The organism is Chromobacterium subtsugae (genome assembly GCF_001676875.1).
GTDB classification, from domain to species: Bacteria; Pseudomonadota; Gammaproteobacteria; order Burkholderiales; family Chromobacteriaceae; genus Chromobacterium; species Chromobacterium subtsugae.
This window is the reverse complement of record NZ_JYKA01000002.1, coordinates 336178-390210: the sequence shown is the minus strand read 5'-3', so window position 1 is coordinate 390210 and position 54033 is coordinate 336178. Positions and strand designations below refer to the sequence as shown.

General features: G+C 67.8%; 57 protein-coding genes (2 of these 57 cut by a window edge). 28 read left to right on the top strand and 29 right to left on the bottom strand.

Annotated elements, in window-relative coordinates:
- Nucleotides 1–822 carry the 5' portion of an MBL fold metallo-hydrolase gene (locus MY55_RS04050; RefSeq protein WP_047237066.1) on the bottom strand. 39 nt of this gene lie to the left of the window's left edge, so the window shows 822 of its 861 coding nt (coding positions 1–822); the start codon lies at nucleotides 820–822; the stop codon falls past the left edge of the window.
- A 128-nt stretch (nucleotides 823–950) separates the two neighbouring features.
- On the opposite strand from MY55_RS04050, the gene MY55_RS04045 reads away from it, so the two are divergent.
- The gene (locus MY55_RS04045) at nucleotides 951–1745 is read left to right on the top strand and encodes a sulfite exporter TauE/SafE family protein (RefSeq protein WP_047237065.1); all 795 of its coding nucleotides are present in this window, start codon (nucleotides 951–953) and stop codon (nucleotides 1743–1745) included.
- 6 nt (nucleotides 1746–1751) lie between these two features.
- On the opposite strand, the gene MY55_RS04040 is transcribed toward MY55_RS04045, so the two are convergent.
- Nucleotides 1752–2987, bottom strand: a complete 1236-nt coding sequence (locus MY55_RS04040) for an ammonium transporter (RefSeq protein WP_047237064.1) — start codon at nucleotides 2985–2987, stop codon at nucleotides 1752–1754.
- 196 nt (nucleotides 2988–3183) lie between these two features.
- Complete coding sequence (gene cyaY / locus MY55_RS04035; protein WP_043572882.1) at nucleotides 3184–3501, bottom strand: iron donor protein CyaY; 318 nt, start codon at nucleotides 3499–3501, stop codon at nucleotides 3184–3186.
- A gap of 89 nt (nucleotides 3502–3590) precedes the next feature.
- Here cyaY and lptM point away from each other — a divergent pair, with 89 nt between their 5' ends.
- The 16 genes from lptM to MY55_RS03960 all read left to right on the top strand — a co-directional run bounded on the left by lptM (nucleotide 3591) and on the right by MY55_RS03960 (nucleotide 15865).
- Nucleotides 3591–3743 carry an LPS translocon maturation chaperone LptM gene (gene lptM / locus MY55_RS23025; protein ID WP_099049598.1) on the top strand — a complete coding sequence of 51 codons (153 nt, stop codon included), beginning with the start codon at nucleotides 3591–3593 and terminating at the stop codon, nucleotides 3741–3743.
- A 102-nt stretch (nucleotides 3744–3845) separates the two neighbouring features.
- Entirely contained in the window at nucleotides 3846–4940 is a 1095-nt protein-coding gene (locus MY55_RS04030; RefSeq protein ID WP_043573120.1) for a pyridoxal phosphate-dependent aminotransferase, read from the top strand.
- Nucleotides 4941–5029: 89 nt separating this feature from the next.
- Nucleotides 5030–5839, top strand: coding sequence for a hypothetical protein (locus tag MY55_RS04025; RefSeq protein ID WP_043572880.1), 810 nt, complete (start codon nucleotides 5030–5032; stop codon nucleotides 5837–5839).
- A gap of 72 nt (nucleotides 5840–5911) precedes the next feature.
- Nucleotides 5912–6286 (top strand): hypothetical protein, encoded by a 375-nt coding sequence (locus tag MY55_RS04020; RefSeq protein ID WP_043572878.1) that lies wholly within the window; start codon nucleotides 5912–5914, stop codon nucleotides 6284–6286.
- 86 nt (nucleotides 6287–6372) lie between these two features.
- A complete protein-coding gene (locus tag MY55_RS04015; protein WP_052941202.1) occupies nucleotides 6373–6663 on the top strand; it encodes a hypothetical protein in 291 nt (96 codons plus the stop codon).
- A 146-nt stretch (nucleotides 6664–6809) separates the two neighbouring features.
- A complete protein-coding gene (locus MY55_RS04010; RefSeq protein ID WP_065202002.1) occupies nucleotides 6810–8036 on the top strand; it encodes a molybdopterin-dependent oxidoreductase in 1227 nt (408 codons plus the stop codon).
- Nucleotides 8036–8365: a hypothetical protein gene (locus MY55_RS04005; protein WP_065201995.1), complete on the top strand. Its 330-nt coding sequence runs from the start codon at nucleotides 8036–8038 to the stop codon at nucleotides 8363–8365. The genes MY55_RS04010 and MY55_RS04005 overlap by 1 nt, the downstream gene beginning before the upstream one ends.
- Nucleotides 8366–8441: 76 nt before the next feature.
- Nucleotides 8442–9263, top strand: a complete 822-nt coding sequence (locus MY55_RS04000) for a CPBP family intramembrane glutamic endopeptidase (RefSeq protein WP_043572874.1) — start codon at nucleotides 8442–8444, stop codon at nucleotides 9261–9263.
- A gap of 126 nt (nucleotides 9264–9389) precedes the next feature.
- Nucleotides 9390–9878: a 5-(carboxyamino)imidazole ribonucleotide mutase gene (purE, locus tag MY55_RS03995; RefSeq protein WP_043572872.1), complete on the top strand. Its 489-nt coding sequence runs from the start codon at nucleotides 9390–9392 to the stop codon at nucleotides 9876–9878.
- Complete coding sequence (locus MY55_RS03990; protein WP_047237062.1) at nucleotides 9878–11008, top strand: 5-(carboxyamino)imidazole ribonucleotide synthase; 1131 nt, start codon at nucleotides 9878–9880, stop codon at nucleotides 11006–11008. The genes purE and MY55_RS03990 overlap by 1 nt, the downstream gene beginning before the upstream one ends.
- A 182-nt stretch (nucleotides 11009–11190) precedes the next feature.
- Complete coding sequence (locus MY55_RS03985) at nucleotides 11191–11934, top strand: tetratricopeptide repeat protein (protein WP_065201994.1); 744 nt, start codon at nucleotides 11191–11193, stop codon at nucleotides 11932–11934.
- A 23-nt stretch (nucleotides 11935–11957) separates the two neighbouring features.
- A complete protein-coding gene (locus tag MY55_RS03980; protein ID WP_065201993.1) occupies nucleotides 11958–12653 on the top strand; it encodes a DNA alkylation repair protein in 696 nt (231 codons plus the stop codon).
- On the top strand, nucleotides 12653–13531 hold the full coding sequence (locus MY55_RS03975) for a phosphoribosylaminoimidazolesuccinocarboxamide synthase (protein ID WP_043572862.1): 879 nt from the start codon (nucleotides 12653–12655) through the stop codon (nucleotides 13529–13531). The genes MY55_RS03980 and MY55_RS03975 overlap by 1 nt, the downstream gene beginning before the upstream one ends.
- A 142-nt stretch (nucleotides 13532–13673) precedes the next feature.
- The gene (locus MY55_RS03970) at nucleotides 13674–14255 is read left to right on the top strand and encodes a GNAT family N-acetyltransferase (protein ID WP_065201992.1); all 582 of its coding nucleotides are present in this window, start codon (nucleotides 13674–13676) and stop codon (nucleotides 14253–14255) included.
- 58 nt (nucleotides 14256–14313) lie between these two features.
- Nucleotides 14314–15234 (top strand): alpha/beta hydrolase, encoded by a 921-nt coding sequence (locus MY55_RS03965; RefSeq protein WP_065201991.1) that lies wholly within the window; start codon nucleotides 14314–14316, stop codon nucleotides 15232–15234.
- Nucleotides 15235–15253: 19 nt separating this feature from the next.
- Nucleotides 15254–15865 carry a glutathione S-transferase family protein gene (locus MY55_RS03960; RefSeq protein ID WP_047243021.1) on the top strand — a complete coding sequence of 204 codons (612 nt, stop codon included), beginning with the start codon at nucleotides 15254–15256 and terminating at the stop codon, nucleotides 15863–15865.
- An 88-nt stretch (nucleotides 15866–15953) separates the two neighbouring features.
- Here MY55_RS03960 and MY55_RS03955 read toward each other — a convergent pair whose 3' ends face one another.
- On the bottom strand, nucleotides 15954–16520 hold the full coding sequence (locus MY55_RS03955; RefSeq protein WP_043572857.1) for a carbonic anhydrase: 567 nt from the start codon (nucleotides 16518–16520) through the stop codon (nucleotides 15954–15956).
- 210 nt (nucleotides 16521–16730) lie between these two features.
- On the opposite strand from MY55_RS03955, the gene MY55_RS03950 reads away from it, so the two are divergent.
- Nucleotides 16731–18752 (top strand): NADPH-dependent 2,4-dienoyl-CoA reductase, encoded by a 2022-nt coding sequence (locus MY55_RS03950; protein WP_065201990.1) that lies wholly within the window; start codon nucleotides 16731–16733, stop codon nucleotides 18750–18752.
- A 65-nt stretch (nucleotides 18753–18817) separates the two neighbouring features.
- Here MY55_RS03950 and MY55_RS03945 read toward each other — a convergent pair whose 3' ends face one another.
- Entirely contained in the window at nucleotides 18818–19546 is a 729-nt protein-coding gene (locus MY55_RS03945; protein ID WP_047243022.1) for a class I SAM-dependent methyltransferase, read from the bottom strand.
- Nucleotides 19547–19938: 392 nt separating this feature from the next.
- Here MY55_RS03945 and MY55_RS03940 point away from each other — a divergent pair, with 392 nt between their 5' ends.
- Nucleotides 19939–21198 carry a deoxyribonuclease II family protein gene (locus MY55_RS03940; RefSeq protein ID WP_047243023.1) on the top strand — a complete coding sequence of 420 codons (1260 nt, stop codon included), beginning with the start codon at nucleotides 19939–19941 and terminating at the stop codon, nucleotides 21196–21198.
- Nucleotides 21199–21211: 13 nt separating this feature from the next.
- Here MY55_RS03940 and MY55_RS03935 read toward each other — a convergent pair whose 3' ends face one another.
- Entirely contained in the window at nucleotides 21212–22087 is an 876-nt protein-coding gene (locus MY55_RS03935) for a LysR family transcriptional regulator (protein WP_197466039.1), read from the bottom strand.
- Between the two features lie 110 nt (nucleotides 22088–22197).
- Here MY55_RS03935 and MY55_RS03930 point away from each other — a divergent pair, with 110 nt between their 5' ends.
- Nucleotides 22198–22581 carry a carboxymuconolactone decarboxylase family protein gene (locus MY55_RS03930; protein ID WP_043572848.1) on the top strand — a complete coding sequence of 128 codons (384 nt, stop codon included), beginning with the start codon at nucleotides 22198–22200 and terminating at the stop codon, nucleotides 22579–22581.
- Nucleotides 22582–22713: 132 nt separating this feature from the next.
- Entirely contained in the window at nucleotides 22714–23706 is a 993-nt protein-coding gene (locus tag MY55_RS03925) for an extracellular catalytic domain type 2 short-chain-length polyhydroxyalkanoate depolymerase (RefSeq protein ID WP_065201989.1), read from the top strand.
- A 62-nt stretch (nucleotides 23707–23768) separates the two neighbouring features.
- Here MY55_RS03925 and aroG read toward each other — a convergent pair whose 3' ends face one another.
- From aroG to MY55_RS03895, 6 genes are all read right to left on the bottom strand, one after another.
- The gene (aroG, locus tag MY55_RS03920; RefSeq protein WP_065201988.1) at nucleotides 23769–24833 is read right to left on the bottom strand and encodes a 3-deoxy-7-phosphoheptulonate synthase AroG; all 1065 of its coding nucleotides are present in this window, start codon (nucleotides 24831–24833) and stop codon (nucleotides 23769–23771) included.
- A gap of 133 nt (nucleotides 24834–24966) precedes the next feature.
- Nucleotides 24967–25377, bottom strand: a complete 411-nt coding sequence (gene dksA / locus MY55_RS03915; protein ID WP_021478430.1) for an RNA polymerase-binding protein DksA — start codon at nucleotides 25375–25377, stop codon at nucleotides 24967–24969.
- A gap of 283 nt (nucleotides 25378–25660) precedes the next feature.
- A complete protein-coding gene (locus MY55_RS03910) occupies nucleotides 25661–25966 on the bottom strand; it encodes a c-type cytochrome (RefSeq protein WP_043572841.1) in 306 nt (101 codons plus the stop codon).
- 78 nt (nucleotides 25967–26044) lie between these two features.
- A complete protein-coding gene (locus tag MY55_RS03905; protein WP_043572839.1) occupies nucleotides 26045–26629 on the bottom strand; it encodes a YggT family protein in 585 nt (194 codons plus the stop codon).
- Between the two features lie 9 nt (nucleotides 26630–26638).
- Nucleotides 26639–27442, bottom strand: coding sequence for a pyrroline-5-carboxylate reductase (gene proC, locus MY55_RS03900; RefSeq protein ID WP_065201987.1), 804 nt, complete (start codon nucleotides 27440–27442; stop codon nucleotides 26639–26641).
- Between the two features lie 50 nt (nucleotides 27443–27492).
- Entirely contained in the window at nucleotides 27493–28188 is a 696-nt protein-coding gene (locus tag MY55_RS03895) for a YggS family pyridoxal phosphate-dependent enzyme (protein WP_043572834.1), read from the bottom strand.
- Nucleotides 28189–28317: 129 nt separating this feature from the next.
- On the opposite strand from MY55_RS03895, the gene MY55_RS03890 reads away from it, so the two are divergent.
- The 5 genes from MY55_RS03890 (at nucleotide 28318) to thpR (ending at nucleotide 34480) form a co-directional block, all read left to right on the top strand.
- Nucleotides 28318–29355, top strand: a complete 1038-nt coding sequence (locus tag MY55_RS03890; RefSeq protein ID WP_043572832.1) for a type IV pilus twitching motility protein PilT — start codon at nucleotides 28318–28320, stop codon at nucleotides 29353–29355.
- Between the two features lie 96 nt (nucleotides 29356–29451).
- A complete protein-coding gene (locus MY55_RS03885) occupies nucleotides 29452–30588 on the top strand; it encodes a PilT/PilU family type 4a pilus ATPase (protein WP_065201986.1) in 1137 nt (378 codons plus the stop codon).
- Nucleotides 30589–30611: 23 nt separating this feature from the next.
- Nucleotides 30612–32225 (top strand): response regulator, encoded by a 1614-nt coding sequence (locus MY55_RS03880; RefSeq protein ID WP_052257934.1) that lies wholly within the window; start codon nucleotides 30612–30614, stop codon nucleotides 32223–32225.
- A 111-nt stretch (nucleotides 32226–32336) separates the two neighbouring features.
- The gene (locus tag MY55_RS24410; RefSeq protein ID WP_043572828.1) at nucleotides 32337–33950 is read left to right on the top strand and encodes a response regulator; all 1614 of its coding nucleotides are present in this window, start codon (nucleotides 32337–32339) and stop codon (nucleotides 33948–33950) included.
- 8 nt (nucleotides 33951–33958) lie between these two features.
- On the top strand, nucleotides 33959–34480 hold the full coding sequence (thpR, locus tag MY55_RS03870) for an RNA 2',3'-cyclic phosphodiesterase (RefSeq protein WP_043572826.1): 522 nt from the start codon (nucleotides 33959–33961) through the stop codon (nucleotides 34478–34480).
- Between the two features lie 16 nt (nucleotides 34481–34496).
- Here thpR and moaE read toward each other — a convergent pair whose 3' ends face one another.
- From moaE to tkt, 9 genes are all read right to left on the bottom strand, one after another.
- Entirely contained in the window at nucleotides 34497–34979 is a 483-nt protein-coding gene (gene moaE, locus MY55_RS03865; protein WP_065201985.1) for a molybdopterin synthase catalytic subunit MoaE, read from the bottom strand.
- Between the two features lies 1 nt (nucleotide 34980).
- On the bottom strand, nucleotides 34981–35232 hold the full coding sequence (gene moaD, locus MY55_RS03860) for a molybdopterin converting factor subunit 1 (protein WP_043572823.1): 252 nt from the start codon (nucleotides 35230–35232) through the stop codon (nucleotides 34981–34983).
- A gap of 93 nt (nucleotides 35233–35325) precedes the next feature.
- A complete protein-coding gene (locus MY55_RS03855) occupies nucleotides 35326–36201 on the bottom strand; it encodes a type 2 periplasmic-binding domain-containing protein (RefSeq protein WP_047248104.1) in 876 nt (291 codons plus the stop codon).
- Nucleotides 36202–36476: 275 nt separating this feature from the next.
- Entirely contained in the window at nucleotides 36477–37541 is a 1065-nt protein-coding gene (gene fba / locus MY55_RS03850; protein ID WP_043573101.1) for a class II fructose-bisphosphate aldolase, read from the bottom strand.
- Nucleotides 37542–37624: 83 nt separating this feature from the next.
- Nucleotides 37625–38254, bottom strand: a complete 630-nt coding sequence (locus MY55_RS03845; RefSeq protein WP_043573098.1) for a LysE family translocator — start codon at nucleotides 38252–38254, stop codon at nucleotides 37625–37627.
- Nucleotides 38255–38360: 106 nt separating this feature from the next.
- Nucleotides 38361–39536 carry a phosphoglycerate kinase gene (locus MY55_RS03840; protein WP_043572819.1) on the bottom strand — a complete coding sequence of 392 codons (1176 nt, stop codon included), beginning with the start codon at nucleotides 39534–39536 and terminating at the stop codon, nucleotides 38361–38363.
- A gap of 8 nt (nucleotides 39537–39544) precedes the next feature.
- A complete protein-coding gene (locus tag MY55_RS03835) occupies nucleotides 39545–40630 on the bottom strand; it encodes a zinc ribbon domain-containing protein (protein WP_052941642.1) in 1086 nt (361 codons plus the stop codon).
- A gap of 193 nt (nucleotides 40631–40823) precedes the next feature.
- Nucleotides 40824–41834, bottom strand: coding sequence for a type I glyceraldehyde-3-phosphate dehydrogenase (gene gap, locus MY55_RS03830; RefSeq protein WP_047257850.1), 1011 nt, complete (start codon nucleotides 41832–41834; stop codon nucleotides 40824–40826).
- A 96-nt stretch (nucleotides 41835–41930) separates the two neighbouring features.
- Entirely contained in the window at nucleotides 41931–43919 is a 1989-nt protein-coding gene (gene tkt, locus MY55_RS03825) for a transketolase (RefSeq protein WP_065201984.1), read from the bottom strand.
- Between the two features lie 244 nt (nucleotides 43920–44163).
- On the opposite strand from tkt, the gene MY55_RS03820 reads away from it, so the two are divergent.
- Nucleotides 44164–44910, top strand: coding sequence for a BPSS1780 family membrane protein (locus tag MY55_RS03820; RefSeq protein WP_047243031.1), 747 nt, complete (start codon nucleotides 44164–44166; stop codon nucleotides 44908–44910).
- Between the two features lie 78 nt (nucleotides 44911–44988).
- Here the strand turns inward: MY55_RS03820 and MY55_RS03815 are convergent, their stop codons facing one another.
- Together MY55_RS03815 and MY55_RS03810 are read right to left on the bottom strand one after the other, a co-directional pair.
- Nucleotides 44989–45756: a DeoR/GlpR family DNA-binding transcription regulator gene (locus tag MY55_RS03815; protein WP_043572813.1), complete on the bottom strand. Its 768-nt coding sequence runs from the start codon at nucleotides 45754–45756 to the stop codon at nucleotides 44989–44991.
- Between the two features lie 88 nt (nucleotides 45757–45844).
- The gene (locus tag MY55_RS03810; RefSeq protein ID WP_043572812.1) at nucleotides 45845–46855 is read right to left on the bottom strand and encodes a zinc-dependent alcohol dehydrogenase family protein; all 1011 of its coding nucleotides are present in this window, start codon (nucleotides 46853–46855) and stop codon (nucleotides 45845–45847) included.
- Nucleotides 46856–46968: 113 nt separating this feature from the next.
- On the opposite strand from MY55_RS03810, the gene MY55_RS03805 reads away from it, so the two are divergent.
- Complete coding sequence (locus tag MY55_RS03805; protein WP_043572811.1) at nucleotides 46969–47880, top strand: AraC family transcriptional regulator; 912 nt, start codon at nucleotides 46969–46971, stop codon at nucleotides 47878–47880.
- A 1-nt stretch (nucleotide 47881) separates the two neighbouring features.
- On the opposite strand, the gene MY55_RS03800 is transcribed toward MY55_RS03805, so the two are convergent.
- The 6 genes from MY55_RS03800 to MY55_RS03775 form a co-directional block, all read right to left on the bottom strand.
- Nucleotides 47882–48577, bottom strand: coding sequence for an aspartate/glutamate racemase family protein (locus MY55_RS03800; protein ID WP_052257933.1), 696 nt, complete (start codon nucleotides 48575–48577; stop codon nucleotides 47882–47884).
- 62 nt (nucleotides 48578–48639) lie between these two features.
- On the bottom strand, nucleotides 48640–50193 hold the full coding sequence (locus MY55_RS03795) for an EAL domain-containing protein (RefSeq protein ID WP_047243033.1): 1554 nt from the start codon (nucleotides 50191–50193) through the stop codon (nucleotides 48640–48642).
- Between the two features lie 137 nt (nucleotides 50194–50330).
- A complete protein-coding gene (gene argH / locus MY55_RS03790) occupies nucleotides 50331–51710 on the bottom strand; it encodes an argininosuccinate lyase (RefSeq protein WP_047243034.1) in 1380 nt (459 codons plus the stop codon).
- Between the two features lie 86 nt (nucleotides 51711–51796).
- The gene (locus MY55_RS03785) at nucleotides 51797–52576 is read right to left on the bottom strand and encodes a substrate-binding periplasmic protein (protein ID WP_157889257.1); all 780 of its coding nucleotides are present in this window, start codon (nucleotides 52574–52576) and stop codon (nucleotides 51797–51799) included.
- Between the two features lie 169 nt (nucleotides 52577–52745).
- On the bottom strand, nucleotides 52746–53480 hold the full coding sequence (locus MY55_RS03780) for an amino acid ABC transporter ATP-binding protein (RefSeq protein WP_047243123.1): 735 nt from the start codon (nucleotides 53478–53480) through the stop codon (nucleotides 52746–52748).
- Between the two features lie 5 nt (nucleotides 53481–53485).
- Nucleotides 53486–54033, bottom strand: partial view of an amino acid ABC transporter permease gene (locus tag MY55_RS03775; protein WP_043573091.1) — the 3' portion only. The gene runs 118 nt beyond the window's last position; the window shows 548 of its 666 coding nt (coding positions 119–666); its start codon lies beyond the right edge, outside the window; it ends in the stop codon at nucleotides 53486–53488.

The following is a 54033-nucleotide window of genomic DNA, read 5'->3' as shown; positions in this document are numbered from 1 at the left end:
GTTGTCCTCGGGCGGCGGCAGGCGGCCGGCGCGGATATTGACCTGCACCGCCGGCAGCAGCAGCTGCGGCATCGCCAGCGTGGCGTCGCGCGCCTCGCGCATCGCCACGAAATCGGCCTCTTCCACGCCGTCGCGCGCATGCAGGTTGGCGCGGCGCTGTTCCGCCACCGTCGCGCACCAGGCCGGCGCGCGGCCGGCGGGCGGATAGTCGTGGCACATCAGCAGCCGGGTGTCGTCCGGCAGCGCCAGCAGGCGGCGGATGGAGCGGTACAGCGTGGCGGCGTCGCCGCCGGGAAAGTCGCAGCGGGCGGTGCCGACGTCCGGCATGAACAGCGTGTCGCCGACGAAGACCGCGTCGCCTACTTGGTAGGCGATGTCGGCCGGCGTGTGGCCCGGCACCCACAGCGCGGTGGCTTCCAGCGCGCCGATGCGGAAGGTTTCGCCGTCGCCGAACAGGTGGTCGAACTGCGAGCCGTCGCTGCGGAACGCCGGCTCCAGGTTAAATACCCGGCAGAAAGCGTCCTGCACCTGGGTGATGCGCTCGCCGATGGCGATGCGGCCGCCGGCCTGCTGTTGCAGATAGGGGGCGGCCGACAGGTGGTCGGCGTGGGCGTGGGTTTCCAGTATCCATTGCAGCGTCAGCCGCCGGGCGCGCAGGCATTCCAGCAGCCGGTCGGCGGAGCGGCGCGAGGTGCGGCCGGACTTGGGGTCGAAGTCCAGCACCGGGTCCACCGCCGCCGCATGGCCGCCGTCCCGGTCATAGACCACGTGGCTGACGGTGCCGGTGGCGGCGTCGTAAAAGCTTTCGATCTGCGCGGGCATGGTGTCCTCTGTCGGGGCGGTGCTTTACATCATTATATAAATTAATATAATGATCGGCAGTATATTCTCAGGCGCCTCTCCATGCAATCCCGGCTTGTCATTGTCATTATTTTTATCGGGGCGCGGCCATGCTGCTGATGCTGCTTCTGGGCGCGCTGGTCGGCGCGGTGCTGGGCCTGACCGGCGCCGGCGGCGGCATTCTGGCCGTTCCCGCGCTGATGGCCGCCCAAGGCTGGAGCTTGCCGCAGGCGGCGCCGGTGGCCTTGCTGGCGGTGGCCGCGGGCGCGGCGCTAGGCGCTTACGAAGGCTGGCGCCGGCAATTGGTGCGTTATCGCGCCGCTGCCTGGATGGCGGCCAGCGGCGTGCCGTTCGCGGCGGCGGGCGCGCGCGTCGCCCACCTGTTGCCGGCGCCGCTGCTGTCGACGCTGTTCGCGCTGGCGATGCTGATCGTGGCGGCGCGTTCCTGGCGCACGGCCGGCGGCGCGGCAACTCGCGATGGACGCGCCGCGCCTTGCCGGCTGGACCCGGAGACCGGCCGGCTGCGCTGGAGTCCGGCCGCGGCGGCGGCGCTCGCGGGCGTCGGCGCGGTCACCGGTTTTCTCACCGGCTTGTTGGGAGTGGGCGGCGGCTTCGTCATCGTGCCGGCCTTGCGCCGGCTCAGCGATTTGTCCATGCACGCCATCGTCGCCACTTCTTTGCTGGCGATAGCGCTGGTGGGCTGCGGCGGCGTGCTGGCGGCGCTGTGGCACGGAACGCGGGTGCCCGCGCTGCCCAGCGCCGTGTTCGTGCTGGCGGCGATAGGCGGCATGCTGCTGGGCCGGCGCCTGATCCGCCGCCTGTCGCCGCCGCAGGTGCTGCGCGGCTTCGCCGCGCTGACGGTGGCGGTGGCCGCCGTGGTGCTGTGGCGGGCCTGGGGCGGCTGAGGCGCGTCAGATATAGGCTTCCTCGCCATGCAGCGTGGCATCGAGGCCGGCCTGCTGGACGGCGGCGTCCACCTTGACCGGCGTGACCCGGTCTATCAGCCACAGCATGCCGTAGGTGAAGGCGAACGCCCACACGCCCGACAACAGCGCCGCGGCGGCCTGTTTCCACAGAAAGCCCGGGTTGCCCAGCAGCAGGCCGTCGGCGCCGGCGGCGTTCCAGGCCTTGCTGGCGAACACGCCCAGCAGAATGGTGCCGAGCAGGCCGCCGACGCCGTGCACGCCCCAGACATCCAGCGCGTCGTCCCATTGCAGGCGGTTCTTCAATTGCACGGCGAAGTAGCACACCGCGGCGGCGATCAGGCCGATGACGGCGGCGCTGCCCAGCGACACATAGCCGGCGGCCGGGGTGATGGTGGCCAGGCCGGCCACCGCGCCGGTCAGCAGGCCGACGAATTTGGGCTGTTTGGCGTGCGCCCACTCCAGCAGGAACCAGGCGGTGCCGGCGAAGGAGGCGGCGACGTCGGTGTTGAGGAAGGCGGAAGCGGTGACCGCGTCTACCTTCAATTCAGAGCCGGCGTTGAAGCCATACCAACCGAACCACAACAGGCCGGTGCCCAGCGCGATCAGCGGCACGTTGTGCGGCTTGTTTTCCACCAGCGAGCGGCGGCCGACATACAGGATGGACGCCAGCGCGGCGAAGCCGGCGGTGTTGTGCACCACGATGCCGCCGGCGAAGTCCAGCACGCCCCACTTGGCCAGCAGGCCGTCAGGACTCCACACCATGTGGACGAAGGGGAAATAGACCAGCACCAGCCAGCCGGTGAGGAACAGGAAGTAGGCTTTCACCGTCACCCGGTTGGCGAAGGCGCCGGTGATCAGCGCCGGCGTGATGATGGCGAACATCATCTGGTAGGCGATATGGACCACCAGCGGAATGCCGGCGTCGTTGCCGGCGTACATGCTTTGCAGCGTGACGCCGCGCAGGAAGGCGTAATGGGTCGGGTCGCCGACGATGCCGTGCCAGCTGGGGCCGAAGCACATCGAATAGCCGAAGGCGAACCACAGCACCGTGGTCCAGCCCAGCGACATGAAGCTCTGGGCCATGATGGTGAGCACGTTCTTGCGGCCGACCAGGCCGCCGTAGAAAAAGGCCAGGCCAGGGGTCATCAGCATCACCAGGCTGGCGCACAGCAGCATGAAGCCGGTGTTGCCGATGTTGAGCGGAATCGCGGGGGAATGCATGGTTTTATCCTCATCCAGAATTTATGTATTAGTAAATTATGTATGACGGATATTGCGCCCCATCCCCGGCCGGCTTTCTTGCACCAGATCAATCCATTAACAATCCATTTACAAATCGCAACACTTTCGCTGCGCATTTGGGCCGCAAAAAAAGCCGCCAGGATCATGGCGGCTTGCGCGGCGCGGCTGGCCGGCCTCAGTCGCCGAAGCCGAACGCCTCGCCGCTGCCGGCGCGGATGGCTTCGGCCAGCGTGGCGAAGAACTCGGAGCCGTCGCGGCTGGCGATCCAGGCCGCGCCCTGGCGGGAGAAGTGGTAGCCGCCGCTTTTCGCCGCGATCCACAACTCCTGGTTGACGGCGTGGCGGTTGACGATCACTTTTTCGCCGCTGTCGAACTCGATTTCCAGCACATTGCCCTGGCGCAGGGTATCGGCATCCAGGCCATGGTCGTCGATGGCCGCTTCGATCTGGTCGAAGATGGCGTCGCTCAGTTGCAGAAATTCGCTTTCGGTCATGATGGTTTCCTGTGTGGCCGGCCGGACGCAACACGGGCCGGCGCGGTTTTGCTAGTATGCTGATTTTGCCATATCGGATTGCTGTCAGTATGCGTACCCTGCTCGCTTGTGCAAGCCTGACCCTGGCCCTGGCGGCCTGCGGTTACAAAGGACCGCTGGTGTTGCCCAAGGCGCCGCCGGCCCACGCCGTCGCTCCGGCCCCGCAGGCGGCCGCGCCCGCCGCGGCTTCGGCCGCCCGCTAGCCGGAAGGCTTCTTTCCGCGCTAAGGATATTTCCAAGCAATCGCTTGTCTGAACTCGCGTTGGCCTAGAATGGCCGTCGTCACCCTGCGAATCGGAACCGCCATGCCACATTACGCGCGCCACCTGGAACATCACACCATCGTCAACCCGTTTCCGGGCATCGCCAAGCTGGAGGCGGCGCTGGGGCACAAGGTGGTCAGCCGGCTGGGCGCCAACGAGAGCATGAGCAAGCCGGAGTCGCCGCTGCTGGCGCAGTGGGGCGAGGCGCTGGCCGAACTGGCGCGGCTGTATCCCGACCCCTACGCGCTGGCGCTGCGCGAGCGCGCCGCGCAACGCCACGGGGTGGAGAGCAGCCAGGTGATCTTCGACTGCGGCGCCGACAGCCTGATCCTGCTGGCGCTGCGGCTGCGCTGCAACGCCGGCGACGCGGTGGTGTGCAGCGCCGGCACCTACCCGGCCTTCCGCTATTTCGCCGAGGGCGTGGGCGCGCGCATCCTGGAAGTGCCGTATCAGGCGCAGGGCATAGGCCTGCGGCCGGATCTCGCGCGCCTGTGCGAGGTGGTGCAGGCCGAACGCGCGGTGGCGCTGTACCTGGCCAATCCCGACAACCCCACCGGCCATTACTGGTCGGCCGCCGAGATCCAGGCGCTGCGCCAGCAGCTGCCGACGCAGACCATGCTGATCCTCGACGAGGCCTATGTCGATTTCTGCCAGGACCCGCAGGACGCGCCGCCGGCAGGGGTATTGCCCAACACCCTGCGGCTGCGCACCTTGTCCAAGGCTTACGGCCTGGCCGGGCTGCGGGTGGGCTTCGCGCTGGCGCCGGCCGACATCATCGCCAAGGCCGACCAGATCCGGCCGCAGTACGCGCTGTCGGGCCTGGCCCAGCACGCGGCGCAGCTGGTGCTGGACGACCCGGACTACGCGCGCCAACTGGTGCAGGCCACGGTGCAGCTGCGGGACAAGCTGGAGGCCGCGCTGCGCGCGCGCGACCTCGCCGTGCTGCCGTCGCACACCAATTTCGTCAGCGTGCTCTACCCCAACGCCTCCTGCAGCGAGGCGATCCAGCGCAAGCTGCTGGCCGAAGGGGTGGCGGTGCACCGGCCGCCGCATCCGGCGTTGCGCCATTTGCTGCGGGTCACCGCGCAGCCGCAGGCGCTGTCTAGCAAGGTGCTGGACGCGCTGGCCGGCCATTGAGCCAGACAGGTTGTCATAATTACATTGACAGCCAGCGAACCCAATGACATAAGCGAGGCGGAAATCCTCCCGTATCGCTTATTGATCCCATGAAAAAATCCTTCTATCCCCTGCTCGGCCTGCTGCTGTCGGCAGCGGGCGGCGCGCTGGCCGCGCCCATCACCAACTTCGACAGCGATCCGGTGATCGACCTGGCCGGCCAGCTGCGTGGCCAGCAGCACGCCGGCCGCGCCGTCGCGGCGCAGGCGCTGGACGCGGCCGCCAGCGCGGCCATCCTGCGCGAAGCCGGCGACCGCCGCCAGCTGCTGGATCCGATGAGCATCCCGAAGAACGACAGCCGCATGGTCGCCGCGCATCCGGAATTCAGCCGCCGCCAGGGCCAGTTGCTGACCGTGTCCACCCCGGCCGGCCAGCGCCTGCAGTTCAAGAGCTGGAAAATCGCCAAGGGCGACGGCGACAGCTCCACCTTCCTCTACCAGGGCCCGCTGGCCGGCAACGCGCTGCAGCGCGTCGACCTGCAGTTCGGCCATGACGCGCCGGGCAGCCTGCTGATCGACAACCGCAGCGGCAAGGTCTTTTTTACCTACAGCACCGAGAACATGGTGTCCGCGTCGCCCGACGGCAGCGCGCTGCTGCAGCTGCAGAATTCGCCCGACTGGCGCCTGCAGCTGGTGTCGCTGCCGAACACCGAGCAGGGCAGCCTGTTCTGCAGCCTGAGCGACGCTTCGGTGGAAACCGTCTTCAAATCCTGGCGCGGCAACAGCCTGGGCCTGCAGCTGGAGAAGGGCGGCCAGAAGCTGGCGCTGCGCTTCAGCCGCAACGGCGGCGACTGGCAGGTCGCCGCCAGCCAGCCCGCGCAGCTGGCCAAGCTGGGCCTGCGCTGCAGCCAGTCGCGCTAAGCCAGCCAACCCCAAAGCAAAACAAGCGCCCCTCATCGCAAGGGGCGCGTTTACCGTGATGAGCAGCAAAACATGAAAACCAATCGCAGTTACCTCCTGACCGCGCTGTGCCTGCTGGCGGCCAGCCAGCTGGCCTGCGCCGGCAAGGCTATCGCGGTGCGCGACGACGGCGAGACGCCGATCACGCTGCGCGGCGCCGTGATCGGGCCGATCTCCTCCGGCAGCAAGGCCGACGGCACCTTCTTCAAGGCCTACCACCTGAAGCTGGAGCGGGAAATGACCTTCGACGACGGCGGCGACTGCGGCGAGCAGGCCAAGCGCAGCCTGGCGCTGAATCAGGAAGGCATGGGCCGCTACAAGGGCAAGACCGTGTCGCTGAAGGCCAAGGTGTTCTGCCAGCTGAGCCGCACCGGCACCTACCACCTCAGCGACATCGTGGTGCAGTGAGGCGCGGCGGCGGCCGGTTTCCCGAACCTTGGCCGCCGCTCCGGGTCTACCATCGGGTCTTTCGCCCGATTGCAGACCCGCGCCGCATGCCCTGGATCCATCCCGAACTGATTCCCCTGATCGCCTTGCTGGCGCTTTACGCCGCCTCGCTGCTGTACGCGCTGCGGCTGGCCTGGCGCACCCGCGGCCTGCGCTGGCTGGCTTGCGCGTCGCTGTTGATCGCCGGCTTCCTGGCGATGCTGCTGGCGCGGCCGGCCACGCCCGACTCCGGCGAGATGCCGCCGGGCTTCGGCCTGGGCGCGCTGCTGGCATTGGCCGGCATCGGCGCCGCCGCCGGCGGGGCGGTCTGGCGCGCCTTGCGCCGCCATCGGCGCTGACGCAACAGTCAGCCCTTTTCCCTGCCCATGCCGTGGACATTCGCGGCGCGCGCGCCTACGATGGCGCAAATTCCGGCCATGCCAAAGGCATTGCCGGCCGCGGCCGCGCGCGTCGGCCGCCCATCGCATCCGAAGGAGCCGCAACCATGGATGACGCCCTGCGACGGCGGGCAGTATTGAAGGGCGGCTTGGCCGCCGCTGGCCTGCTGGCCCTGTCCGGCAGGCTGCGGGCGGCAGCCTGGCTGTATCAGGGCTTCGACAACGGCTGGCGCGAGCTGGTGCCGTATCCGCAGAAGATGCCGCTGCTGCGCATCACCACCCGGCCGGTGCATCTGGAGACGCCGTTTTCCCAGTTCGACCGCGGCCTGATCACGCCCAACGAGGCGGTGTTCGTCCGCTACCACCTGGCCGGCCACCCGCTGGACATCGACGCCGCCAGCCATACCCTGACGGTGAAAGGGCTGGTCCGGCAGCCGCTGACGCTGACGCTGCGCGATCTGCAAACCCGTTTCGAAACCGTCAGCCAAACCGTGGTGATGCAGTGCGCCGGCAATGGCCGCGGCCTGCTGCAGCCCCGGGTGCAGGGCGCGCAGCTGGGCAACGGCTCGATGGCCTGCGTCGAGATGACCGGGGTGAGGCTGGCCGATGTGCTGAAGGCGGCTGGCGTGAAGGACGGCGCGGTGCAGGTGGCGTTCCGCGGCACCGACCAGCCGGCGCTGGAGGAGACCCCCAGCTTCATCCGCTCGCTGTACCTGGAGGACGCGCTGCGGCCTGAGGTGATGATAGCCTGGGCGATGAACGGCCAGCCGCTGCCGGTGCTCAACGGCTATCCGCTGCGGCTGGTGGTGCCGGGTTTCTACGCCTCGTACTGGATGAAGCATCTGTCGCAGCTGGAGGTGCTCGACCACGTGTTCGACGGCTGGTTCGCCGCCACCGCCTACACCGTGCCGGACACGCCGGACTACGGCATCGCCCCCGGCGCCAAGCCGGAGCGGACGGTGCGGCTGACAAGAATGAAGGTGCGCAGCTTCATCACCCACCCGGCCGACGGCCAGACCGTGGCGGCGCCGGACGGCCGGCTGGCTTTGCGCGGCATCGCCTTCGACGGCGGCAGCGGCATCCGCCGGGTGGAAGTGTCCGCCGACGGCGGCCGCAGCTGGCTGCCGGCGCGGCTTGGCGAGGAGCGCGGCCGCTTCGCGTTCCGGCCATGGACGCTGACGCTGGATGGCGTCAAGCCGGGCGCGCTGCAGCTGCTGGCGCGCGCCACCGCCAACGACGGCCAGACGCAGCCGCTGGTCCAGCCGTGGAACCCCGGCGGCTACGCCCGCAACGTGGCGGAGCGGGTGGCGCTGGTCATCGGGGAGGCCGGCTGATGAAACCCGCCCTGCTCGTCGCGCTGCTTCTGCTGGCCGGCCCGGCCGGCGCCGTCTCCATCCAGTTGCCCAACGAAACCGCGATGCTGCCCGACAGCGGCCATCCCGGCTATCCGACCGCGCTGCAGCGCTGCCTGATCTGCCATTCGGCCGACTACATCGCGCTGCAGCCCGACTTCAGCCAGGCGCGCTGGCAGGCCATCGTCGACAAGATGCGCGCCGCCTTCAAGGCGCCGATCGCGCCGGAGGAGGTGGCGCCGATCGCCGCCTATCTCGCCGACGCGCAGCGCCGGCGCTTGCTGCAGCCGCGGCCGCCGGCCAAGCCCTGAGCGCGGCGGCGGGTTTGGCCTGGCCGCCGCCTGCCGTTATCATCGTGGGCTTCCGCCACTTTTCCACGGAGCCGCCATGCCCCTGCCGCCCCCCCTGACGCTGGCCGCCTTCGCGCTGCTGGCCCTGGGCCTTGTCGCCGCCAGCCTGCGCCACGCCGCGCCGGGCTGGATAGCCCTGGTCACCAGCGCGATGCTGGCGCTGGCCGCCGGCGTGCTGCAGCCGCTGGGCGTGGTGGCGACGGCCGCCGCCGCCGGCCTCACTTGCAGCCTGCGCCGCTATCCGCGGCCGGAGTGGTACCTGGTGTGGGTGGCCTTGCTGCTGGCGCTGGCGGTGCACGCGCTGCCCGGCTTCGACAACCCCTTGCTGTGGCAGGGCAAGGCCAGCGCCGCCAGCGCGCCGTACCGGCTGTTCTGGAGCTACGACAAGGGCCTGGCCGGCCTGTTGCTGCTGCTCAACCTGTGCAATGCCCCGCTGCCCGGCCGCACGCTGGGCTGGCCGGCGGCGGCGGTGGGCGGCCTCGCGCTGCTGTTCGTGCTGGGCATCGCCGCCGGCTTCGGCATCATCGGCCTGGCGCCGAAATGGCCGGCCTGGCTGCTGCCCTGGCTGTTCGCCAATTGCTTCCTGGTGTCGCTGGCGGAGGAGGCCTTCTTCCGCGCCGGCGTCCAGCGCTGGCTGGAAATCCGCACCGAGCCTTTCGCCGCGCTGATGGCGGCGTCCTTGCTGTTCGGCCTGGCGCACCTGGCCGGCGGCTGGGCCTGGGCGGGGCTGGCCACGCTGGCCGGCATCGGCTACGGCCTGATCTACGCCGCGCGCCGCCAGCTGTGGCTGGCGGTGCTGGCGCATGTGGCTTTCAACACCGTGCATCTGCTGCTGTTCACCTATCCGAAACCGGCGTGAACGGCGGCGATCCCGGGTGGTTATATTCGCTAACTGTCTTGATATGAAAATAAAAAACCATAACGGGTAGCCGGCGGCATCGGTTAAAATCGCGGTCTTCGTTCACCATCCGCGAGCAGCACCGCCATGATTGAAGTCGGCATCGTGATGGGTAGCAACAGCGACTGGGAAGTGATGCAGCACGCCGCGAGCATGCTGAAGCGCTTCGGCATCGCCTGCGAAACCCGCGTCGTCTCCGCCCACCGCACCCCGGACCTGCTGTTCCAGTACGCCGAAGAAGCCGCGCCGCGCGGCCTCGCGGCCATCATCGCCGGCGCCGGCGGCGCCGCCCACCTGCCGGGCATGCTGGCCGCCAAGACCCACGTGCCCGTGCTGGGCGTGCCGGTGCCGTCCAAATACCTGCGCGGCGAGGACTCGCTGCTGTCCATCGTGCAGATGCCCAAGGGCATTCCGGTGGCCACCTTCGCCATCGGCGAGGCCGGCGCCGCCAACGCCGCGCTGTTCGCGGTGGCGATGCTGGCCACCACCCGGCCGGAGCTGGCCGAGAAGCTGGTGGCTTTCCGCAAGGCGCAAGAAGAAACCGTGCTGGCGATGACGCTGCCGGAGGCCGAATAATGGCCGCCATCCTGCCGCCGGCGATGCTGGGCATCCTGGGCGGCGGCCAGCTGGGCCGCATGTTCGCCGTCGCAGCCAAGACCATGGGTTACCGCGTGACGGTGCTGGACCCGGACGAAAGCGCGCCGGCGGCGGCCTTCGCCGACCGCCACATCCAGGCGCCGTACAATGATCCGGCCGCGCTGGCCGAGCTGGCCGCCAGCTGCGCGGCGGTCACCACCGAATTCGAAAACGTCAACGCCGACGCGATGCGCGAGCTGGCCAAGCGCACCCGCGTGTCGCCGTCCGGCGACTGCGTCGCCATCGCCCAGGACCGCATCGCCGAGAAAAGCTGGATCCGCAAGGCCGGCCTCGCCACCGCGCCCTACCTGGCCATCGAGAGCGTCGAGGACATCCAGGTGGACCTGGCGCCCTATCTGCCGGGCATCCTGAAAACCGCGCGCCTGGGTTACGACGGCAAGGGCCAGGTCAGAGTGAACACCCAGGACGAGGCGCGCGCCGCCTACGCCAACCTGGGCGGCCAGGCCTGCGTGCTGGAAAAGATGCTGGACCTGCAATTGGAAGTGTCGGCCATCGTCACCCGGGTCAGCAGCGCGCAAAGCGCGGTGTTTCCGTTGGCGGAAAACATCCACAAGAACGGCATCCTCGACGAATCCATCGTGCCGGCGCGCGTCGCCCCGGCGCTGGCCAGGCAGGCGCAGGAGATGGCCCGGAAGCTGGCCGAGGCGCTCGACTACGTCGGCGTGCTGGCGGTGGAGTTCTTCGTGCTGGCCGACCACAGCCTGGTGGTCAACGAGATCGCGCCGCGGCCGCACAACTCCGGCCACTACACCCTCACCGCCTGCCTGACCGACCAGTTCCAGCAACAGGTGCGCGCGATGTGCGGCCTGCTGCCGGGCCGCACCGACCTGCTCAGCCCGGTGGTGATGGTGAACCTGCTGGGCGACGTCTGGAGGGAAGACGGCCGCGAGCCGCACTGGGACGTGCTGGCCGAAGCGCCCAACGCCCAGTTGCACCTGTACGGCAAGAAAACGGCGCGGCCGGGCCGCAAGATGGGCCACTTCAACGTGATGGCGGCCACGGCCGACGAGGCGCTGGAGCAGGCCAGGGCCTTGAAGGACACCCTGTAGCGAGCGAGATGGCGAGGCCGGCGGCTTCGCCATTTCTCATCGCGATGACGCTGAACGGACGCCATTTTCATTCCCGGCCCGCAGCCGGGGCGGTCATTTCCGCCGCGGCGGCCGGCGCGGTAGGCTTGGCCGTATGCCGGCCAGACCGGCCGGCGGCAACCAGATCAAGAAAGAGCACCGTGATGAATCCTTCCGCATTTTCCAAGACCCTGTCGCAAGCGCTGAGGCCGGCGGCGCTGCTGCTGGCGCTGGCCTGCGCGCCCGCGCTGTCCGCCCATGCCGAGACGCCGGCCGCCGGCCAGAGCCAGCCGCTGGCGCCGCAAGCCAGCGCCAAGCCGATGGGCGACCAGGCTTACCAGCTGATGCAGGCCGGCCAGCAGGTCAAGGCCCACGAATTGTTCATGAGGGCCGCCGAGATGGGCGACCGCCGTTCGCTGTCGCTGCTGGCGGACAGCTATGGCCGCAATCCTAACGGCTACCTCAAGTCGCCAGCGGTGAAGAAGGACTACCCCAAGCTGATCCAGCTGTTGGAGCGCGCCGCGCGCTATCCGGAGCCGGAGGGCAGCGGCTACAGGCTGAAGCAGGACTTCGCCAGACTGCTGATTACCGCGCCCGCGCCCTACCGCGACGCGCCGCGCGGCAGCCGGCTGCTGGTGGCGGCCACCGGGCAGGATGACGATGGCACCGAGAATTACTACCTGCTGGGCCAGATGTACGAGCGCGGCGAAGGCGTGCCGGCGGATGGCAAGCAGGCTGTCTATTGGTACGAGCGCGCGGCCAGCGCGCTTTCCGGCTATACGCCGCCCAAGGTCCAGCGCGCGCTGGCGCGCATCTACAAGACCGGCGCGCCCAATCTGCCCGCCGATCCCAAGAAGTCGCGCGAATGGTCTGACAAGGCCAAGCACAACCCGGGCTTCCAGTCGTGAACGGCGGGATGGGCGGCTAAGCGATGGAAAACGCGCTCGTCGGACTGCCGGAGCTGCGCCGCCGGCTGGAGGCCGCCGCCGACCCCGCCAAACGGCCGGCGATGCGCGACTATATGCGCGGGCAGTTCGATTTCCTGGGATTGGCGACGCCGGCCAGGCGCAAGGCCGCCGGAGCGTGGATCCGCTCACAGGACGCGGCGGGTCCCGATGGCTGGCTGGCGGCGGCGGAAACGCTGTGGCGCCAGCCGGAGCGCGAATTCCAGTACGTGGCGGTGGACCTGCTGGCCCGCCATGCCGCCGAATTGCCGGCGGCCGCCCTGCCGCGGCTGCTGGCGCTGGTTGCCGCCAAATCCTGGTGGGACACCGTCGACGGCCTGGCGGCCTGGATCATAGGCGAGCTGGTCCGCGCCCGGCGCGAACTGCAAACCGACATGGACAGGCTGTCCGGCGACGGCGATTTCTGGCTGCGCCGCGTCGCCATCCTGCACCAGCTGTACTGGAAGCGCGACACCGACGCCGCGCGGCTGTTCCGCTACTGCGCGGCCAACGCCGCCGACCCCGAATTCTTCATCCGCAAGGCGATAGGCTGGGCCTTGCGCGAATACGCCTATACCGATCCCGACGCGGTGCGCGGCTTTGTCGCCGCCGCTCCGCTTGCGCCGCTGTCGCGGCGCGAAGCGCTCAAACGCATTGAACCCTTGCCTGTGAAGGAAGCATGATGACCGGACTCACCACCACCAATCTGACCAGCCTGAAGAAGATCTACTCCGGCAAGGTGCGCGATCTGTATCAGATCGACGAGCAACGCATGCTGATGATCGCCACCGACCGGCTGTCGGCTTTCGACGTGATCCTGGATGACCCCATCCCGGCCAAGGGCCAGATCCTGACCGCCATCTCCAACTTCTGGTTTGAAAAACTGAAGGACGTGGTGCCCAACCACCTGACCGGCGAAAAGCCGGAAGACGTGGTGGCGGCGGAAGACCTGCCGCAGGTGGAGGGCCGCGCGGTGGTGGCCAAGCGGCTGAAGGCGGTGCCGATCGAGGCGGTGGTGCGCGGCTACCTGGCCGGCTCCGGCTGGAAGGAATACCAGCAGTCCGGCGCCATCTGCGGCGTGGCGCTGCCGGCCGGCCTGCGCGAGGCGGACCAGCTGCCCGAGCCCATCTTCACCCCGTCCACCAAGGCGGCGGTGGGCGACCACGACGAGAACATCAGCTTCGCCCAGTGCGAGGCCATCGTCGGCAAGGAACTGGCGGCCCAGGTGCGCGACACCGCCATCCTGCTGTACAAAACCGCAGCCGCCTACGCGGCCACGCGCGGCATCATCATCTGCGACACCAAGTTCGAGTTCGGCCTGGACGAAAACGGCGTGCTGACGCTGATGGATGAGGCGCTGACGCCGGACTCCAGCCGCTTCTGGCCCGCCGACAGCTACCAGCCGGGCAGCAACCCGCCGTCGTTCGACAAGCAGTTCGTCCGCGACTGGCTGGAAGCCTCCGGCTGGAACAAGCAGGCCCCGGCCCCGGCCGTGCCGCTGGACGTGCGCGAGAAAACCGCCGCCAAGTACCGCGAGGCGCTGGAACGGCTGACCGGCTGAAACCAGGCGGCAGCCTGGCAAGCGTATGCCAGCGATTTCGCCGCCAGAGCCTCCCGCCGCCGGCCCCGCGCCGGCGGCATGGCTTGAGCATTGTCCGGCATTGCGACTACTATCTACTGCCTTGTCATAAAAACGCCATGCCATGACCGTCGTCCAACCGATACTCGACACCCCCCGCCTGCGGCTGCTGCCGGCCCATCCGGACAAGGCGGCCGCGGTGCTCGACTACCAGCTGCGCAACCGCGCCCACCTCGAGCCGTGGAACCCGACCGCCGGACCGTTGTTCTATACCGAATCCCATTGGGCGATGCAGTTGCGCCAGGCCGCCCGCAACTGGGAAGAGGGCGCCAGCGCGCGCTTCCTGCTGGCGACGCAGGCCGAGCCGGAACGGATCATCGGCACCGTCAGCTTCAGCAACATCGTCCGCGGCGTGTTCCAGGCCTGCCATCTCGGCTACGGCATCGACTGCGCGCGCGAAGGGCAGGGCCTGATGCGCGAGGCGCTGCAGTCGGCCATCGCCTTCGCCTTCGACGAGCTCAAGCTGCACCGCATCCAGGCCAATTACCAGCCGCACAACGTCCGCAGCGCCGCGCTGCTGCAAAGGCTGGGCTTCGCCGTCGAAGGCCAGGCCAGGGATTACCTGTTTCTCGACGGCGCCTGGCGCGACCACGTGCTGACTGCGCTGACCAATCCGCATTTCGACAGCCGGCCGCTGCTGGGCTGACGCGACGGCCGCGCGCCGCGGCCTGGCAAACCCGCTCCACCAACGCAAGGGCAAGCGCATGCACCGTACCTTTCTGACCGCCGCCGACGGCGAAGCCATTCCGCTGTGCGAATGGCTGCCTGACGGCCCGCCGCGCGCCGTGGTGCTGATTTCCCACGGCATGAGCGAATACGCCGCGCGCTATGACCGTTTCGCCCAAACGCTGACGGCGGCCGGCTGCGCGGTGTACGCGCACGATCACCGCGGCCACGGCGCCTCCCCCGTCCCGCGCGGCTTTTTCGCCGCTGAAGACGGCTGGCGCAAGGTGGTGGATGATGTGGAAACCGTGCGCCGCCACGCGGCGGAGCGGCATGCCGGCCTGCCCGTCATCCTGCTGGGCCACAGCATGGGCAGCTTCATCGCCCGCGCCTATTTCCTGCGCTACGGCGGCCTGCTGTCCGGCCTGATGCTGTCGTCTACCGGCTACCGCCAGCGGCCGCTGGCGCGGCTGTTGGGCGCCGTCGCCCGCTTCCTCGGGCGGCGCAAGGGCTGGGACCGGCCCAGCCGGCTGATGGCCGCGCTGGTGTTCGGCAGCTTCAATCTGGGCTTTCCGCCATGGCGGACCAAGATGGACTGGCTGAGCCGCGACCCGGCCGAAGTGGACGCCTACCTCGCCGACCCGGACTGCGGCTTCGACCCTACGCCGGGTCTGTGGGCCGACCTGTTCGCCGGCATCGTCGAAATGGAAAACGGCGAGGCGGCGGGCCAGGGCATCCAGCGCCGCTGTCCGGTGCTGTTGTTCGCCGGCAGCCGCGATCCGGTCAGCCTGGGCCGGCTGGCGCTGGGCCAGCTGGAAATCCGCTACCGCGACGCCGGCGTGCTGGACTTGCAGAGCCAGGTCTACCCCGGCGGGCGGCATGAGATGCTGAACGAAAGCAACCGCGCCGAGGTGGAAAGCGATATCCTCGCCTGGCTGGCGCGCGTCGCGCCCGCCGCCTGAATCCCCGACCGGAGCCGCCATGATAGAAGTCCACCACCTGAATCAATCGCGTTCGCGCCGCATCACCTGGCTGCTGGAAGAACTGGGCCAAGACTATGCCGTCGTGCGCTACGAGCGCGATCCCAAAACCCGGCTGGCGCCGCCGGCGCTGAAGGCCATCCATCCGCTGGGCAAGGCGCCGGTGCTGCGCGACGGCGACGCGGTGCTGATCGAATCCGGCGCCATCGTCGATTACCTGATCCGCACTTACGGCAACGGCCGCTTCGCGCCGGACATCGCTTCGCCCGACTACAACCGCTACGCGCAGCTGATGCATTACGCCGAAGGCTCGGCGATGCTGCCCATCCTGCTGCAGCTGTATGTCGGCACGCTGGGCGAGGCCGGCGCGCCGCTGCATCCGCGCATCCACAGCGAGCTGGACAACCATCTGGGCTATCTGGATGGCGAACTGGCTGGCCGCGATTACTTCGTCGGCGACGATCTCACCGGCGCCGACGTGCAGCTGTCCTTCGTCGCCCAGATAGCGGTGCGCGGCGAGGGCCGCCAGCGCTATCCCAATCTGGCGCGCTTCGTCGACCGCATCGAGGCCCGCCCGGCTTACCGCCGCGCCGCCGAGCGCCACGGCGAATAAGCCCGCCCGCCTGGCGTTTGCGCAACGCGGGCGGGCCGCCGGCCATGCCCGCGAGCCTTACGGGCGCGGTGGCGGCCCGCGCCGGCGCTCAGGCGGCGATCGCCTCCACTTTGCCGTCCAGCGCCATCAGGTAACGCTCCACCTGCAGTTGCGGGTGCTTGGCGACGATCATGCCGCTCAAGCGCCTCAGCGTTTCGGCGTGGACCTGGGTTTCCCTGGCCGGCTGCTGGCCGAAATCCTCTCCCAGAATCACCTTGTAAGCGCCGCAGTCGCGGTGGTCCAGCAGCACCACCTTCTTGATGTGGTGCAGGTCTAGCGCGATGCCCAGGTGCTGCCAGAATGTGGCGTTCCAGGCCGGGAACTTGTCGGTGACCGCGCCCAGCGCCGCGCCGGCCAGCACGATGTGGTCGTAATTGTCGCGCAGGCCCAGGCTGTCCATGAAGGCGGCGGTTTCATCCACCAACCGGTAGTCCATGCAGGACAATAGCAGCACGTCGGTGCCGCCGGCCGCCCAGGCCGTACGCGGCACAAAGCTGCCCAGCAGCGCGGCGCCGCCGCCCAGCGCGGCCAGGCGCAGGAAGCCGCGGCGGCCCAGCGGGCGCTGTTGCAGCGGGGTCAGGCAATCGGTGTGAGCGTGGTGTGTTTCTTGGCACATCTGTTGTTCTCCTTTGTGAGGGCAGCTTCAAGCTGCCTGCCGCGATTATAAGAGCCTGCGCGCGCAACATGCCAAGCGGTTTGCCGGCGGCCGCGTTGACAACTTACTTACCAGTAAGTATCTTGACTGGCAGAGCTGACATCGCCAGACGAATCAAAGGCTTGGGCGCGCAGCGCCCGGGCCGCTACATAACGGACACGAGGAAGAAACATGAGCGTTTACCCGCACCTGCTGGCGCCGCTGGACCTGGGCTTCACCACGCTGAAAAACCGCGTGCTGATGGGTTCGATGCACACCGGCCTGGAAGAATCCCCGAACGGCTTCGAAAAAATGGCGGCCTTCTACGCCGAGCGCGCGCGCGGCGGCGTCGGCCTGATCGTCACCGGCGGCGTCGGCCCCAATGCCGAAGGCTGCGTCGCCGAGGGCGCGGCGCAGCTGTCCGACGCGCATGAGGTGCCCAAGCACAAGCTGGTCACCGACGCGGTGCACGCCGCCGGCGGCAAGATCGCGCTGCAGATCCTGCATTCCGGCCGCTACAGCTTCCAGGAAAAGTGCGTGTCGGCGTCCCCCTTGATCGCGCCGATCAATTTCTACACCCCGCGCGAGCTGTCCGACGCCGACGTCTGGCAGACCATCGCCGACTTCGCCAACTGCGCCAAGCTGGCGCAAGAGGCCGGCTACGACGGCGTCGAGGTGATGGGCTCGGAAGGCTATCTGATCAACCAGTTCATCGCCCGCGCCACCAACAAGCGCACCGACGCCTGGGGCGGCAGCTTCGAAAACCGCATCCGCTTCGCCATCGAAACCGTCAAGGCGGTGCGCGCGGCGGTCGGCCCCGAGTTCATCATCATCTACCGGCTGTCGATGCTGGACCTGGTGCAGGACGGCAGCAACTGGGACGAGGTGGCGCAGCTGGCGCTGGAAATCGAGAAGGCCGGCGCCACCCTGATCAACACCGGCATCGGCTGGCATGAAGCGCGGGTGCCGACCATCGCCACCATGGTGCCGCGCGGCGGCTTCGCCTGGGTGACCAAGAAACTGATGGGCAAGGTGAAGATCCCGCTGATCACCACCAACCGCATCAACACGCCGGAAGTGGCGGAAGAGATCCTGGCCGGCGGCTGCGCCGACATGGTGTCGATGGCGCGCCCCTTCCTGGCCGACCCGGACTTCGTCAACAAGGCGGCGGCAGGCCGCGCCGACGAGATCAACACCTGCATCGGCTGCAACCAGGCCTGCCTCGACCACATCTTCCAGGGCAAGCTGACCTCCTGTCTGGTGAATCCGCGCGCCTGCCGCGAAACCGAGCTCAACTACGACCAGGCCGCCGCGCCGAAGAAGCTGGCGGTGGTGGGCTCCGGCCCGGCGGGTCTCGCCTTCGCCACCGTCGCCGCCGAGCGCGGCCACGCGGTGACGCTGTTCGACGCCGCGGCCGAAATCGGCGGCCAGTTCAATGTCGCCAAGCAGATTCCGGGCAAGGAAGAGTTCTACGAAACGCTGCGCTACTTCAAGCGCCGCATCGAAACCACCGGCGTGGAACTGAAACTGAACACCCGCGTGGCCGCGGCCGATTTGGCCGGCTTCGACGAGGTGATCCTGGCCACCGGCATCGCGCCGCGCCTGCCGGCCATCCCCGGCGTCGACCACCCCAAGGTGCTCAGCTATCTCGACGTGCTCAAGCACAAGAAACCGGTGGGCAAGAAAGTGGCCATCATCGGCGCCGGCGGCATCGGCTTCGACACCGCCGAATACCTGTGCCACGAAGGCCAGTCCACATCGCTGAACGCCGAAGCCTTCATGCGCGAGTGGGGCGTGGACATGACGGGCGACACCGCTGGCGGCCTGGCGCCGCAGGGCGCGCAGCCGCACCCGAGCCCGCGCGAGGTCTATCTGCTGCAGCGCAAGACCAGCAAGATCGGCGAAACCCTGGGCAAGACCACCGGCTGGATCCATCGCGAAAGCCTGAAGATGAAGCGGGTGAAGATGGTGTCCGGCGTCAGCTACGACCGGATCGACGACGCCGGCCTGCACATTACGGTGAAGGGCGAGCAGCAGCTGCTGTCGGTGGACACGGTGGTGATCTGCGCCGGCCAGGACCCGCTGCGCGAACTGCAGCAGCCGCTGTTGGACGCCGGCAAGCCGGTGCACCTGATAGGCGGCGCCGACGTGGCGGCCGAGCTGGACGCCAAGCGCGCCATCGACCAGGGCTCGCGCCTGGCCGCCGCCATCTGATCGCCCAGTCCGCGCAGCAAAAGCCCCCGCCTCGGCGGGGGCTTTTTATCTGGAAACGAGGCGGGCTAGCGCTGCGCCGACACCAACAGCAGCATCGGCCGCTCTCTTTCCTCGGCCAGCTCCGGCATCGCCGCCACCTGCTCGGCGCTGGGGCCCCAGTCCTCGATGTGGCGCAGCGCGAAGCCGGCGGCCATCACCTGATTGAGCAAGGTGCCGAGGGTGCGGTGCTGCTTGATCACGCCGTCGGTCAGCCAGTGAGTGACGCGCGGCCCTTCGTCCTGGTAGCCGCTGACCGGCCAGCAGCGCCCGCCTTGCGCATCCTGCAGCCACGCCGGCTGCCGGGCGGCCATGAAGATCGGATGCTCGATCGAGAACACCAGGCGGCCGCCCGGTTTCAGGGCCCGGTGGCAGGCGGCCAGCAGGCCGGCCAGGTCGGCGATGTAGTGCAAGGTCAGCGAGCTGTAGACCAGATCGAAGGCGGCAGGCGGCAATTGCAAGGTTTCCAGGTTCTGGCGCCGGTATTCGATGGCGTCGTCGCGGGTCATCGCCGCGGCCTGGGCCAGCATCTTTTCCGAAACGTCCAGGCCCAGCGCGGCGCTGGCGCCGGCCTCGCGCGCCCAGCGGCAGAACCAGCCGTAGCCGCAGCCCAGATCGGCCACCGCGGCGCCTTGCAATGCCGGCAGCAGCGCCCGCAGGCTGGGCCATTCCGGCGCGCCGGCCAAACCGTGCACTGAGCGGTTCAATTGGCTGTAGCCGTGGAAGAATTCGGGGGTGTCGTAGATGTTTTGCGTCATTGTCAAAAAACTCCATGTCGGGAAAAGCCGACGGCTGGGCGTTTGATGCCAACAAGACAAGCCCGGCCGCGGACGGCGGGGCTTGAGAGGGACGGAGCTAGGCTCCCGGAATGCGCGCGCGCGTTTCCCTCTCACCCCGCGATGGGGTGACGCGGGGTCTGGAGACGATCAGGATGTCGAGTGCGCGCATCCGTCCATTCTAACCCGTTTTCCCGCCGCGCGCCGGCTTGTGGATAATTGCGATGGCGACGCATGGCTGTGGATAAGTGGACACTTGGTTAACATCTGTTGCGGTGGGGCGCGTCTTAAAGCTTTCGAAATAATACTCAATCAGCATGGCGCGCGGTCGACATTTTCAGACCGCCCTACGATACCTACAAAGGAGAAACGCCATGACTGTTCCCACCGCCTTACGCCGCGCCGCCCTGGCCGCCGCGCTCAGCCTCGCCGCGCTGGGCAGCGCCCACGCCGCCCCATCGCCGCTGCTGGACGCCAGCCACCCGGTCAGCTGGTGGTTCGCCTTCAAATTCAACGCCGCCTCCTTTCCCGGCTGCGGCGGCGCAGCCCAGGTCAACAGCTGCCAGTTCGGCGGCAACCCGCAAAGCTATACCAGCGGCAGCAGCTACAGCCAGCAATACGTCTACGCCAGCAGCAGCCAGCCCAGCCTGAGCCAGGGCGGCGGCTGCATCGGCGACACGCCGGCCGATCCGGTCGGCGCCACCTTCAACCAGATCTACAACGGCACCTTGAACTACGTGGTGTGGAACGACCAGTTCTACGACGACCCGTCCATCCCCTCCTGCTCCGGCAACGCCTGCAACGCGCCGTGGGGGCATTCCAAGGGCGTGCTGGCCTGGGACGCGCAGGGCAACGGCGTGGTGATGCAGGTGAGCACGCCGTCGTGGCCGGCTTCCGGCAGCGCGCAATATCCGCGCAGCAGCGACGGCAACACCCTGGGCTGCGTGCAGGACAACGATGTCGAAGTCAGCCAGCATTTCTTCTCGCTGAAACTCAGCCATGCCGACGTGTTGGCGGTGCTGCAGGGCCTGGCCAACGCCAGCGCGGTGACCGATCCGGGCAATCCGCAGATCGTCAAGAACGGCGGCCCGGCCGATATCCAGGCGGCGGTCAGCCAACTGGGCCAGCAATCGGACAGCGTGACGCCGCAGGTGAGCAAGCTGTCCAGCGGCGTCACCCTGATCGCCAAGCCTTCCGCGCTGCAAGTGGCGCCGTGGCAACTGGTTTCGGCCGAGCTGGGCGGCATTTCGCTGCGCGCCGCCACCTGGTGGGAAGCCAGCAAGAGCTACGCGATTCCGACGACCACCAAGGCCGGCGCGCCAGCCTGCTGGGATAGCAGCCTGCCGGCGCCGGGTCCGGTGGCCATCGCCACCTCCGGCAGCTGGGCCGGCCAGACCTTCTCGCTGAAGGGCGGGCTGGGCAAGAACTTCAACCACGCCAAGATCGGCGTCAGCACCAGCGGCGGCACCGCCTACGCGATTTTCGGCGACATGAACCAGGAAGGCGCGCTGTCCGGCAATTGCGCCAGCGCCCAGAACGGCCGCGGCGGCCTGTTCTTCGCGCTGCCCAACGCCGCGCTGGCGCAGTCCATCGGCAAGCTGATCGGCGGCAGCACCGCCGCCGCCGCGCGCTGACGCGGTCCGGTGTTCAGGCGAAGGCGGCCAGCATGAAGTCGATGAAGCTGGCCAGCTTGGGCGTCGGCCGGCGGTCGGCCGGGTAGAGCAGATGCATGGGGCGGCTAGGCAGCGGATGGTCGGGCAGCAGGCGCAGCAGCCGGCCGGCGGCGACGTCGTCGGCCAGCAGCGCCTCCGGCTGCATCACGATGCCCAGGCCGGCGAGGGCGGCGGTGCGCAGCGCCTGGCCGTTGTTGGCGGTGAAGCGCCCGCGCACCGCCACGTTTTCGCCGGAGCCGAAGCGCCAGCGATTCTTGTGGCGCCAGTAGGCGAAGCCCAGGCAATCGTGCCCGGCCAGCTGCGCCGGCTCGGAGGGCGCGCCGCGTTCGGCCAGGTAGGCCGGCGCGGCGCATAGCCACATCCGGTAGGGCTGCAGCGGCCTGGCCACCAGGCTGGAATCGGCCAGCTCGCCTATCCGCACCGCCGCCTCGTAGCCTTCCTCCACCAGGTCCACCATCCGGTCTGCCAATGTCAGGTCCACTTCCACCTCGGGGTGGCGGCGCAGGTAGACGGCCAGCGCCGGCGCCAGGCGCAGGCTGCCGAAAGTCACCGGCGCGTGGATTTTCAGCAGGCCGCGCGGCGCGGCGCGCAAGGCGTCGGCGCAGCCGTCGGCGACGGCGATGTCCGCCAGCAGCTGGCGGCAATGCTGGTAGTAGATGCGGCCGACCTCGGTCAGCGATTGCTGGCGGGTGGTGCGGTTGAGCAGGCGCGCGCCGACGCGCGCTTCCAGCGCGCGGACATGTTTGCCCACCATGGTGGCCGACAGGCCGCAGGCGTCGGCGGCGGCGGTGAAGCTGCCTTTGTCCACGGCCTGCACGAATATCGCCATGCTGCTGCAAAGATCCAGCATTGAGAACTCCTGGTGCGCAGTGATCGCACCGTTCACGCGTTTATCAATCCATTCATCGCAATGATACTGATGACGGACGCATTTGCGTCGGCACGCACAGGAGAATTTCGATGATACGCAACGACGCGCAATACCAAAAAGGGCTGGAGCTGATGGCGTTTCTGCATGGCGGCCACACCGGCGGCGCGCGGGTGGCGCAGATCCAGGACATTTGTCCGGACTTCGCCGACATGGCCATCGCCTGGGCTACAGGCCACATCCTGAGCCGGCCGGGGCTGGACCTGGCCACCCGCGAGCTGATCCTGGTGGCGTCCTGCGCCACCCAGGGCTTCGCGCAGACGCAGCTGGTGGCCCATGCCGAGGCTGCGCTGCGCGCCGGCGCCAGCCGGCGGCAGATCATGGAGACCGTGCTGCAGCTGACTTTCTACGCCGGCGGGCCGGCGGTGAGCAATGCGCTGCTGGCCTTGAAGGACGTGCTGGCCGAGGAGGCGTGAAGCGCGCGGGCCGGAAATCGGCATGACTGATATTTGTCATTGATTTTCAATGCATTATTTGCCATGTTCATATTTTCCGGCCGCTACCGGCATCTCGCCGGCGGGGACGGCCTTTCATTGCGAGGAGCGTTCATGAGCATCAGGCATGTGATTCTGCTGGCGGCCGCCTTGGCCTTGCCGGCCTGGGCGGCGGAGCCGCTGCCGGCCTTCCACGGCGACGCCCGCCAGTCTTCGGTGTCCGGCTTGTCGTCGGGGGCCTTCATGGCGGTGCAGTACCAGGTGGCGTATTCGGCGTCGGTGGTGGGCGTCGGCGTGGTGGCCGGCGGTCCGTACTATTGCGCGCTGGACAGTTTCGCCGGCACCGCCGCCTGCATGAGCGGCCCGCCGCCCAGCGCGGCGCAGTTGCTGGCCGCGGCGGGCATCTTCGCCGCCGGCGGCCATATCGACCCGCTGCCCAACCTGGCCAGGAGCCGGGTCTACCTGTTCAGCGGCAGCCAGGACAACACGGTGAAGACGCCGGTGGTCGACAGTGCCGCCGCCTTCTTCCGCCTGGCCGGGGTGCCGGACAGGCAGATCCAGTACGAGCGCCGGCTGCCGGCCGGCCATGCGCAGATCACGCCGACCTACGGCAACGATTGCGGAACCACCGCCTCGCCCTACATCAATCATTGCAGCTGGCAGGGACAGGGTTACGACCAGGCCGGCGTGCTGCTGCGGCACATCTACGGGCCGCTGCAGCCCAAGGCGCAGGCGCTGGGCGGCCGGGTGGTCCGCTTCGACCAGCGGCCGTATGCCGCCGTCGGCAGCAGCCTGGCCGACGAGGGCTTCGTCTACGTGCCCAAGGCCTGCGAGCAAGGCGAGGCGTGCAAGGTCCATATCGCGCTGCACGGCTGCAAGCAGTACGCCGGCGCGGTGGGCGACGACTTCTACGCTCACGCCGGCTACAACGAGTGGGCCGACAGCAACCGCATCCTGGTGCTGTATCCGCAAACCACCACCTCGGCGGCGAATCCGCAGGGCTGCTGGGACTGGTTCGCCTACACCGGGCCGGCTTATGCCTGGAAGGAAGGCCTGCAGATGCAGGCGTTGAAGGCGATGGCCGACCGCCTGGTTTCCGCGCGCTGAGGCGGCGCCGAAAAGCGGACGCCCCGCTTGGCGCGGGGCGTTTTCATTGCGGCGGGCTGGGCTTACTCGGCCGCGCCGGCGCGGCGTGCCTTCACCGCTTCGGCCAATTGGGTCAGCAGCTTCTCGGTGTCGCTCCAGCCCAGGCAGCCGTCGGTGATGCTCTGGCCGTAGGTCAGCTCGTAGCCGGGCTTCTGGTCCTGGCGGCCTTCCACCAGGTGGCTTTCCACCATCACGCCGAAGATGTTGCGGTCGCCGCCGGCGATCTGGCCGGCCACGTCGGCGCTCACTTCCATCTGGCGGCGGTAGTCCTTGCGGCTGTTGGCGTGGCTGAAGTCCACCATCAGCTTGTGCGGCAGGCCGACCGCGGTCAGTTCGGCGGCGGCGGCGCGCACGTGCTCCGGCGAGTAGTTGGGTTCCTTGCCGCCGCGCAGGATCACGTGGCAGTCCGGATTGCCGCCGGTGGAGACGATGGCGGAATGGCCGGTCTTGGTCACCGACAGGAAGTGGTGCGGCACGCTGGACGAACGGATGGCGTCGACCGCGATTTTCAGGTTGCCGTCGGTGCCGTTCTTGAAGCCCACCGGGCAGGACAGGCCGGAGGCCAGCTCGCGGTGCACCTGGCTTTCGGTGGTGCGCGCGCCGATGGCGCCCCAGCTGATCAGGTCGGCGAAGTACTGCGGCGTGATCATGTCGAGGAATTCGGTGGCGGCCGGCATGCCCTGGTTGTTCAGCGTCAAGAGCAGGCGGCGGGCGATGCGCAGGCCGGCGTTGATGTCGTACGACTCATTCAGGTGCGGATCGTTGATCAGACCCTTCCAGCCGACGGTGGTGCGCGGTTTCTCGAAGTACACCCGCATCACCACCACTAGCTCGCCGGCCAGCGCGGCGCGCAGCGGCGCCAGCTTCTGCGCGTATTCGATCGCGGCGTCGGTGTCGTGGATCGAACAGGGGCCGATCACCACCAGCAGGCGGTCGTCCTCGCCGCGCAGCAGCGCCGAGATGTCGCGGCGGGTGTTGTAGATCAGCTCGGAAGCCTGTTCGCTGATCGGCAGCTCATACAGGTGGGCGATAGGCGGGAGGAGTTCCTTGATCTCGCGGATTCTGACGTCGTCGGTCTGGCGTTGCATGCTGGTGTCCCTTGGCTAACTTGTTTTCTGCATAGCAGCAAGATAACCGCATTTGTCGGCCCCAGACAACCCAGCATGCAAAAAGCGCCACGGCCTGGCGGCGGTGGCGCTGGATTAGGGAAGGCGCGGGGTATCAGTCCGCGTACTGGCGCTTCATGCGTTCGCGGCGCTCTTGCGCCTCCACCGACAGCGTGGCGGTCGGGCGCGCCATCAGGCGTTTCAGGCCGATGGGTTCGCCGGTGTCCTCGCAGAAGCCGTAGGAGCCGTCGTCGATCTGGCGGATGGACGCCTGGATCTTCTGCAGCAGCTTGCGCTCGCGGTCGCGGGTGCGCAGTTCCAGCGCGTATTCTTCTTCCAGCGTGGCCCGGTCGGCGGGATCGGGTGTCGCTTCCTGTTCCTGCAAATGGTTGGCAGTGGCGTTGGCGTTTACCAGCAACTCCTGCTGCATTTGCAACAACCGGTCCTTGAAGAACTCAAGATGGTCGGCGTTCATGTAATCATCGCCTTCCCAGTTGAGGATATCCTGTTCGGTCAGTTTAGCCATGTTTGGTGCTTCCAGCATAGAGTTGGCAACAGGCGGAGAAGATTACCGGCGGGCCAATGTTTGCGCAACTGTCTTGAGCTTGAAATCCAAATAATCACCCACTGCCGCTAACATTCGGTATAGCCCGGTTTCGCACCGATAACAAGCTCGCCCATTTTGGGAAACGTAATCAGAGTGCGGGTTTCGACCGGATATTCCCATACAAGTTCAAAGGCGGCTTTTGCCGCCTTTGAATTGAGGCAAGCCTGGTTGCGGACTTGCCGCACACAGACAATGCCGGTGTTTATTTCTGGCTGAGCACCCATTTGACCAGCGCCTTCAGGTCGGCGTCGGGAATATTCGGGTGCGGGGTCATCGGGATCGGGCCCCATACGCCGGAGCCGCCGTTTTTCACCTTGGCCATCAGCATCGCCTCGGCGCCTTTCTGGCCGGCGTATTTCTTGGCGACGTCCTTGTAGGCCGGGCCGACGATCTTCTTGTCCACCGCGTGACAGGCCGTGCAGCTGTACTTCTGGGCCAGTTGCAGGCTGGCCATCGCCGGCGCGGCGGCCAGGCCCAGCAGCAGGGCGGCAAGCAGGGTCTTTTTCATGTGATTCTCCCTATCGTTTCACGTGGCCGCCGGCCAAAACGGCCGGCAGCTGTCCAAAAGTATGACAAATAACCCGCTTTACTGGAGTACGACCTTGAGTTGGGTCAAGAAGCCTGCTTCCAGCGCCTGCACCGGCAGCATCATGATGACTTGGATGATCAGCAGCAGCACCAGCGGCGACAGGTCGACGCCGCCCACCACCGCGCGGCGGAACGGACGCAGGAACGGCCGGGTCAGGCTGTCCAGCACCGGCGCGATCGGATTGTAGGGGTTGACCCAGCTGAGCACCGCTTGCACCACCACCGCGCCCATCAGCAGGGTCAGCGACTGCTTGAACACTTCCAGCACCGACAGCAGGAACAGCGAAACCCACACCTGCGGGAAAGCGAACACCTCGGGCAGCGAGCCCAGCAACAGCCTCAGGATATTGGCCAGCAGGCAGACCAGCCAGGCCAGCAGCAGGGTGGCGGTGTCGTAATTCCGCACCGAGGGCACCAGCTTGCGCGTCGGCAGCACCAGGAAGTTGGTGGCGGCCATCACGAACTGGCACAGCGGATGCTTGAACGGCGCGCGCGCCACCTGCAGGTAGAAACGCAGCAGCAGCACCAGCACGAACAGGCCGGACAGGGTCTTGATCAGGAACTGCAGGGTATCGACAAACATGATTTCGGCTTACTCCTGGCTGAGTTGTTGGCCCATTTCGATTGAACGCTCGCGGCAATCCATCGCGCCGGCGACGATGGCCGCCTTGACGCCCTCGGCTTCGAAGCGGGCGATGGCGCGCTCGGTGGTGCCGCCCTTGGACATCACGTTCTGCCTGAGCGTCGCTACCGGCAGCGGGCTTTGCCGCGCCAGCTCCACCGCGCCGTCGAAGGTCGCCAATGCCAGCTCGCGCGCCTGGGCCTCGCTGAAGCCGGCCTTCACGCCGGCCTCTATCATGCTTTCTATGAAATAGAACACGTAGGCCGGGCCGCTGCCGGACACGCAGGTGATGTCGTCGATGCCGGTTTCGTCGTCCAGCCAGACGGTGAGGCCGGCGGCGCGCATGATGGTTTCGGCGGCGGCGCGGTCGGCCGCGGGCACGGCGGCGTCGGCGTACAGGCCGGACACGCCCTTGCCGACCATGGCCGGGGTGTTGGGCATCACCCGCACGATGCGGCCGCTGCCCAGCCAGCGCGAGAGCGCGTCCAGGCGGATGCCGGCGGCGATCGACACCACCAGCGCGCCGTTAAGCGCGGGCGCCAGCGCCAGGCACAGCTCGCGCAGCTGCTGCGGCTTCACCGCCAGCACCACCACGTCGCCGGCGTCGAAACGCTCGGGCAAGGTCTGGCCGCCGCTGGCGCCGAAGTCGGCCGCCAGCCGGTCTATTTTGTCCTGCTGATGCTCCACCACGTGGATGCGGTGGCCGCCCTGGCGGGCCAGGCCGCCGATGATGGCGCCGGCCATATTGCCGCCGCCGATGAATGTGATGCGCATGATGCTGTCCCCTTGCGATTGCGGCTCCCGGCCCGGCCGGGAGCCGATGTTTATTGCGGCTGGCCGCGCCGGCCGAAGATGGCCGAGCCCACCCGCACCAGGGTGGCGCCTTCGGCCACCGCCAGCTCCAGGTCGGCCGACATGCCCATCGACAGCGTGTCGAGCGGCAGGCCTTCGGCGCGCAGCCCTTCGGCCAGCGCGCGCAAGGCGGCGAACTGCGCCGCCAGCCTGGCTGCGTCGGCGGTCGGCTCCGGTATGCACATCAGGCCGCGCAGGCGCAGGCGCGGCAGCGCCGCCACCGCTCGCGCCAGCGCCGCCGCCTCTTCGGGCGCGCAGCCGCTCTTGCTGGCCTCGCCGGACACGTTGACCTGCACGCAGACGTTCAGCGGCGGCAGAGAGTCCGGCCGCTGCGCCGACAGCCGTTCGGCGGTTTTCAGCCGCTCTATCGAGTGCGCCCAATGCGCGAGTTCGGCGACGATGCGGGTTTTATTCGACTGCAGCGGGCCGATGAAGTGCCATTCTATCGCCAGGTCGGCCAAGGCTTCGCACTTCTGTTGCAATTCCTGCACGTAGTTTTCGCCGAAGGCGCGCTGGCCGCAGGCGTAGGCTTCGCGCAGGTCGGCGGCGGGGAAGGTTTTGCTCACCGCCAGCAGCGCGGCCGCGTCCGGCGCGCGTCCGGCCTGGCGGCAGGCGTCGGCCAGCCGCGCGCCGACCTGGCGCAGCCGGGTGGAAAGGGTGTCTGTCATGTCGTTTTTGTCCGTGAGCCTCCGCGACGGGGGATATCCGGCTGTCCGGCCAACGCATACAATGCATTGCAGGACCGGCCATGCCAGCGGGGAATCGGCGGCGGCGGCGATGTCATCGAGGAGAATTATATGGAAATTTCCGAGCTCCTGGCTTTTACCGTCAAGAACAAGGCCTCCGACCTGCACCTGTCGGCCGGCCTGCCGCCGATGATACGGGTGAACGGCGACATCCGCCGCATCAACCTGCCGCCGCTCGACCACCATGACGTGCACGACATGGTGTACGACATCATGAACGACTACCAGCGCAAGATCTTCGAGGACGTCTACGAGTGCGACTTCTCGTTCGAGCTGCCCGGCATCGCCCGCTTCCGCGTCAACGCCTTCGTGCAGAACCGCGGCATGGCGTCGGTGTTCCGGGTGATCCCCAGCAAGGTGCTGTCGCTGGAACAGCTGGCGGCGCCGAAGATCTTCCAGGAGATCGCCGGCTATCCGCGCGGCCTGGTGCTGGTGACCGGGCCGACCGGCTCCGGCAAGTCCACCACGCTGGCGGCGATGATAGACTATGTCAACGAAAACGACTTCTCGCACATTCTTACCGTGGAAGACCCGATCGAGTTTGTCCACGAAAGCAAGAAAAGCCTGATCAACCAGCGCGAGCTGGGCTTGCAGACCCAGAGCTTCGCCAACGCGCTGAAAAGCGCGCTGCGCGAGGACCCCGACGTGATCCTGGTCGGCGAGCTGCGCGACCTGGAAACGATACGGCTGGCGCTGACCGCGGCCGAAACCGGCCACCTGGTGTTCGGCACGCTGCATACCAGCAGCGCCGCCAAGACCATAGACCGCATCGTCGACGTGTTCCCGGCCGGCGAAAAGGAAATGGTGCGCTCGATGCTGTCGGAATCGGTGCGGGCGGTGATCGCCCAGACGCTGCTGAAGTCCAAGGACGGCCAGGGGCGGGTGGCGGCGCACGAGATCATGATAGGCACGCCGGCGATCCGCAACCTGATCCGCGAAAACAAGATCGCGCAGATCAACTCGATGATACAAACCGGCCAGCAGCACGGCATGCAGACGCTGGACCAGTGCCTGGCGGAGCTGGTGCGGCGCAATATGGTGTCGCCGGGCGAGGCGCGCGCCAAGGCCAGCAACAAGGATTCGTTCTGAAACCGCGCTTTTGGCAGAAGGCCGCGGCCGCAATCTCCCGCTGCGCATGGCGTCGGCGGGCTAGACTGGAAGCAGTTTCACGCAGGGTAAGCCGCCATGGAAAAAGACCAGGCCTCCAAATTCATCCATGATCTGCTGAAGCACGCGATCGGCAAGAACGCCTCGGACATCTTCATTTCCGCCGAATTTCCGCCGGCGATGAAGATAGACGGCAAGATCACGCCGGTGGCGCCGCAACCCTTGTCCGCGCAGCAGAGCAAGGAGCTGGTGCGCGCCATCATGAACGACCGCCAGACCGAGGAGTTCGAGGCGAAGAAGGAAGCCAATTTCGCGATCAACCCGCCCGGCATCGGCCGCTTCCGCGTCAGCGCCTTCGTCCAGCAGGGCATGGTGGGCATGGTGCTGCGCAAGATCAACACCGACATCCCCAACTTCGACCAGTTGAGCCTGCCCGAGGTGCTGAAGGACATCGCGCTGATCAAGCGCGGCCTGGTGATCTTCGTGGGCGGCACCGGCTCCGGCAAGTCCACCTCGCTGGCGGCGCTGGTGGACTGGCGCAACACCCACAACCAGGATCACATCATCACGGTCGAAGACCCGATCGAATACGTGCATACCCACAAGAAGTCCATCGTCACCCAGCGCGAGATCGGCGTCGACACCGAAAACTGGGAAGTCGCGCTGAAGAACACGCTGCGCCAGGCGCCGGACGTGATCCTGATGGGCGAGATACGCGACCGCGAAACCATGGCCTACGGCCTGCAGTTCGCCGAAACCGGCCACCTGTGCCTGGCCACGCTGCACGCCAACAACGCCAACCAGGCGCTGGACCGCATCCTCAATTTTTTCCCCGAAGAGCGCCACCAGCAGGTGCTGATGGACCTGTCGCTGAACATGCGCTCCATCATTTCGCAGCGGCTGGTGCCGCACAAGTCCGGCCGCGGCCGGGTGGCGGCGGTGGAGATCCTGCTCAACAGCCCGCTGGTGTCGGACATGGTGTTCAAGGGCGAGATCGCCGGCCTGAAGGAGGTGATGGCGCGCTCGCGCGAGGCCGGCATGCAAACTTTCGACCAGTCGCTGTTCGAGTTGTTCGAGGCCGAGCTGATCACCTACGAGGACGCGCTGCGCAATGCCGACTCCATCAACGACCTGCGCCTGAGAATCAAGCTCTACAGCGAAAGCGGCCGCAACCGCGACCCGCTGGAGGGCATCGACCACCTGGATATTGTCTGAACGGCGCCACGCCATAAGCCATCATGCATTTTGACGCCTCTACCACCGTATTGATCATCGAAGACTCCCACACTGTGCGCCAGGGTCTGCGCACCATGCTGTCCATGGCCGGCATCACCCGCTCGGAAGCCGTCAGCAACGCCAGCGAGGCGCGCAACCGCCTGCGCGGCAAGCCTTACGACGTGGTGCTGTGCGACTACAACCTGGGCGAAGGCATGGATGGCCAGGAATTGCTGGAAGCCATGCGCAAGGGCGGCAACCTGCCCTTGGCCACCATCTGGATCATGATCACCGGCGAACGCCACTACGAAAGAGTGGTGGCCGCCGCCGAGATGGCGCCGGACGACTACATCCTCAAACCGTTCGCCTCGCAGCTGCTGCTGGACCGGATGAACCTGGCCGGCCAGCGCAAGGCCTTCCTCGCGCCGGCGCACAAGCTATTGTCCGCCGGCAAAGTGGAGCAAGCGATCCAGGTGCTGCAGCAACTGGCGCGCGAAACCTCCAACCCGCAGTACCGGCTGGACGCGCAGCGCCTGGCCGCCGAATTGCTGGTCAACGAAGGCCGCCAGGGCGAGGCGCTGTCCATCTACCAGGAGCTGCTGACCCAGCGGGTGATCCCCTGGGCCAAGATGGGGGTGGCGCGCATCGTCGCCGAGCAGGGCGAAAGCCAGGAATCCAACGCGCTGCTGCGCGAGATCATCGCCGAAGCGCCGCGCTATACCGACGCCTACGACCTGCTGGCGCAAAACCTGATCGACGACGGCCAGTACCAGACCGCCGCGGTGGTGCTGGAGAAGGCGGTGGCGATCTCGCCGCGCAACTTCAACCGGCTGAAGAGCTGCGGCACCGCGCTCTTGCGCTGCGGCGACCCGACCAAGGCCGCCGACTACCTGCAGCGGGCGGTGGAAGTCGGCCGCAACAACAATTTCTTCGGCCCCGACGTGCTGGTGGACCTGCTGCAGGCCTATAGCGAAAGCGGCCAGACCCAGCAACTGGACCGGCTGCAGGCGGAAATCTCCAGCCGCATGGACGAGTTGCCCGGCGGCCAGCTGACGATGGCGGTGTGCCGGGCGCTGACCGCGCTGGCGCAGAAGCGCCCCAGCGACGCGCTGGCCCAGTTGCAATCGGTGGCGGAAGACCTGCGCGCCCGCGAAACCGACTTCCCCAGCGCCCAGCGCTTCCTCGCCGCCGCGGTGCGGCTGCCGGCGGAAGTCAACAGCGAGCTGCCGCCGCAGTGGGCGCACAGCATCGCGCTGCGCTTCGCCGACGGCCGCCACGAGCTGGGCACGCTGCTGGAGATCGCGCATAAGCACGAGGCCTGCCACGGCGCCATCGAAACCGCCTACGACACGCTGCAGACCGAAAGTAACAAGGCGGTGGAGCTGGCCAGCACCGGCAAGCTGGAAGAGGCCGCCGCCATGCTCTACCTGCTGTCGCAGAAGACGCTGAACGAGCGCATCAGCATGAACGCCTGCGCGCTGCTGCTGCGCACCTGCGAAAGCCGCAGCAAGGCCGGCAAGCCGTACCCGGAGGAAGACCGCCAGGTGCTGCAGCTGATGCACTGGCTGCCGCAGGACAACGAGCGGGTGCGCGGCTTCATCCGCCGCCACCATGCGCTGGACCCGGAATGCGAATGAGCGCGCCGCCGCGGCGCGGCAGGCTAGACTGGTAGCAATCGACGCCGGGTCCGCCCGGTCCGCCATCCACCCCGCCGCGGCCGCCGGCCGCCGGCACCCGCGAGGCTGTCCATGGCTTTCAAGGCGAACACCACGGTATTGATCGTCGACGACGCGCTGACCATGGCCCAGGGCATCCGCGCCATCCTGGCCATGGCCGGCGTCACCCAGTCCGAAACCGCCAGCCACGCCGGCGAGGCCAGCAACCGCCTGCGCGCCAAGCGCTTCGACATCGTGCTGTGCGACTACAATCTGGGCAGCGGCATGAACGGCCAGGAGTTGCTGGAACTGATGCGCAAAAGCGGCACGCTGCCGCTGTCGACGCTGTGGGTGATGATCACCGGCGAGCGCAATTACACCCAGGTGGTGACCGCCGCCGAGACCGCGCCGGACGACTACTTCCTCAAGCCGTTCAGCTCGCAGCAGCTGTTGGACCGGCTGGAGCTGGCGCTGCAGCGCAAGGCTTACCTCGCGCCGGCTCACCGGCTGCTGGAGAAGGGCAAGACCGAGCAGGCGATCCAGACGCTGCAGGAATTGGCGCAGCAGGCCGACAGCCGGCAAAGCCGGCTGGACGCGCTGCGGCTGCGCGCCGAGCTGCTGGTGAGCGAAGGCCTGTACGAGCCGGCGCTGCAGGTTTACCAGGGGCTGCTGGCGCAGGAGGAGATTCCCTGGGCCAAGATGGGGGTGGCGCGCATCCTGGCCGAACAGGGCGACAGCTCCCGCTCCAATGTCCTGCTCGACGAGGTGATCGCCATCGCGCCGCGCTACACCGACGCCTACGACCTGCTGGCGCAGAACATGGTGGACGACGGCGCTTACCAGGAAGCGGCCGCGGTGTTGGAAAAGGCGGTGGGCATCTCGCCGCGCAACTTCACCCGGCTGCACAACTACGGCAAGGCGCTGCTGCGCAGCGGCGAGGCGGCGCGGGCGGCCGACCAGCTGCAGCGCGCGGTGGACATCGGCCGCAACAACGCCTTCTTCGGCCCGGAAGTGCTGGTCGACCTGATGCAGGCGCGCAGCGAAAGCGGGCAGACCCAACAGCTGGACCGGCTGCAGAACGACATCTCGACCCAATTGGGCAAGCAGCCCGGCGGCCAATTGATGCTGGCGGTGTGCCGGGCGATGGCGGCGCTGGCGCAGCAGCGGCCGGAGCAGGCGCTGGGCCAGCTGGAGGAGGGCGCGGAATGGCTGCGGGCGGCGGAAACCACTTTCGACGGCGCGCTGCGCTTTTTGGCGGCGACGGCGCGGCTGCCGGCCGGCCAGGCCGCCGCGCAGGCGCCGGAATGGGCGCGCGTGATCGCCTTGCGCTTCGCCGACGGCCGCCACGAGCTGGGCAGCCTGCAGGAGGCCGCGCGCCAGCATCCGGCCTGCCTGGCGGCGATCAGGACCGCCTACGACGAGCTGCAGGGCAAGAGCCAGGCGGCGCTGGAACTGGCCAACCAGGGGCAGTTGGAGGCTGCCGCCGACATGCTGCGCCGCGACGCGATGGCCACCCTCAACCAGCGGCTGGGCATGTATGGCTGCGCGATGCTGCTGCGCATCTGCGAAAACCGCCAGCAGGCCGCGCAGGACTACGCCGACCCGCTGCAGGATCTGCGCCAGCTGCTGCAATGGCTGCCGCAGGACAACGAAAGGGTGCGAGGCTTCGTCAGGCGGCGGCAGGCGCTGCTGCGCCCGCGCGCCTGAAATGGCCCATGCGCGTCTTCCTGGCCTGTCTGCCGCCGCCCGGCTGTCTGCCGCGGCTGGCGCAGTGGCAGCGGGCGATGCAGCGCGAGGCTGGCGGCCGTTGCCTGCCCTTGCCGCAGCTGCATCTGACCCTGGCGTTCCTGGGCGAGCTTGGCCCGCTGGCCCTGCAGCGTGCCGCCGATTGCGCCGAGCGGGCGGCGGCGGACCTGCCGGCCAGCCTGACGCTGGATTGCCTGGGCAGCTGGGAAGGCGGAATAGGCTGGTGCGCGCCCGCGGCGGCCGACGCGGCGCTGCAGGCTTGGGTGATGGCGCTCAGGCGGGATTTGCGCGCGCAGGGGCTGCGGCTGGACGCGCAGCCGTTCCGGCCGCATCTGACGCTGCTGCGCAAGCTGCGACAGCCATTGCCGCCGCAGACTGTGCCGCCGTTGCGGCTGGCGCTGCGCGAGCTGGCGCTGATCGCGTCCAGCCTGAGTGCCGACGGCGCGCGCTACCAGCGCCTGGACGGTTGGCGCGGCGGCGCGGCTCGCTAGCCGGCGCAGGTCTCGGTCAGGCGGACGCGTCCGCCGCGCCGGCATCCCAGCGCGTCGCGGCTTCGGCGTCGCTGTCGCGCGCCTCCACCCAATGCCGGCTGCCGTCGGCGAGGATCTCGCATTTCCAGAACGGCGCCTGCTGCTTTAGATAGTCCATCAGGAAGGAGGCGGCTTCGAAGGCGTCGCTGCGGTGGCTGCTGGCCGCCACCACCAGCACGATGGGGTCGCCCAGCGCCAGGCGGCCGACGCGGTGGATCAGCGTCACGCCCTTCAGCGACCAGCGCTTGCGCGCCGCGCAGACGATGTCGGCCAGCGCCTTTTCCGTCATGCCCGGGTAATGCTCCAGTTCCAGCGCCACCACGTCCTGGCGGTCGCCGTAGTCGCGGACCAGGCCGGTGAAGCTGACCACCGCGCCGCAGGCCGGGTTGGCCGACCAGCGCCGCACCTCGGCGCCGACGTCGAAGGCCTCGGCCTGCACCCGGATGTGGTTGATCGTCATGTCAGCCTCCGGTCACCGGCGGAAATACCGCCACTTCGTCGCCGTCGGCCAGCGGGGTGTCGCCGCTCGCCATGTCCTGGTTGACCGCCACCCGGAAGGTTTGCCCGGCCGCCAGCGCGCGCGCCCACTCGCCGCCGCGTTGGCGCAGCTCGGCCAGCAGCTCGGCCACGGTGGCGGCCTCGCTGTCCAGTGTTTCCGAATCCAGCCCCAGCGTGTCGCGCAGCCGGGCGAAATACAGCATGTTCAATTGCATCGTGCGATCTTTCCTGTAGGCGGCCGGCAGCGGCCGCGCCTCGATGGGGCTAGTGTAAGCAATCGGGGCCGGCCAGCCAATGCCGGCGCTGGCCTAGGGTTTGGGCGGCCGGTCGCGCAGGGGGTCGTACCACATCGACTTGTCGTTCAGCGGCGCGCTGTCCGGCAGCAGCGGATTGGCGAACGGGATCAGCCGGCGTTCGCTCATCCGCGCCTGGCGCAGCGCGTCGCGGTGGTATTTCCAGAAGATGGCGTCGAAGCTGCCGTCGGCGCGCATCCGCGCAAGTCCCAGCCGCAGGCGTTCCGTCAGCGCGGGATCGTCGCGGTTGCAGGAAAAGTAGTAGGGCCACGGGTAATAGAACAGCAGGCGCTGCTCGACCTCCAGATTCGGGTATTTGCCGTGGAAATGCCGGTATTCGTCGAACACCTCCAGCACGCTGCGCGGCAGCAGGTCGAAGCGGCGCTGGCTTAGCATGCCGAACAGCATGTCGTAGCGGCCGGTGCTGACCCGCAAGGCGGCGGCCTGGTAGACCTTGATGTCGCCCCAGCCCTTGCCCTGGCCGATCAGGAAGCGGCCGAGGTCGGCGCGGCTATGCACCTGGTCGAATTCCGGCTGGCGCTTGCCGTCTATCAGCGCGATGCGGTAGCCGAGCAGCCCCTTGCGCAGGTCCACCCGCACCGGCAGCAGGCTCAGCTCGCGTGCTTCCGAGGTGGAGCTCCAGGCGACGTTGACGGCGTGGCCGCGGCGCAGCTCTTCCAGCGAGCGCTCTTCGTCCATCGGCCAGCCGCTGGGCTGCAGCGTGTAGGGGCCGTAGGCGTCGGCGGTTTTGTCCAGCGCGGCGCGCAGCAGTTCGCGGATATCGTCGTAACGGAACGCGTCGGCGCTGTCGCCGACCGGGTACACCACGCGCATCGGCTCGGCCGCGAGGACGGCCGGCGCCAGGCAAAGCAACAGCAGCCACCGCCACATCGCCGCTCTCCCTCGGGAATGTCACTCCATTCAGCATAGCCGCGCCGATGGCGGCTGGCGGGCGGGCATAAAAAAACCCGCCTGGACGGCGGGTCGGGCAGAAAGCATGGCTTTCGCTTGCCGCGGCGGCTGGCTTGAGCGCGGCGGGGCGAGCAAAGATGTCATGCGAAACCCTTTCCTGAAATGACAAATGAATTATTGCAGCAAGCGCCGCGCGCCGCAAGGCTTTTTACAATAGCCCTACAAACCGCGGCGGCATTCATCGCCGGGCGGGCTCAGCGCACGATCTGCGCGAGCTGGCCTTTCAGGTAGAGATTGGCCATGGTGTCCAGATTGATGGCCTTGATCTTGCTGGCCTGGCCGCAGGCGCCGAAGGCTTCGTAGCGGGCGATGCAGATGTCGCGCATCGCGTCGGTGGACACCTTCAGGTATTTGCGCGGGTCGAATTCCTTCGGGTTTTGCGCCAGGAAGCGGCGGATGGCGCCGGTGGAGGCCAGGCGCAGGTCGGTGTCGATATTGACCTTGCGCACGCCGTGCTTGATGCCTTCGACGATTTCTTCCACCGGCACGCCGTAGGTTTCGCCCAGGTCGCCGCCGAATTCGTTGATGATTTGCAGCCACTCCTGCGGCACGCTGGACGAGCCGTGCATCACCAGGTGGGTGTTGGGGATGCGGGCGTGGATTTCCTTGATGCGGTCTATGCGCAGCACGTCGCCGGTGGGCTTCTTGGTGAACTTGTAGGCGCCGTGGCTGGTGCCGATGGCGATGGCCAGCGCGTCCACGCCGGTGTCCTTGACGAAGCGGGCGGCTTCTTCCGGGTCGGTCAACAGCTGGCTGTGGTCGAGCACGCCTTCAGCGCCGACGCCGTCTTCCTCGCCGGCCATGCCGGTTTCCAGGCTGCCCAGGCAGCCGATCTCGCCTTCCACCGACACGCCGCAGGCGTGGGCGAAGTTGACCACGGTGCGGGTGACGTCGACGTTGTAGCCGTAGTCGGCCGGGGTCTTGCCATCGGATTTCAGCGAGCCGTCCATCATCACCGACGAGAAGCCCAGCTGGATCGAGCGCTGGCAGACGTCGGGGCTGGTGCCGTGGTCCTGGTGCATCACCACCGGGATGTGCGGGAATTCTTCCACCGCCGCCAGAATCATGTGGCGCAGGAAGGGCGCGCCGGCGTATTTGCGGGCGCCGGCCGAAGCCTGCACGATCACCGGCGCGTCGACCTTGTCGGCGGCTTCCATGATGGCGCGCATTTGCTCCAGGTTGTTGACGTTGAAGGCCGGCAGGCCGTAGCTGTACTCGGCAGCGTGGTCCAGCAGCTGACGCATAGAAACGAGTGCCATGAAATTCTCCCTCATGGGCTTCGCCGGCGGCGAAGCTTGTTTGCAAAAAAATGAAGCGGCTGGCGTATCGCCGGCCGCCGAAACTATTGACGCGACAGGCTGGTCAGCAGCACGCCGGCGCCGACGAAGGCGCCGCCGCTGAAGCGGTTGACCAGCTTCAGCCGGCGCGCGCTGTTCATCCAGCCCGCCAGCTTGGCGCCGCTGCTGGCGTAGGTCAGTTGCCAGCTCGACTCGATCACGAAGAACGACAGCGCCAGGATGGCCAGCTGCGGCCCCTGGGGCTGGTGGGTGTCCATGAATTGCGGGAACAGCGCGGCGAAGAAGATCAGCGCCTTGGGGTTGCTCATCGCCACCAGGAAGCCGCGGCGGTACAGCGCCCAGGGGCCGTGCTGGCCGGCGGCGTCCTCGCGCAGTTCGGCCACCGGTTGCGGCGGGCTGCGCCAGGTTTTCACGCCCAGATACACCAGGTATACCGCGCCGGCGTACTTGATGGCGGAGAACAGCACTTCCGAGGTGGCCAGCACCGCGCCCAGCCCGGCCACCGAGGCCAGCATCAGCAGGCCCAGCGCGCTCATCAGGCCGAAGCAGGTCATCAGCGTGCGGCGCACGCCGTAATGGATGCCGTGGGTCATCGCCAGCAGCATGTTGGGGCCGGGCGTGGCGGACACGAAAAACATGGTGGTGATGAACATCAGCCAGGTGTGCAGCGGCATCATTTCTCCTCGGTTGTCGCGGGCATCCGCCGGTAGGATTCCGACCTTGCGATTATCGCCCATCCTGGGCCGGCGCGCAGGCCGGCCGCGGCATGGGTAGTTTTCCTTACTGCGCGCGCTCGGCCAGGATGGCCACCGCCGGCAGCTGCTTGCCTTCCAGGAATTCCAGGAAGGCGCCGCCGCCGGTGGAGATGTAGCCGATGTCGCCGGTGATGCCGTACTTGGCGATGGCCGCCAGCGTGTCGCCGCCGCCGGCGATAGAGAACGCCTTGGATTGGGCGATGGCCTGGGCCAGCGTCTTGGTGCCGTTGCCGAACTGGTCGAACTCGAACACGCCGACCGGGCCGTTCCACACGACGGTGCCGGCCTGGGCGATGATGCCGGCCAGCTCTTTGGCGGAATCCGGCCCGATGTCCAGAATCATGTCGTCGGCGCTCACCTCGGCCACGTTCTTGGTGGCCGCGGCGGCGGTTTCGGCGAATTCGGTCGCGCAGACCACGTCGGTGGGCAGCGGCACGTCGCCGCCGCGGGCGCGGATCTTGGCGATGACGCGCTTGGCGTCTTCGACCAGGTCGGCCTCGGCCAGCGATTTGCCGATGGCCTTGCCTTCGGCCAGCAGGAAGGTGTTGGCGATGCCGCCGCCGACGATCAGCTGGTCCACCTTGTCGGCCAGCGCCTCCAGGATGGTCAGCTTGGTCGACACCTTGGAGCCGGCGACGATGGCCACCAGCGGGCGGGCCGGCGCCAGCAGCGCCTTGGACAGCGCGTCCAGCTCGGCCGACAGCAGCACGCCGGCGCAGGCGAGCGGGGCGAACTGCGCCACCGCGTGGGTGGAGGCCTCGGCGCGGTGGGCGGTGCCGAAGGCGTCGTTGACGAACACGTCGCACAGCGCGGCGTAGGCGCGGCCCAGCTCGGCGCTGTTCTTCTTTTCGCCTTTGTTCAGGCGGATGTTTTCCAGCATCACCACCTCGCCGGCGGCGAGCGGCACGCCGGCCTGCCAGTCGGCTACCAGCCGCACCGGCTTGCCCAGCAGGCTGGACAGGCGCTCCACCACCGGCGCCAGGCTGTCTTCCGGCTTCGGCTCGCCTTCGGTCGGACGGCCCAGGTGGGTCATCAGCATCACGCCGGCGCCGGCTTGCAGGCACAGCTCGATCGACGGCAGGCTGGCGCGGATGCGGGTGTCGTCGCCGATCACGCCGTTTTTCAGCGGCACGTTCATGTCGACGCGGATCAGCACGCGCTTGCCGGCAAGGTTCTGTTCGGAGAGTTTGTTGAATTTCATCGTTTCACTCACTCGGGTTTGGATGCGGGATGATCGGGCAAGGCGGCGGGCCGGGTCACGGCGCCGCCGCATTTCTTGCAGAACGGGAAAAAGGCGAAATTGCGCGCGCCGCAGGCGCAGACGCGGAACAGCTGCAGGCCGCAATGGATGCAGTAGTCGGCGTCGTCGCCGGCGATATTGTATTGATGGTCGCACGACGGGCAGCTGCGCTTCTGATAGGACAGCAGCGCCTTGGCGTAGGCGATGCGGCCGGCGCGCTGGCCCTGGCTTTGCTGCAGCTCCGCGCGTTTTTTCTCGGCGTAGCGCTGGAAGGCCTGGATCATGCGCATGCCGGCGAACACGGTGAGCGCGATGCCGACCAGGAAGCGCACATAGCCGCCGAAGCTGGGCAGATAGGGCAGCAGCTCGACGAAGAAGGCGAACAGGGCGAACAGGCCGAAGCCGTAGACGAAGAACCAGTAGCGGTGGGCGCGGTAGCGCAGGAACAGCCACACGCCCAAGAGCAGCAGCGGCAGGATCACCACCAGCCGCAGCGCGAACACTTTCAACTCGAAGCGGTCGCTGGCCTGCTGGTATTGCTCGCCGGCTTGTTGCTCCAACCGGTCGACCTGGGCTTGCAGCGTCTGTTGCCGTTGCGCCAGCGCCAGCAGGCCGGAGCTGGCCTGGTCTTCTTTCTGCTGCCATTGCAGGATCTGCGCCTGCAGCGCGTCCAGCGCGCGCGCGCGTCGCACCACCTCGCCGCTCTGGCCGGCATCGGCGGTGGCGGCGCGGCTGGCCAGCCAGTTGTCCAGTCCCTGGCGCTGGGTCTGGTAGCTGCGCTCCAGCTGGCCGCGGGTGGCGGCGAGCTTCTCTTGTTCGGCGCGCTGCGCTTCGGTTTGCCGCTGCAGCTGTTCCTGCTGCCGTTTCAGCGGGTCCAGCCCGATGCGCTGTCGGAAAGCTTCCTGTTGCGGCGGCCCGCCTGCCGGCAGGTAGAACAGGTCGCGGATCACCAGTTCGCCGAGGCCGGCCAGCAGCGCGGCGAATACCAGCGCCACCAGCCACGAGGCCAGGCGAACCATTTTTTCCGGCCGGGACAAGGCCTGCCCTTGCTGCATCGCGTTCTCCATCTCAGTGTCCGGGGGGCCGGCCGCCTGGCGCGGGATGGCGGGCCCTGTTGGCAAGTGTATGCCGAAACGACGGCGCAACTTTAACACCAATCAAATTTCATGCGCGCTTTATGTAACAAAACAACAGGGCGAATGGCATAACAGCCGCTCGCCCCGTCGCCATGCGCGCCTGATTCCGGACTCAGCAGCGGAACATCGCGCGCGCGGTGCGCAGCATCTGGCAGCTGAAACCCCACTCGTTGTCGTACCAGGCCAGCACCTTCACCATATTGCCGCCGGTGACCTTGGTCAGCGTGGAGTCGAAGGTGGAGGCTTCGTCGGTGTGGTTGAAGTCGCCGGAAACCAGCGGCAGCGTGTTGTAGCCCAGGATGCCCTGCATGCCGCCTTCGGACGCGGCCTTGAGGATGTCGTTGACCTCGTCCTTGCTGGTGTCGCGGCTGGCGGTGAAGGTGAGGTCCACCAGCGAAACGTTGATGGTGGGCACCCGCACCGAGAAGCCGTCCAGCCGGCCTTTCAGTTCCGGCAGCACCAGGCCGACGGCCTTGGCGGCGCCGGTCTTGGTGGGGATCATGTTGTCGGTGGCGGAGCGGGCGCGGCGCAGGTCCTTGTGCTTGACGTCGGTCAGCACCTGGTCGTTGGTGAAGGCGTGGATGGTGGTCATCAGGCCCTTCTTGATGCCGATCGCGTCGTTCAGCGCCTTGGCCACCGGCGCCAGGCAGTTGGTGGTGCAGCTGGCGTTGGACACCACGGTCATTTCCGGCTTCAGCGTGTCGTGGTTGACGCCGTAGACGATGGTGGCGTCGACATCGTCGCCGCCCGGGGCCGAGATCAGCACCTTCTTGGCGCCGGCGTCGATGTGGGCCTGGCACTTTTCCTTGCTGGTGAAGGCGCCGGTGCACTCCAGCACCAGGTCCACGTCCAGTTCCTTCCACGGCAGCTCGGCCGGGTTGCGGGTGCTGAAGAACGGAATCTTGTCGCCGTTGAGGATCAGGTGGCGCTCATCCTGCTCCACGCTGCCGGGAAAGCGGCCATGCACGGTGTCGAACTGGGTCAGGTGCGCGTTGATGCCAAGGTCGCCGGAGGCGTTGACCGCCACTACCGTGAAATCGTCGTGCAACTTGTTTTCATAGATGGCGCGCAAAACCTGGCGGCCAATGCGACCGTAACCGTTGATGGCGAGGCGGATGGTCATGCTACAGGGTCTCCCGGTAAAACTTTTGTAGTGCGGCGACTACATGGTGTGGCGAAAAAAAGGCCATCGCGTCGCCGCGATGGCCTGATTGCTGGCTTAGCGTATCACGGAGCGGGTCTTGGCGACCACGTTTTCCACGGTGAAGCCGAATTCCTTGAACAGCTGGCCGGCCGGCGCGGATTCGCCGAAGGTGGCCATGCCGACCACCGCGCCGTCCAGGCCGACGTATTTGTGCCAGAAGTCCGGGTGGCCGGCTTCGATGGCCACGCGCGGCAGGCCCGCCGGCAGCACGCTGTGCTGCCAGGCCTTGTCCTGGGCGTCGAACACGTTGGTGCAAGGCATCGACACCACGCGCACCGCGACGCCTTCGGCCGCCAGCGCTTCCTGCGCCTTCAGCGCCAGCTCCACTTCGGAGCCGGTGGCGATCAGCACGGCGCGGGCGCCTGCGGCGTCGCGCAGCACGTAGCCGCCCTTGCGGATGTCGGCCAGCTGGCGCTCGTCGCGGGCGACGAAGGGCAGGTTCTGGCGGCTGAGGATCAGGCTGCTGGGCGTGGTTTTCTGTTCGATCGCATGCGCCCAGGCCACCGCGGTTTCGCTGGTGTCGCACGGACGCCAGGTGTGGTGGTTGGGGATGTAGCGCAGGGTGGCCACTTGCTCCACCGGCTGGTGGGTGGGACCGTCTTCGCCCAGGCCGATCGAATCGTGGGTGAACACGAAGATCGGATTGATCTTCATCAGCGACGCCATGCGCAGCGCGTTGCGGGCGTATTCGCTGAACATCAGGAAGGTGCCGCCGTACGGGCGCAGGCCGCCGTGCAGCGTCATGCCGTTGATGATGGCGGCCATGCCGAACTCGCGCACGCCGTAGCTGATGTAATTGCCGTTGCCTTCGCCGTCTATCCACTTGCTGCCGGACCAATTGGTCAGGTTGGAGCCGGTCAGGTCGGCGGAGCCGCCGACGAATTCCGGCAGGGACGGCGACAGCGCTTCCAGCGCGATCTGGCTGGCCTTGCGGGTGGCCACGGTCTGGGCGGCGTCGCTGATCTTGGCCAGCGCGGCGTTCAGCGTCTCGTGCCAGCCGGCCGGCAGCTCGCCCGCCATGCGGCGCTCGAACTCGGCGGCCAGCTGCGGGTGGGCGGCGCGGTAGGCGTCGAAGCGCTGGTTCCATTGGGCTTCGGCGGCCGCGCCCTGGTCGCGGGCGTTCCATTCGGCGTAGATCTCGGCCGGAATTTCGAACGGCGCGTGCGGCCACTTCAGGCCTTCGCGCGCGGCGGCGATTTCGGCGGCGCCCAGCGGCGCGCCATGGCAGTCGTGGCTGCCCTGCTTGGTGGGCGCGCCGAAGCCGATGGTGGTTTTGCAGCAGATCAGCGTCGGCTTGCCGGCGCTCTTCTTGGCGGTGGCGATGGCGGTGGCCACTTCCACCGGATCATGGCCGTTGACGTTGCGGATCACTTGCCAGCCGTAGGCTTCGAAGCGGGCCGGGGTGTCGTCGCTGAACCAGCCTTCGACATGGCCGTCGATGGAGATGCCGTTGTCGTCCCAGAAGGCGATCAGCTTGTTCAGGCCCCAGGTGCCGGCCAGCGAGCACGCCTCGTGGCTGATGCCTTCCATCAGGCAGCCGTCGCCGAGGAAGGCGTAGGTGTGGTGGTCGACGATTTGATGGCCGTCGCGGTTGAACTGGGCGGCCAGCATTTTTTCCGCCAGCGCGAAGCCGACGGCGTTGGTGATGCCCTGGCCCAGCGGGCCGGTGGTGGTTTCCACGCCCGGCGCGTAGCCGTATTCCGGGTGGCCCGGGGTCTTGCTGTGCAGCTGGCGGAAATTCTTGAGGTCGTCGATGGAGAGATCGTAGCCGGTCAGGTGCAGCAGGCTGTAGATCAGCATCGAGCCGTGGCCGTTGGAGAGTACGAAGCGGTCGCGGTCGGCCCAGGACGGGTTGGCCGGGTTGTGCTTCAGGTGATCGCGCCACAGGACTTCGGCGATGTCCGCCATGCCCATCGGGGCGCCGGGGTGGCCGGATTTGGCTTTTTCCACGGCGTCCATGGAGAGGAAGCGGATGGCGTTGGCAAGCTCGGTGCGGGTAACCATTTCGGTAAAACCTCAAGACTATTGGGAAACCGGTACGACGGCTCGTCCCTGCGCCACCATGCTGCTGGAGACTGGGGTCCACCGCCGCAAAACCGCCGGATTATCGCCGATTTCGGCACTTTCAGGCAACCGGCCGCCGCGCGCGCAAATTGAGTAGAATCAAGCAGAACCATGGCCGGATGGCATGGTCTAGCTGTATTTTCCCCAAAACACGGCGCCGAGCGCGCCGCCATGGAGACCGAGTATGCAGTCATTCGACATCCCGCCACTTCCCCGCAAGGTGGGCGCCGGCCGCGGCTGGCGCTGGTGCGTGGAGGCGTTCCACATCGTGCGGGAACAACCGCTGACCTGGGTGCTGCTGACCCTGGTCTACCTGCTGATCCATTTCGCCATCAACGCGGTGCCGATGATCGGCGGCCTCGTCGGCGCCATCATCGGCCCGGTGTTCGCCGGCGGCTTCGTGATGGCCGCGCGCAAGTCGGAACGCGGCGAGGAACTGGAGCTGGCCGACCTGTTCGCCGGCTTCCGCCTGATGCCCGGCCCGTTGCTGCAGGTGGGCGCGCTGTTCTTCGCGCTGATGCTGGCGGCGATGTTGGCCTTGGTGGCGGTGGGCGCGGCCAGCGGCGTGACCAGCGGGCTGCTGGGCGGCCATCTGCAGCTGCAGGCGCATAGCGATGCGCTGTTCGGGGTGGTGCTGGCGCTGGTCGGCCTGATGACGGTGGTGATGTTCATCGTCAGCCTGTGCTACTGGTTCGCGCCGGCGCTGGTGGCGCTGGGCGGCGTCGCGCCGTGGCAGGCCATCCGCAGCAGTTTCTCGGCCGGCCTGAGCAACTGGGCGGCATTGCTGGTGGCCGGCCTGGCCTTGTCCTTGCTGGGCCTGCTGGCTTTGGTGCCGCTGGGCCTGGGCCTGCTGCTGTGGTTCCCGGTGGTCTACGTCACCGCCTATACCAGCTGGAAGGACATTTTCGGCCAAGAGGACGCGGCGCGATAGCGCGGCGCTTTGCGCCAAGCGAAACGCCGTCCGCTCGACGAGGAGCGGACGGCGTTTTTTATCGGGACAGCCGCGCGATCAGGCTTCGGACAGCACCAGCCGCACGCTGTGCTCCTCCAGCAGCTTGCTCACCGGCTCCGGCGGCATCGCGTCGGTGAACACGGTGTGGAATTCGCTGATGTGGCCCATGCGCACCAGCGCGTTGCGGCCGAACTTGCTGTGGTCGGCGGCCAGGTAGCGGTGGCGGGCGTTGTTCATCATCGCCTGCGCCACCCGCACTTCGCGGTAGTCGAAGTCCAGCAGCGAGCCATCGGATTCGATGCCGGACACGCCGATGATCGCGTAGTCGACCTTGAACTGGTTGATGAAGTCCAGCGTCGCCACGCCGGTGATGCCGCCATCCGACGCGCGCACGGTGCCGGAGGTGATCATCGCGGTGAAGTCCGGGTTGGTGGACATGATCGAGGCGACGTGGATGTTGTTGGTGATCACGCGCAGCCCCTTGTGCGTCGCGGTCAGCGCCTGCGCCACCGCTTCGATGGTGGTGCCTATGCTCATGAACAGCGAGGCGTGGTCGGGGATGCTGCGTGCGATCATGTCGGCGATATGGGCCTTTTCGCTCTGGAATTTTCCCTTGCGCGCAAAGTAGTCCTCATTCTCCACGCTGTTGCCCAGCGCGGCGCCGCCGTGGTAGCGGCGCAGCAGGTTGGCCTCGCACAGCTGGTTGATGTCGCGGCGGATGGTTTGCGGCGTGACGTCGAGCAGACGGGCCAGCTCTTCGATCGGCATGAAGCCGTTTTCGCGGACCAGTTGCAGGATCTTGTCGTGACGTGGAGAGCGGCTCATAACTATTCGGAATCGAAAATCACGTTACTTTAGTAACATATTTGCCCCCCGGATAGCAAATGCCGGCTGCAAATTCCGCCGCGCCGGCTCAGTGCGCGATCACCACCTTGCCCAGGTTGCGGCGGCTGGCGAAATGCTCCCAGGCCGCGCGGGCGTCGTCGAAGGCGAACACGCGGTCCAGCGCCGGACGCAGCCGATGCTGCTCTATCGCGCGCAACATCGCTTCGAATCCTTCGCGGTGGCCGACGGCGATGCGGCGCAAGGTGGCGCCGCTCAGGAAGAAGCGCATGAAGTCGAGCGGGGCCGCGCCTTCGTCCAGAAAGCCTATCACCGCGATCTCGCCGCCGATGGCCGTCGCCTGCAGCGACTGCTCCAGCGTGCCTTGGCCGCCGACTTCCACCACCCGGTCCACGCCGCGGCCGCCGCTCAGCTCGCGCGCCGCCGCGCCCCAGTCCGGGCTGGCGCGGTAATCTATCACCTCGTCGGCGCCAAGCTCCCGCAGCCGCTGCGCCTTGTCGGCGCTGGAAGTGGTGGCGATCACGCGGGCGCCCAGCAGCTTGGCCAGCTGGATCGCGAACAGCGACACGCCGCCGCTGCCCTGGGTCAGCACCGTGTCGCCGGCCTTGACCGGCTGCGGCCCGGTCAGCGCGGTCCAGGCGGTGAGCGCGGCGCAGGGTAGCGTCGCCGCCTCGGCCCAGTCCAGGTGATCCGGCGCGCGCACCAGCGCCTCCTCGCTCACCGCCTTGTACTGGCACAGCCAGCCGTCCAGGTTGCTGCCGTACTGGCGCGCGGCCTGCGGCGGCGGAAACGGGCCGCCGAACCATTCCGGGAAAAAGGTGTTGCAAACCCGGTCGCCGACCGCGAAGCGGCGGCAGTCCTCGCCCAGCTCGACGACTTCGCCGGCGGCGTCGGACAGCGGGATCAGGCCGTCTTGATGGCTCATCGGATAGCGGCCGTTGAGCAGGGCCAGATCGCGGTAGTTGAGCGCGCTGGCGCGCACCCGCAGCAGGACTTCGCCGCGGCCGGGGCGCGGCATGGCGTCGTCGCGGCGTTGCAGGTGGTCGAGATGGCCGAAGCGGGAGAAACGGTAGCTTTGCATGGGGAAAGTCCTGATGCGGTGGGAATGCCGCCATCTTGCCGCGCCGGCTTGATATGATGAATGCTTTGAAACGCCGTTCTATTCACCATTCGTCCAGACTTCAGGAAAAGCGCATGGACTTGCTGGAAGACATTTTCACCGCGATGCAGGTGGAGAGCGCGCTGTACGCGCAGCTGGAGGCGGGCGCGCCATGGGGGATCGCGTTCAGCCCGCACGCGTCGGCCCGTTTCGGCATCGTCAGCCATGGCCGCTGCTGGCTGTCCGGCGCCGGCCTGGCCGAGCCGCTGGCGCTGGCCGCCGGCGACTGCTTCATCGTCAGCGGCGGCAGCCCTTTCACGCTGATGGACCAGCCGGGACGGCCGGCGGTGCCGTGCGAGACGATCTTCGCCGGCCGCACCGAAGGGGTGATCCGTTTCGGCGGCGGCGGCGAGGAAACCGCCATCGTCTCCGGCCGCTTCCTGTTCGACGCCGCCGGCGGCGCGCCGCTGATGGACCTGTTGCCGCCGGTGCTGCATCTGCATCTGGACGACGAGCACGCCCGCCTGCTGCAGGCGACGCTGCAGCTGATCGCGCGCGAGAACGCCGGCCAGGCGCTGGGCGCGCGGCTGGCGGTGCAAAAGCTGGTGGATGTGTTGCTGATCCAGGCGCTGCGGATCTTCTGCCTGGGCGGCCAGGGCGGCGGCTGGCTGGCGGCGCTGGGCGACCGCCACCTGGCGCCGGCGCTGCAGGCGCTGCACCGCGATATCGCCGCGCCGTGGACCGTGGCGCAGCTGGCCGGGCTGGCCGGCCTGTCGCGCTCGGCCTTCGCCCGCCATTTCCGCCAACTGGTCGGCGACACGCCGCTCAATTACCTGACCGGCTGGCGCGTCTACCGCGCGCAAACCCTGCTGCGGCAAAGCCGGCTGCCGCTGGCCGAGGTGGCGCAGCGGGTCGGCTACGACAGCGACGGCGCCTTCCAGCGCGCGTTCAAGCGCGTTTGCGGCGTGCCGCCGGGCGAATACCGCCGCGCCAGCCGGACGGGCTGACTCAGGCGCAGGCCCGGGCGATCGCGGCCTCGGCCAGCGCCAGCGTGGTGTCTATCGCCGGCACGCCGCAATTGGCGTCGTTCAGCGCCAGCGGCAGCTCGGTGCAGGCCAGAGCCACGCCGTCGCAGCCCTGCGCCTTCATCGCCGCCACTACCTGCAGCAGCGCGGCCAGCGTGGCCTCGCTGGCGCGGCCGCTGGGCACCAGCTCTTCGAAAATGGCGCGCTGGATCACCGCCTGCTGCGCCTCGTCGGGAATCACTTCCTCGATGCCGCGCGCGGCCAGCGGCGCCTGGTACAGATGCCGGGCCATGGTCCAGCGGGTGCCGAGGATGGCCACCCGCTTCAGGCCGCGGGCGGCGCAGGCGTCGGCCACCACGTCCAGCATGCTGATCAGCGGAATCGGCGAGCGCGCGCGGATGTCTTCCACCACCAGGTGCACGGTGTTGGCGGGAATCACCGCCAGTGCGGCGCCGGCGCCGGCCAGGCGTTCGAGCGAGCCGACGATGGAGTCGGCGACCTTATCCCAGCGGTCGTCGTCCTGCGCCTGGTGCACCACGCCGAAATCCGGCTGGTCCAGCGCGAAGCGCGGGTGATGGTGGGCGGCGAAGCGGCCGGCGCACAGCCGGTGCATCTTGGACAGGCAGTCTACGGCGCCGGGCACGGTGACGCCGGCGATGCCTATGGTTTTTGCGTGCATGTTCTGCTCGGTGGGTGGCGTGTGGTCAAGAGTCGGCAAGCTAGACTTTCGTCATAAAAAAGTCAATTGCTCGTACCTTGTTGCCAGGTGTCGCCGGCGCGCAGGCGCTGGATGAACTCCTCCAGCGGCATCGGCCTGGCGATGTGATAGCCTTGCAGCCAGCCCACGCCCAGCTGGCTCAGGTAGTCGAATTGCGCCTGGGTTTCCACGCCTTCGGCCACCGTTTCCAGGCCCAACTTGGCCGCCAGCTCGGCCACGCTGTCGACGATGTGGGCGGACAGGCCGTCGCTGCCGATGCCGGCGACGAAGCCCTGGTCTATCTTCAGCCCGTCCACCGCCAGTTGCTGCAGATACACCAGGCTGGAATGGCCGGTGCCGAAGTCGTCCAGCGCGATCTTGACGCCCAGATCGTGCAGCTTCTGGAACAGTTCCGCCACTTCAGGCGTGATTTCGACGATTTCGCGCTCGGTCAGCTCCAGCGTCAGCGCCGCCTGGCTGCCAGCCAGCAATTGCTGCAGCTCTTGGCAATCGGCGTAGAAGTGGGGGTCATGCAGGTGGGCGCGGCTGATATTGAAGCCCAGATGGAAACCGGCCGGCAACGGCTGTTGCCGCAGCCGGCGCGCCACCTGCTTCATCATCCGCCGCGTCATCGGCACGATCATGCCGCTTTCCTCGGCGCGGGGAATGAACAGGTCGGGCCGGATCAGCCCCTCGCGGGGATGGCGCCAGCGCATCAGCACTTCCGCGCCCTGCCAGCCCGGCGCGCCGGGCTTCACCACCGGCTGCAGAAAGCCTTCGAATTCATCATTGGCCAGCGCGCGCTTGAGCTCGTCGGTGGGCGAGGCCGGCCGGCCCAACAGCCAGTACAGCGTGGCGCCGGCGAGCAGGCCCAGCAAGGCCAGCGTCACGGTCAGCGCGGCGTGGTCGTCCCACAGCAAGCTGTGCCAGGGCGGCATGTCGTAGCCTGTCACCACCGAGTAGGGGTAAACCGACGAATGCGCGGTGGCGCGGAATCTCCAGGCCAGCGGCGCCTGGCCGTCGCCGGCGAGGCGCGGCCCTATCCATTCGTCGCCTATCTGCATGAACACCGGATTGCTGTCGCTGGCGTCTTGCAGCGCCAGTTGCAGGTAGCGGCCGTCCACCGTGGCCATCGCGTCGCCGCCCGCGCCTTGCAGCCGGTAGTACAGCAGCGGCACGCCGGGCGTGATCTTGTTGCCGTGGGTCAGGTTCAGCCGCTTGTCGGTGAAGTCGCGCTGCGGCATCGCGATGGCGACCTGGCCGGACACCGAGGTGCAGTACATCAGGTCGCCGCGCGCCAACGACAGGCTGCGCACGAAGGGGGAGGCGGCGGTTTGCCGCCGCAGCGCGTATTCGGCGTCGGCGCATGCGCCGCCGGCCAGCGGCAGGATCGCGCGGGTGGCGCGGGCGGCCTCGTCCAGGATGTCGTCCACCATGGCCACGCCGTGCCGGGTTTGCTGCTGCGCCGTCTGGCGCAGGTCCTGCTGTTCTTGCCATACCAGCGCCGGCGCGGCGGTCAGCAAGGGAGTCAGGCAGACCAGCAGGGCCAGCAGCTGGTGGGACAGCCGGTGTTGGCGGCGCGGGTGCAGGGGGTTCATCGGGTCTCCAGGGCGGGCGGCGCCAATATGCGCCTAGTATTGAATGTTTATAATTTTCGCCTTATTTTAAACAAAAATGCAAAAGGCCCTCCGTTTCGGAGGGCCTGGTCACTGGGCCTGGGCCGGGACGGGCTGTTTCAGCCCAGCCTGCCGCGGTGGCGGGCGATCTGCGCCGCCACCTGCGCCGGGGCGGTGCCGCCGACATGGTCGCGCTGGGCGAGGCTGCCCTCCGGCGTCAATACGGTATAGACATCATCGGCGATCAGCGCACTGAAGCCTTGCAGCGCCGAGAGCGGCAGCTCGGCCAGATCCACGCCCTGCCGCTCGGCGTGGCGCACCGCCAGCGCCACCACTTCGTGGCTGTCGCGGAACGGCAGGCCCTTCTTCACCAGGTAGTCGGCCAGGTCGGTGGCGGTGGCGTAGCCCTGCAGCACCGCCGCGCGCATCGCCTCCGGCTTCACCGTGATGCCGCGCATCATGTCGGCGTAGATGCGCAGCGTGGCCTGCAGCGTGTCGACGGTGTCGAACAGCGGCTCCTTGTCTTCCTGGTTGTCCTTGTTGTAGGCCAGCGGCTGCGCCTTCATCAGGGTGACCAGCGCGATCAGGTGGCCGACCACGCGGCCGGACTTGCCGCGCACCAGCTCCGGCACGTCCGGGTTTTTCTTCTGCGGCATGATGGACGAGCCGGTGCAGAAGCGGTCGGCGATGTCGATGAAGCCGACGCGCGGGCTCATCCACAGGATCAGCTCTTCCGACAAGCGCGACAGGTGGATCATCACCAAGGACGCCGCCGCGGCGAATTCGATGGCGAAGTCGCGGTCGGACACCGCGTCCAGAGAGTTGTGGCAGACGTCGTCGAAGCCCAGCAGCTGGGCGGTGTAGCGGCGGTCGATCGGGAAGGTGGTGCCGGCCAGCGCCGCCGCGCCCAAGGGAAGCCGGTTGACGCGCTTGCGGCAGTCCTGCATCCGCTCGGCGTCGCGCGCCAGCATTTCCACATAGGCCAGCAGGTGGTGGCCGAAGGTGACCGGCTGCGCCACCTGCAGGTGGGTGAAGCCGGGCATCACGGTGGCGGCGTGCTGTTCCGCCAGGTCGAGCAGGCTCTTTTGCAGCTCGGCCAGCAGGTGGACGGTGGCGTCGATCTCGCCGCGCAGCCACAGCCGGATGTCGGTGGCCACCTGGTCGTTGCGGCTGCGGCCGGTGTGCAGGCGCTTGCCGGCGTCGCCGATGCGGTCGGTCAGCCGGCGCTCGATATTCATGTGCACGTCTTCCAGGTCCACGCTCCATGCCAGCTCGCCGGCGCGGATCTGGTCGCGGATTTCGGCCATGCCCTGGCGGATCGCCGCCAGGTCGGCGTCGGACAGCACGCCGGATCGGTTCAGCATCGCGGCGTGGGCCAGCGAGCCTTCGATATCCACTTCGGCCAGTCGGTAGTCGAAACCGATGGAGGCGGTGTAGTGCTTGACGAGTTCGGATACCGGCTCGGAAAAGCGGCCGGACCAGGCGTGTTGGTCTTGCATGGCGTTGCGTCCCACTGGTGATAGTGCAAAGACCCTACTATGCCAGCCGCAACCGCTCAGGGCCAGCTTGGTTTTCGCCGGCGCCCTCAGCGCGGGGCGGCGGCGGCCGGCCGCAATGGCAGCCCGGCCAGGATGCGGGCGACGCTGCCGTCGTCCAGCATCGCCTGCAGCGCCTGCGAGACGCGGGCCTTTTCGGCGTGGAACGGCGAGTTTTGCGCCAGCGCCAGCCGGTGCGGGCGCAGGTCGTCCAGCGTCAGGCCGGCGCGCCGCACCCGGCCGGCGAATTCGTGGCTGGCCGCCAGCAGGCCGGTCTGCTGCTCGTTGCCGATCAGCACGTCGATGCGGCCGGCGGCCAGCTTGCGGAAGCTGGACTCCATCGTCAGCGCGGTGTCGCGGCGCAGGCGCCCGTCCTGGTCGAAAGCTTCCTGGTATTGCACGCCCTCCACCACGCCCACCGTCAGCGGCAGCAGGTCCTGGTAGCGGCGGATCACGCGCGGATCGTTGCCGCGCTGGTACAGCGCCAGCCGGTTGCCGCTGGCGAAGGGCGGCTCCAGGTAGTCCAGGTAGCGGGCGCGCTGCGGGCTGTGCTGCACGCCTATCATCAGGTCGGCCCGGCCCTGCTGCATGGCGGCCAGGCAGCGCGGCAGCGGGCAGTTGAGGAAGCGCAGCGGCAGCCGCAGGCGGCGCGCCAGCTCGCGGACGATTTCGGTGTAAGGGCCGGAGGGCTGGCCCTGGCCGTCGTAGTTTTTCCACGGCGCGAAGGCGTTGTAGGCCAGCACCAGCGGGCGCGGTCCGTTGTCGGAGGCGAGCGCCGGCTGGGCCAGCAGTCCCAGGCAGGACAGCAACAGGGCAAGCAGTGTCTTCACGGCGGCTTTGCTTGGAAATGTTTTCAGCAATCCTAACTGCTAATCGGACAGGGCAACATGTTTGTCGCGGCTTGGCTTCGGCGCTGTTGCAAAAACGACGCGGCCGGCGGGCGGACGCGAAACAGCCCGCGCCGTGGCGCGGGCTGTGTCCGGGCGGGAGCGGGGCCGCTCAGTGCTGCAGGATCTTGGACAGGAACTGGCGCGCGCGCTCGCTGCGCGCGTCCAGGTCGCCGAAGAATTCGTCCTTTTTGCAGTCCTCGACGATGCGGCCCTGGTCCATGAAGATCACGCGGTCGGCCACGCGGCGGGCGAAGCCCATCTCGTGGGTCACGCACATCATGGTCATGCCTTCCTGGGCCAGCTCGGTCATCACGTCCAGCACTTCGTTGATCATCTCCGGGTCCAGCGCGCTGGTCGGCTCGTCGAACAGCATCGCGATCGGGTCCATCGCCAGCGCGCGGGCGATGGCCACCCGCTGCTGCTGGCCGCCGGACAGCTGGCCGGGGTGCTTGCCGGCGTGCGCCTTCAGGCCGACGCGGTCCAGCAGCTTCAGGCCCTTGGACATCGCCTCCTCGCGGCCGCGGCCCAGCACCTTGACCTGGGCGATGGCCAGGTTTTCGGTGATGGACAGGTGCGGAAACAGCTCGAAGTGCTGGAACACCATGCCGACGCGGCTACGCAGCTTGGGCAGGTCGGTTTTCGGATCGCCGACCGAAATGCCGTCGACGACGATCTCGCCCTGCTGGAACGGCTCCAGCGCGTTCACGCACTTGATCAGGGTGGATTTGCCGGAGCCGGACGGGCCGCACACCACCACCACTTCGCCCTTGGATACCTGGGTGGTGCAGTCGGTCAGCACCTGGAAGCTGCCGTACCATTTGCTGACCTGGTTCAGTGAAATCATTGCGCTCATACAGCCAATCCTTGTTGCAGGCGCTTCACCAGCCGGGAAGCGCCGAAGCTGATCACGAAGTAGACCAGGCCGGCGAATATCAGGAATTCGTGCGGCAGGCCGACGATGTCGCCCTTGGAGCGGGCGGTGTTGAGAAAGTCCATCAGGCCGACAGCGTATACCAGAGACGTGTCCTGGAACAGGATGATGGACTGCTGCAGCAGCAGCGGCATCATCTTGCGCAGCGCCTGCGGCAGCACCACCAGCGCCATCACCTGGTGGTAGCGCATGCCCAGCGCGTAGGCGGCGGCGGCCTGGCCCTTGGGGATGGACTGGATGCCGGCGCGGACGATCTCGGCGAAGAACGCCGCCTCGAACATCACGAAGGCGGTGAGGCAGGAGGTGAACGCGCCCACCGGCTCCAGGCTGCCGGTCAGCCAGTTGATCAACAGCGGCACCGCCAGGTAGAACCACGAGATCACCAGCAGCAGCGGAATGGAGCGGAAATAGTAGACATAGGCGGTGGCGAAGCCGGCCAGCAGCTTGTTGCCGGACAGGCGCGCGA

What these genes read in the sequence shown, in the direction of transcription:
- MY55_RS03955 (WP_043572857.1), bottom strand. Translation starts at nt 16,520, where the DNA reads ATGTGCCAAGAAACACACCACGCTCACACCGATTGCCTGACCCCGCTG.
- MY55_RS04020 (WP_043572878.1), top strand. Translation starts at nt 5,912, where the DNA reads ATGAAAACCAATCGCAGTTACCTCCTGACCGCGCTGTGCCTGCTGGCG.
- MY55_RS03810 (WP_043572812.1), bottom strand. Translation starts at nt 46,855, where the DNA reads ATGCAAAGCTACCGTTTCTCCCGCTTCGGCCATCTCGACCACCTGCAA.
- argH (WP_047243034.1), bottom strand. Translation starts at nt 51,710, where the DNA reads ATGCAAGACCAACACGCCTGGTCCGGCCGCTTTTCCGAGCCGGTATCC.
- MY55_RS03960 (WP_047243021.1), top strand. Translation starts at nt 15,254, where the DNA reads ATGATAGAAGTCCACCACCTGAATCAATCGCGTTCGCGCCGCATCACC.
- purE (WP_043572872.1), top strand. Translation starts at nt 9,390, where the DNA reads ATGATTGAAGTCGGCATCGTGATGGGTAGCAACAGCGACTGGGAAGTG.
- MY55_RS03990 (WP_047237062.1), top strand. Translation starts at nt 9,878, where the DNA reads ATGGCCGCCATCCTGCCGCCGGCGATGCTGGGCATCCTGGGCGGCGGC.
- MY55_RS03800 (WP_052257933.1), bottom strand. Translation starts at nt 48,577, where the DNA reads ATGCACGCAAAAACCATAGGCATCGCCGGCGTCACCGTGCCCGGCGCC.
- MY55_RS03970 (WP_065201992.1), top strand. Translation starts at nt 13,674, where the DNA reads ATGACCGTCGTCCAACCGATACTCGACACCCCCCGCCTGCGGCTGCTG.
- MY55_RS03840 (WP_043572819.1), bottom strand. Translation starts at nt 39,536, where the DNA reads ATGAAATTCAACAAACTCTCCGAACAGAACCTTGCCGGCAAGCGCGTG.
- moaD (WP_043572823.1), bottom strand. Translation starts at nt 35,232, where the DNA reads ATGCAATTGAACATGCTGTATTTCGCCCGGCTGCGCGACACGCTGGGG.
- MY55_RS03795 (WP_047243033.1), bottom strand. Translation starts at nt 50,193, where the DNA reads ATGAACCCCCTGCACCCGCGCCGCCAACACCGGCTGTCCCACCAGCTG.
- MY55_RS03930 (WP_043572848.1), top strand. Translation starts at nt 22,198, where the DNA reads ATGATACGCAACGACGCGCAATACCAAAAAGGGCTGGAGCTGATGGCG.
- MY55_RS04010 (WP_065202002.1), top strand. Translation starts at nt 6,810, where the DNA reads ATGGATGACGCCCTGCGACGGCGGGCAGTATTGAAGGGCGGCTTGGCC.
- MY55_RS03905 (WP_043572839.1), bottom strand. Translation starts at nt 26,629, where the DNA reads ATGTTTGTCGATACCCTGCAGTTCCTGATCAAGACCCTGTCCGGCCTG.
- MY55_RS03885 (WP_065201986.1), top strand. Translation starts at nt 29,452, where the DNA reads ATGGAAAAAGACCAGGCCTCCAAATTCATCCATGATCTGCTGAAGCAC.
- MY55_RS03940 (WP_047243023.1), top strand. Translation starts at nt 19,939, where the DNA reads ATGACTGTTCCCACCGCCTTACGCCGCGCCGCCCTGGCCGCCGCGCTC.
- MY55_RS03820 (WP_047243031.1), top strand. Translation starts at nt 44,164, where the DNA reads ATGCAGTCATTCGACATCCCGCCACTTCCCCGCAAGGTGGGCGCCGGC.
- MY55_RS03965 (WP_065201991.1), top strand. Translation starts at nt 14,314, where the DNA reads ATGCACCGTACCTTTCTGACCGCCGCCGACGGCGAAGCCATTCCGCTG.
- MY55_RS03890 (WP_043572832.1), top strand. Translation starts at nt 28,318, where the DNA reads ATGGAAATTTCCGAGCTCCTGGCTTTTACCGTCAAGAACAAGGCCTCC.
- moaE (WP_065201985.1), bottom strand. Translation starts at nt 34,979, where the DNA reads ATGACGATCAACCACATCCGGGTGCAGGCCGAGGCCTTCGACGTCGGC.
- MY55_RS04045 (WP_047237065.1), top strand. Translation starts at nt 951, where the DNA reads ATGCTGCTGATGCTGCTTCTGGGCGCGCTGGTCGGCGCGGTGCTGGGC.
- MY55_RS03805 (WP_043572811.1), top strand. Translation starts at nt 46,969, where the DNA reads ATGGACTTGCTGGAAGACATTTTCACCGCGATGCAGGTGGAGAGCGCG.
- MY55_RS03845 (WP_043573098.1), bottom strand. Translation starts at nt 38,254, where the DNA reads ATGCCGCTGCACACCTGGCTGATGTTCATCACCACCATGTTTTTCGTG.
- fba (WP_043573101.1), bottom strand. Translation starts at nt 37,541, where the DNA reads ATGGCACTCGTTTCTATGCGTCAGCTGCTGGACCACGCTGCCGAGTAC.
- MY55_RS03895 (WP_043572834.1), bottom strand. Translation starts at nt 28,188, where the DNA reads ATGACAGACACCCTTTCCACCCGGCTGCGCCAGGTCGGCGCGCGGCTG.
- proC (WP_065201987.1), bottom strand. Translation starts at nt 27,442, where the DNA reads ATGCGCATCACATTCATCGGCGGCGGCAATATGGCCGGCGCCATCATC.
- MY55_RS03910 (WP_043572841.1), bottom strand. Translation starts at nt 25,966, where the DNA reads ATGAAAAAGACCCTGCTTGCCGCCCTGCTGCTGGGCCTGGCCGCCGCG.
- MY55_RS04005 (WP_065201995.1), top strand. Translation starts at nt 8,036, where the DNA reads ATGAAACCCGCCCTGCTCGTCGCGCTGCTTCTGCTGGCCGGCCCGGCC.
- MY55_RS03780 (WP_047243123.1), bottom strand. Translation starts at nt 53,480, where the DNA reads ATGATTTCACTGAACCAGGTCAGCAAATGGTACGGCAGCTTCCAGGTG.
- MY55_RS04030 (WP_043573120.1), top strand. Translation starts at nt 3,846, where the DNA reads ATGCCACATTACGCGCGCCACCTGGAACATCACACCATCGTCAACCCG.
- MY55_RS03815 (WP_043572813.1), bottom strand. Translation starts at nt 45,756, where the DNA reads ATGAGCCGCTCTCCACGTCACGACAAGATCCTGCAACTGGTCCGCGAA.
- MY55_RS04025 (WP_043572880.1), top strand. Translation starts at nt 5,030, where the DNA reads ATGAAAAAATCCTTCTATCCCCTGCTCGGCCTGCTGCTGTCGGCAGCG.
- tkt (WP_065201984.1), bottom strand. Translation starts at nt 43,919, where the DNA reads ATGGTTACCCGCACCGAGCTTGCCAACGCCATCCGCTTCCTCTCCATG.
- gap (WP_047257850.1), bottom strand. Translation starts at nt 41,834, where the DNA reads ATGACCATCCGCCTCGCCATCAACGGTTACGGTCGCATTGGCCGCCAG.
- MY55_RS04015 (WP_052941202.1), top strand. Translation starts at nt 6,373, where the DNA reads ATGCCCTGGATCCATCCCGAACTGATTCCCCTGATCGCCTTGCTGGCG.
- MY55_RS24410 (WP_043572828.1), top strand. Translation starts at nt 32,337, where the DNA reads ATGGCTTTCAAGGCGAACACCACGGTATTGATCGTCGACGACGCGCTG.
- MY55_RS04040 (WP_047237064.1), bottom strand. Translation starts at nt 2,987, where the DNA reads ATGCATTCCCCCGCGATTCCGCTCAACATCGGCAACACCGGCTTCATG.
- MY55_RS03835 (WP_052941642.1), bottom strand. Translation starts at nt 40,630, where the DNA reads ATGCAGCAAGGGCAGGCCTTGTCCCGGCCGGAAAAAATGGTTCGCCTG.
- thpR (WP_043572826.1), top strand. Translation starts at nt 33,959, where the DNA reads ATGCGCGTCTTCCTGGCCTGTCTGCCGCCGCCCGGCTGTCTGCCGCGG.
- MY55_RS03880 (WP_052257934.1), top strand. Translation starts at nt 30,612, where the DNA reads ATGCATTTTGACGCCTCTACCACCGTATTGATCATCGAAGACTCCCAC.
- MY55_RS03985 (WP_065201994.1), top strand. Translation starts at nt 11,191, where the DNA reads ATGAATCCTTCCGCATTTTCCAAGACCCTGTCGCAAGCGCTGAGGCCG.
- MY55_RS03855 (WP_047248104.1), bottom strand. Translation starts at nt 36,201, where the DNA reads ATGTGGCGGTGGCTGCTGTTGCTTTGCCTGGCGCCGGCCGTCCTCGCG.
- lptM (WP_099049598.1), top strand. Translation starts at nt 3,591, where the DNA reads ATGCGTACCCTGCTCGCTTGTGCAAGCCTGACCCTGGCCCTGGCGGCC.
- MY55_RS03980 (WP_065201993.1), top strand. Translation starts at nt 11,958, where the DNA reads ATGGAAAACGCGCTCGTCGGACTGCCGGAGCTGCGCCGCCGGCTGGAG.
- MY55_RS03950 (WP_065201990.1), top strand. Translation starts at nt 16,731, where the DNA reads ATGAGCGTTTACCCGCACCTGCTGGCGCCGCTGGACCTGGGCTTCACC.
- MY55_RS04000 (WP_043572874.1), top strand. Translation starts at nt 8,442, where the DNA reads ATGCCCCTGCCGCCCCCCCTGACGCTGGCCGCCTTCGCGCTGCTGGCC.
- dksA (WP_021478430.1), bottom strand. Translation starts at nt 25,377, where the DNA reads ATGGCTAAACTGACCGAACAGGATATCCTCAACTGGGAAGGCGATGAT.
- MY55_RS03935 (WP_197466039.1), bottom strand. Translation starts at nt 22,087, where the DNA reads ATGCTGGATCTTTGCAGCAGCATGGCGATATTCGTGCAGGCCGTGGAC.
- MY55_RS03975 (WP_043572862.1), top strand. Translation starts at nt 12,653, where the DNA reads ATGACCGGACTCACCACCACCAATCTGACCAGCCTGAAGAAGATCTAC.
- MY55_RS03945 (WP_047243022.1), bottom strand. Translation starts at nt 19,546, where the DNA reads ATGACGCAAAACATCTACGACACCCCCGAATTCTTCCACGGCTACAGC.
- cyaY (WP_043572882.1), bottom strand. Translation starts at nt 3,501, where the DNA reads ATGACCGAAAGCGAATTTCTGCAACTGAGCGACGCCATCTTCGACCAG.
- aroG (WP_065201988.1), bottom strand. Translation starts at nt 24,833, where the DNA reads ATGCAACGCCAGACCGACGACGTCAGAATCCGCGAGATCAAGGAACTC.
- MY55_RS03925 (WP_065201989.1), top strand. Translation starts at nt 22,714, where the DNA reads ATGAGCATCAGGCATGTGATTCTGCTGGCGGCCGCCTTGGCCTTGCCG.